This is a genomic window from Streptomyces sp. NPDC004266, from assembly GCF_042874095.1.
In the GTDB taxonomy this organism is placed as follows: domain Bacteria; phylum Actinomycetota; class Actinomycetes; order Streptomycetales; family Streptomycetaceae; genus Streptomyces.
On sequence record NZ_JBIAMM010000004.1, the window covers coordinates 201,690 to 256,478 of the forward strand.

The following is a 54,789-nucleotide window of genomic DNA, read 5'->3' on the forward strand; positions in this document are numbered from 1 at the left end:
CCGGTCCGCGCTGCGCCCCCCGCTGGGCGGGGGGGCGGGGGCGCGGGGGGGGGGGGGGGGCGGGGGGGGGGGGGGGGGGGGGGGGGGCCGGGGGGGGGGGGCGGGGGGCCCCCCCCCCCCACCACCGGAAGGGGTGAATGCACGTAACTTTCCCACCCCGGTCGCGTTCTGTCGCGGTACGCGGCGGAACGGTCACGGAGCGTCAGGCGGCGGCCAGCTCCTGGCGCCGTTCCCTGCGCTCCGCCGCGAGGACGGGGTCCAGGGAGGGGACGGCGGCGAGCAGCTGCCGGGTGTACGGGTCCCGGGGCGCTCCGTACACCTCGCCGACCGTGCCCTGTTCGACGATCCGGCCCCCGCGCATGACGGCGACCCGGTCGCTGACCTGCCGGACGACGGCGAGGTCGTGGGCGATGAAGACGAGCCCGAGGCCGAGTTCGGCCTGGAGTTCGGCGAGCAGTGCGGTGACCTGGGCCTGGGTGGTGACGTCGAGCGCGGAGACGGGTTCGTCGCAGACGATCAGCCGGGGTTCGGCGGCGAGCGCGCGGGCGATGCCGACGCGCTGGCGCTGTCCGCCGCTGAACTCGTGCGGGTAGGCCGCGTACCGGTCGGGGTCGAGCCCCACCCGGTCGAGCAGGTCGCGCACCCTGTTCCGGATCCGGGTCTCGTCCCGCTCCCCCGCCACGCGCAGCGGGTCGGCGATCGACTCGCCGACGGAGCGGCGCGGGTTGAGCGAGGAGACGGGGTCCTGGAAGACCATCTGGAGCTCGCGCCGGTACGGGAGCAGTCGCTTGTCGGAGAGGCCGCCGATCTCCTCGCCCCGGTAGCGGAGTTCGCCGGCGGTGGGGTCGAGGAGGCGGACGAGCATCCGGCCGAGGGTGGTCTTGCCGCTGCCGGACTCGCCGACGACGCCGAGGGTCTCGCCCGCGCGGACGGTGAGGGAGACCCCCTCGACGGCGGTCACGGCGGTCCTGCCCCGGCCGAACTCCCGCCGCAGGCCGACCGCTTCGAGGAGCGTCTCCTTCGTCTCGGGGGCGGTCCGGGCCGGTCCGTCGAGCCGGGGCACGGCGGAGAGCAGCGCGCGCGTGTACGGCGCCGAGGGCGCGCCGAGCACTCCGGCGACGGTGCCGCGCTCGACCTCGCGCCCGTGGCGCATGACGAGCACCTCGTCGACGCTCTCGGCGGCCACGCCCACGTCGTGGGTGACGAGGAGCAGGGCGGTGCCGGTCTCGCGCCGCAGTTCGTGCAGCAGGTCGAGGATCTGGGCCTGCACGGTGACGTCGAGGGCGGTGGTGGGTTCGTCGGCGACGATGAGCTTGGGCTCGCAGGCGAGGGCCATGGCGAGGAGGGCGCGCTGTCGCATGCCGCCGCTGAACTCGTGCGGGCGGGAGCGGGAGCGGCGGGCCGCGTCGGGGATGCCCACCCGGTCGAGGACGTCGACGGCGCGGGCCCGGGCCGCCTTTCTGGATCCAGGATGGTGGATCCGGTGGACCTCGGCGATCTGGTCGCCGACGGAGTGGTAGGGGTCCAGGGCGGACAGCGGGTCCTGGAAGACCATGGCCGCCACCCCGCCGCGCAGCCGCCGCAGTTCGGCGGGGCCGGCGGCGCCGACGTCGATGCCGTCGACCCGGACGGTGCCGCCGAGCCGCGCGCCCGTGCCCCGGTGGAGGCCGAGGAGGGCGCCGGCGACGGTGGACTTTCCGCTGCCGGACTCGCCGACGAGGGCGAGCGCGCGGCCGGCCCCCAGGGTGAAGGAGAGGCCGTCGACGGCCCGGACGCCGCCGAAGTCGACGGTGAGGCGGTCGACCTCCACGAGCGGGGTCGCGGTGCCGGTCCGGGGGTCCGTTTCGAGGGGTGGGGTCGCGGTGCCGGTCCGGGAGTCCGTTTCGAGGGGCGGGGTCGCGGTGCCGGGCCGGGGGTTCGGGAGCGTCATGTCAGGGCGACCCTTCGGTCGGCGAGGGCGTAGAGGAGGTCGGCGACGACGTTCGCGAGGACCACGGCGACCCCGGTGAGGAGCACGATGCCCACGACGATCGGCAGGTCGATGTGGCGGACGCCGTCGATGAGGGTCTTGCCGAGGCCGGGGAGGCCGAAGAGCGACTCGGTCAGCACGGCCCCGCCGAACATGGTGCCGAGGTCGACGGCGCTGAGCGCGATGACCGGCGGCACGGCGCCGCGCAGCGCGTGGCGGGTGACCACGGACCGCTCCCCCACCCCGTAGGCGCGGAAGGTGCGGATGTGGTCCTCGGCGAGCGTCTCCAGGGTGGAGCTCCGCGTGAGCCGGGCGTACTTGGCGGATTCGAAGAAGCCGAGGGTGAGCCAGGGCAGCAGCATGTTCCAGGCCCACTGCTCGGGGTCCTCGCCGAGCGGCACGTAGGTCGGGAAGGGCAGCCACTGGAGGTAGGCGCAGACCGCCATGAGCAGCAGCAGGCCCAGGATGAAGACGGGCGTGCCGGTGCCGGCGAGGGTGAGCACGGTGAGGGCCCGCTCGGTGAGTCCGCCGCGGCGGAGCGCGGAGAGCAGCCCGGTGCCGATGCCGATGACGAGCCAGATCACCATGGCGCCGAGGGCGAGCGAGGCGGTGGCGGGCAGCCGGTCCAGGATGAGCTCGGTGACCTGCTGGTCGGTCTGGTACGACAGGCCGAGGCAGGGCGCGTCGCAGTGCAGGACGCCGGTGCCGGTGGAGTAGTCGCGGCCGGTGAGGACGCCCTGGAGGAAGTGCAGGTACTGGGCGAACACGCTCTCGTTCAGGCCGAGTTGCTCTCTGACCTGGGCGATCTGCTGCGGGTTGCAGCGTTCGCCGCAGGCGAGCCGGGCGGGGTCGCCGGGCGCGACGTAGAACAGCGCGTACACGAGGACGGAGAGCGCGAGGAGGACGAGCGCGGCGCCCGCGAGCCGCTTCAGGACGTAGCGGGTCATCGGGAGGTCTCCCTTCGCGTGCCCACGCCGAGCCGGCCGGCCTCGCGCGGGTCGAGGGCGGTGCGGACGGCGTCGCCGAGGACGGTGAAGGCGAGCACGGTGACGAAGAGCAGTCCGGCCGGGAGCAGCACGTACGCCGGGTCGGCCCGGAACCAGGTCTGCGCGGTGGACAGCATCTGCCCCCAGGAGGGCGTGGGCGGGGTGACGCCCACGCCGAGGAAGGAGAGCGAGGCCTCGACCACGATGTTGGTGGGGACGAGGATCGCCGCGTACGTGATGACGGGCGCGGCGAGCGAGGGCAGCAGTTCGCGCCGGGCGGTCCGCCACCGCCCCGAGCCGGCGAGCCGTGAGGCGGCGACGAAGTCGAGGCTCTTCAGGGTGAGGGTCTGGGCGCGCACGATCCGGGAGGTGCCGGCCCAGCCGAGCAGCCCGATGACCAGGACGAGCAGCAGGGGGCGGGGGAAGTCGCGGGGGACGACGGCGGTGAGCGCGATGGCGAGGACGAGGAACGGCAGGGCGAGGAAGACGTCGGTGATCCGGCCGAGGGCGCCGTCGACCCAGCGGTTGCCGAGTCCGGCGGCGAGGCCGACGAGGAGTCCGACCAGGACCTGGACGACGGTGGCGCCGACGGCGACGAGGAGCGAGATCCGGGCGCCGTACAGGAGCCGGACGAACAGGTCGCGGCCGGTGCCCGGTTCGATGCCGAGCCAGTGGTCGGCGCTCGCCCCGCCGAAGGCGCCGTATGGGACGCCGCCGCGGGCCGAGTCGACGAGGTCGTCGTGGTACGTGTGCGGGTCCTGGCCGGCCAGGGCGGCGAGCAGCGGCGCGGCGAGGGCGAGGAGGACGAGCAGGAGGAGGACGGCGGCGGAGACGAGGGCGGCCGGGCGGGTGCGCAGCCGTCGCCACACCTGCCGGGCGGCGCCCGTGGCGGGGATGCCCGCCACGGGCGCCGGGGCGTCGATCAGGCTGGTCACTTGACCGCGACCTGCGAGATGTCGAGGACGCCGGTCCAGTCGCTGATGACGACGTTCTTGACGTCCTTGCCGACGAGCCGCTTGTAGACCGGGTGGAAGAGCGGCACGTCGAGGGCCTGCTCGCCGATCTTCTTGTCGAGGGCGCCCCAGCGGACGGCGGCGGCCTTGAGGTCGGTCAGCTTGTTGATCTCGTCGATCTCCTTGTTGACCGCCGGGTCGTTCAGCTGCGCGTGGTTGTAGTTCGAGCCGTTGGCGACGATCTGCCGTCCGTCGAAGATCGGCGCGAGGAACGGGCCGCCGGCCGGCCAGTCGGCGCCCCAGCGGGAGAGGAAGAAGCCGGGGGCGTCCTTGACGCTCCAGCGCTTCTCGTTGAAGGAGTTGGGCTGCTGTCCGTCGAGCTTGACGGTGATGCCGGCCTTGCCGAGGGCCTCCTGGACGGCGGTGGCGACCTCGGGGCTGGTGAGCCGGTTCTGGGCGGTGGAGTGGAGCAGGGTGACGGTGAGCCCGTTCGGGTAGCCGGCCTCCTTGAGCAGTTCCTCGGCCTTCTCCGGGTCGCCGGTCCTCCCTGCCGGGAAGTGGTCGTACGGCGTGTGGCCGAAGGCCTTCTGCTCGGGCAGGAAGGTGGTGGTGGCCTCGGCGAGCGCGGAGCCGCCGGCGGCGTTGACGACGCTGGTGCGGTTGACCGCGTACGAGATCGCCTGGCGGACCTTCGGGTTGTCGAAGGGCTTCACCTTCGGGTTGAAGGCGAGGTAGGCGGTGAAGCCGAAGTGGCCGGTGCCGACGCGGGCGGCGAGCGCCTTGTCGGAGCCGATCTGGGCGAGTTCGGCGGGGCCGAGGTTGGTGTCGGTGGTGACGGCGGAGGCGTCGGCGCCGGAGGATGTGGCGAGGCGCTGGTTGATGACGGCCTCGTCGAGCCCGGACTTGACGTCGATCTTGTCCGGGTAGGCCTTGCGCTCCTCGTCGGTCTTCGGGTCCCAGTGCTCGTTGCGCTCCAGGACGAGGTGCTCGCCGTCGTTCTCGTTCTCGACGACCTTGTACGGGCCGGAGGAGACGGGGTGCTCCTCGTACTTCGCGCCGGTGTCCTTGGCCTTCGGGACGGGGGCGAACTGCGTCTGGGTGGCGACGAAGGGGAACTCGCCCTCGGGCTTCTTCAGCTTGAAGACGATGGTGCGGGCGTCGGGGGTGACGATCGACGCCAGGCCCTTGCCTCCCTTGTACGGACCTTCGTACGTGTCGCCGCCGACGAGCCAGTCGCGCAGGTAGGGCGCGCCGCCGGAGAGCTCGGCCGCGAAGGAGCGCTCGATGCCGTACTTGATGTCGGCACTGGTGATGGGCGTGCCGTCCTCGAACTTCAGGCCCTCCTTCAGCGTGTACGTCCACTCCGTGGCGTCCTTGTTGGGGCGGCCGGTGTCGGTGGCGAGGTCGGGGACGACCTGGGTGCCGGCGGCGCCCGCCTCGCGGTTGCGGGTGGTGAGCGTGCGGAAGACGAGGGAGGGGACGTTGCCGCCGCCGGAGGTGTAGAGGCGGGCCGGGTCGAAGTCGCTCTGGGCCTCGCTGTTGAGGACGGTGAGCGTGCCGCCCTTCTGCGGGGCGCCCGCGGCCTTGCCGGAGGTACCGCCCTTGGCGCCGGCGTCCTCGGGACCGCAGGCGGCGGCGCCCGAGGCCAGGACGACACTGACGGCGGCCGCTGCCACGCGGCGCGAGATGACGGACGAATGACGCATCGGAAGGAAACCTCTCGGGGTGGACTGCGGAAAGGAGAAAGGGAATTCCGCAGGCACGGGGAAAGAGCCCGAAAGGGGGGACGGCGCCTGCGGGAATGAAGAACCCGGGCGCGGCGAGAAAAACGGAAAGCCGACGAGCGCTCGGGCTGCGTCAGCTACAGAGAATGTCGGCGACCGTGTGTCCGGTCACGCCGAAGAGCGCCAGCTCAAGGGCGGCGCTGTCGGAAACGGCGTGACGGGGCGACATGCCGAGAAATATGGACGAACGCGTGAGCGATGTCAACGCGCATACGCGCCGTTCCGAGACGCCCGTCTCGTAACGTGGACACGAGCGTTGCGGACGGCCCGTCAACTCGTCGGGTACACCCAGGGGTTGGGGCGGCACTTGATCCCGTCGATGTCCAGGGACTTCGTCTGCTGCTGCATCACGGGGGCGAGCGCGCCCGGCGTGCGACAGCTGACGTGCCCGTGCCCGAGGCGGTGTCCGACCTCGTGGTTGATGAGCATCTGGCGATAGGCGTACATCGCCTTCGGACCGAAGGTCTCCGACCCCTTCGCCCAGCGGAACGCGTTGATCATCACGCGCTGGGTCGAGGCCGAGTCGCACGAGACGTTGTCGACGGTGGTGTCGAGCCCCGACTTCGCGCACCAGGCACCGGTGGTCCCCGGGCTGGCCAGGGTGATCACGAACTCCGGCTCGCCGCTGGAAACGCGCTCGAAGGTCATCTCGCCCCGACCGGCCCAGCTGCGCTTGTCGTTGAGGGTCTTCTGCACGGCGTCGGCGAAGAGCTTCGGATCGAGACCGAGCCCCTTCTCGACGTCGACCCGGTAGCGGATCAGCCGCCCCTTGCCGGGCGCCTTCGCCAGACCCGGCACGGCCTCGAACTCCCCCGAACCCTTCAGCTTCGGGTCGATCGGGAACTGGCGGGACATCAGCTGCTCGTACGTCGGCGGGACGACGACGGGCGCCGGCTTCGCCGGGACGGGCCGGTCGTCGGAGCGGGAGGCGGAGGTGTCGTCCGCGGGCCGCTCGGCCGGCTTCCCGGCGGCGTGGGCGGCGGACGGGGACTCGTCCCCGCCCGTGACCTGCCCGGCGACGACGACGGCGAGGACGGTGGCGACGGCGGCGGCCGCGATGCCGGTGAAGGTGCGGCCGAGCCCGCCCCGGGAGGCCGGGGCCTCCGGCTCCGGGCTCCCCCCGGCGCCCTCCCGGCGTGGTGCGGGGACGAACGGCGCCTCGGCGTCGGCCCGTTCGGGCGCGGCGGTCCGGGCGGTGGCGCCGCGGGGGCCGTAGGACGCGGGGCGCGGGGCGGAGGCCTCGTCGTGCTGCGGATGACCGCCCCGGGCGGCCGGCCCCTGGGCGGGGACGCCGTGCGCCGGGGTGCCGGGCGCGCCGGAGTACACGGGGGTCCCGTGGGCGGGCGTGGCGTGCCGCGGCCCCCCGTACCCGACCGCGCCACGCCCCGGAGCCCCCTGCGCGGGGGCCCCGTACCGGGGGATCCCGTGCGCGGGGGTGCCGTGTCGCGGGGTTCCCGGCGCCGGAGCCCCTTGACGCGGAGCCGGAGCCCCTTGGCGCGGCGCCCCTTGCGCCGGGGCTCCCTGGCGCGGAGCCCCCTGGGCCGGAGCCCCGTACTGCGGAGTCCCCTGGGCCGGGGTCCCGTACATCGGCGTGCCGTGGGCCGGGGTCCCGTACCCCTGGGGGCCGGTGGCGTCCTGGCCGCCGTCGGCCGTGGTCCTGCGGCGGCGTCCCGTCCCGGGCGGCGGCCCCGCCGGGGACGCTCCCGCCTGCTGTCCGGTGTCGGCCACCGAGGGCGCGGAGCCCTTGCGACTATGTCGTCCCACGCCCCGGATCAGCTCCCGCCGTCATCGGCGATCAGGTCCCGGACGGCCTGGGCGACCGTCTCCGGGTACTCCATCATCGCGACGTGCCCCGCCTCGGGGAGGGTCAGCAGGCGCGAGCCGCGGAAGGCGGCGGCCGCCCTCCGGGCCATCCGGTACGAGACGAGCCGGTCGCGCCTGCCGTAGACCAGCAGCGTCGGGGCGAGGACCCGCTCCGCCTGCCGCCACAGCCCGTGCTGCCCGCCCAGGGTGTACGCGTCGACGATGCCGCGCGAGGAACGTGCCATGACGTCCCAGAAGTAGGGGAGCTCCAGGCGCCGCTCCATCTCCTCCACGGCGTCCCGGAGGCCCTCGTCGGTGACCAGGCCGGGGTCCCCGTAACAGAGCGCGAGGACGCCCTTGACCCGCTGCTCGGCCGTCCAGTCCTTGGTGAGCCTCGCGAAGAACGAGGCGACGCCGGGCACCGCGAGCAGCGCGGTGGGCCAGGCGGTGCGCTGGGCGCGCAGCTCGGGCAGGGCCGGGGAGACGAGGGTGAGGGTGCGGACCAGGTCGGGCCGGACGGCGGCGACGCGGGTGGCGACGGCGCCGCCCAGCGAGTTGCCGAGGAGGTGGACGGGTCCGCGTCCGCCGGCGTCGAGGAGCCGGATGACGGCGCGGGCGTGCCCGGTGACCGAGTAGTTGCCGTCGTCGGGCGGCGGGGAGTCGCCGAAGCCGGGCAGGTCGACCGCCTCGCCGTCGACGTGGTCCGCGAGCAGCGGCATGAGGGCGGACCAGTTCTGCGAGGAGCCGCCGAGTCCGTGGACGTACAGCGCGGGCGGCAGACCGGGCCGGTTCCCCGGCCGGGCGCGCACGGTGAGGGTGAGGCCGGGCAGCGCCACGGAGCGGAGCTCCTCGCCTTCGGCGACCCGTACGGCGCGGGTCCGCGACGCGGATGAGGCGGCGGCGGTCCGGGTTTCCGGCAGCTCGGTCGAGGACATGGCCGCAATATTACGAGACGATCACGCGCCGTCGCGTGTGGGTGGGGTCACAGGTGCGTGTGCGGCGGGGCGCGTTCACTCCTAGGCTCGGAGAGAGGGCCATCGGGAGCACCACGACCCGCACCCGGAAGGAACCGTATGACTGTCGATCCGAGCGAGCCGGACACATTCACCGAGGAAGAGGACGTCGTGCTGGACCAGGAAATCCCGGAGGCCGACGCTGCCGAGCAGCACACCGAACTCCAGCAGCGCGAGGACGAACAGCCCACCCATCTCGAGCGCGACTCGGCGAACGAGGCCGACGCGTCCGAACAGGCACGCGTCGTCGCCCTGGACGAGGACGACTACCGCTGAGCACGCGACTCCCGCTGATTTGTTCGGTTTAATCTTGAATCGGCTGTCGACCCGGGCGTCCGGTCCGTGAAATTCTGCGTTCGCACCGCGCACAGCCGGGTTACCCAAAAGTACGATGGCGGCGCGGCGCGACAGCGCACATGGATCGATTTTTGGGAGGCCGCGTGAGCGCCATCGAGCAGACAGAGGCAGCACGCCCTCGGGGCACGCGCCTGCCGCGACGTGCCCGACGGAACCAGCTGCTCGGCGCGGCCCAGGAGGTCTTCGTCGCCCAGGGGTACCACTCCGCCGCCATGGACGACATCGCCGAGCGGGCCGGCGTCAGCAAGCCGGTGTTGTACCAGCACTTCCCCGGGAAGCTGGAGCTGTACCTCGCCCTGCTCGACCAGCACTGCGAGTCCCTCCTGCAGGCCGTGCGCACGGCGCTGGCCTCCACCACGGACAACAAGCTCCGGGTCGCGGCGACGATGGACGCGTACTTCGCGTACGTCGAGGACGAGGGCGGCGCGTTCCGGCTCGTCTTCGAGTCCGACCTGACGAACGAGCCGGCCGTGCGCGAGCGCGTGGACCGGGTCAGCCTGCAGTGCGCGGAGGCCATCTCCGACGTGATCGCTGAGGACACCGGCCTGTCGAAGGACGAGTCGATGCTGCTCGCCGTCGGCCTCGGCGGGGTCTCCCAGGTCGTGGCCCGCTACTGGCTGTCCAGCGGGTCGGGCATCCCCCGCGACAAGGCGGTCGGCCTGCTCACCTCGCTCGCCTGGCGCGGCATCGCGGGCTTCCCGCTGCACCCGGTGGACGGCCAGCTGAGCGCCGAGGGCCACTGACGCCTTCCCGCGCGCCGCGTTCCCGGCGGCATTCCCGGATGCTGTTCGCTCCTGGCGTTCGGCGGCTGACCCGTGCGGGTCCCCTCTCCGGGCTAATGTGTGCAGCGTACGGCGCGGGTATTCGCGCAACGCTGACCGTTCGGAGGGACATAGCCGTGGAGGTCAAGATCGGCGTGCAGCACGCACCCCGGGAGATCGTTCTGGAGAGCGGGCAGTCCGCCGAGGAGGTCGAGCGCGCGGTGGCCGACGCGCTGGCCGGCAAGGCGCAGCTGCTCAGCCTCTCGGACGAGAAGGGCCGCAAGGTCCTCGTTCCCGCCGAGAAGATCGCGTACGTGGAGCTCGGCGAGCCCACCGTGCGTCGCGTGGGCTTCGGCGCGCTCTGAGCCCCGGATCCGACGGGAAGGGCCCGGTGGACCTCTTCGGTCCACCGGGCCTTTCGTATGTCCGTACTCCCACGTCAGGGGGTAGGGGAGGGTTGCGTTCCGGGCGCCGGGGGTAGGACGGCTGTGACCGCACCACCCGCCCCGCACCCCTCGCGAGGTGATTCGCCGTGTTCCTGGAAGCCCTCGGCTCCGCCCTGCTCGGTTTCGCCCTGGCCTGGGTCGCCGCGCAGCGGCTGTCCGACCGCCTCCCCGCCCGTGCGATCGTCCTCGTCACCGGGACGCTCGGCGGTGTCTTCGGCGCGCTCGTGACCCACGGGGCGCTGGGCCCCGGTCACTTCCTCGCCACCCTGATCGGGGCGGTGGCCGTGGCGGCGGTGCTGCTGTCGCTGCTGATCCGCCCGGCCTCGCGCAGACTGCGCCGATCAGCCGCCGCCTGAGCCGGTCGGCCGCCGCCCGAACCCGTCGGCCGCCGCCCGAACGGATCGGCCGCCGACCGGGCCTCTCCGCACCGCCCGAGCGGCGCGCGTCTCAGGCCGCGAGGCCCAGGGCGGCCATGCGCTTGGTGTGCGCCTCGGTGATCCGGGAGAACATCCGGCCCACCTCGGCGAGGTCGAAGCCGTCCGCCACGCCGCCGACCAGCATCGTCGAGAGCGCGTCGCGCTCGGCGACCACGCGCTGGGCCTGGGAGAGCGCCTCGCCCATCAGCCGGCGCGCCCAGAGCGCGAGCCGGCCGCCGACGCGCGGGTCGGCGTCGATCGCCGCGCGGACCTTCTCCACCGCGAAGTTGCCGTGGCCGGTGTCGTCGAGCACCGCGAGGACGAGGCCGCGCGTGTCGGAGTCGAGGCGGGCCGCGACCTCCCGGTAGAAGTCGCTGGCGATCGAGTCGCCCACGTACGCCTTGACCAGGCCCTCCAGCCAGTCCGAGGGCGCGGTCAGGCGGTGGAAGTCGTCGAGCGCCTTCGCGAAGGGCTCCATGGCCGAGGTCGGCTCGGCGTCGACGGCGGCGAGGCGGTCCCGCAGCCGCTCGAAGTGCTGGAACTCGGCCGAGGCCATCTTCGCCAGCTCCGCCTTGTCCGCGAGGGTCGGCGCCAGCTTGGCGTCCTCGGCGAGCCGCTCGAAGGCCGCGAGCTCTCCGTAGGCGAGAGCGCCGAGGAGGTCGATCACGGCGGCGCGGTACTGCGGCTCGGCGGAAGCCTCCGCCCAGTCCTTGGCGGCGATCCCGGTGGGTGTGGCGTTGTCAGGCGTCTCCATGGAGCGCACAATAGCCCGCTCGCGCGGCCCGGGAAGGCCCTGGTCAGTCAGTGTGACCGTGCCCTCATCGCGATTTCTCCCAACACACATGCGCGATTCCGGGGTACAGTGGTAAGGCGCCTGCTGAGTATGCGGACATGCTTTCGCACGTTCGGACGTATTCGGTGGGCCGACTCATGAATGAGGATGCCCGGTCGGTGGCCCGATCGGCTCCGGCCCGACAGCCCTTCCGGCGGACCCGCGGAAGGGTCACCCTCAGCGGTACGACGCTCGAGCGACGGCAGTGGTCCCGTGCCACCCGGCGGTGATCTTCCCCGATCCCCCCGGAGGATCCCGGCACGGTACGACCCCCTTCGTTCGCCTCGCACCGCGTCTCACAGAAGAGGCAGCACCCTGACTACGACTTTCCGAGAACTCGGAATCCTCCCCGAAACGGCCGAGGCCCTGGAGGCCGTCGGCATCGTCACCCCCTTCCCCATCCAGGAGATGACCCTCCCGGTCGCCCTCACCGGCACCGACGTCATCGGCCAGGCGAAGACCGGCACGGGCAAGACCCTCGGTTTCGGCCTCCCCATCCTGGAGCGCGTCACCGTCCCCACGGACGTCGAGGCCGGCCGGGCCAAGCCCGAGCAGCTGACCGACGCCCCGCAGGCGCTCGTCGTCGTCCCCACCCGCGAGCTGTGCCAGCAGGTCACCAACGACCTGCTCACCGCCGGCAAGGTGCGCAACGTCCGCGTGCTCGCCATCTACGGCGGCCGGGCGTACGAGCCGCAGGTCGAGGCGCTGCAGAAGGGCGTCGACGTCGTCGTCGGCACCCCCGGCCGTCTGCTCGACCTCGCCGGCCAGCGCAAGCTCGACCTCTCGCACGTGAAGGTCCTCGTCCTCGACGAGGCCGACGAGATGCTCGACCTGGGCTTCCTGCCCGACGTCGAGAAGATCATCAACATGCTTCCGGCCAAGCGCCAGACGATGCTGTTCTCGGCGACCATGCCGGGCGCGGTCATCGGCCTGGCCCGCCGCTACATGTCGCAGCCCACCCACATCCGGGCCACCTCGCCCGACGGTGAGGGCGCGACCGTCGCCAACATCAAGCAGCACGTCTACCGCGCGCACAACATGGACAAGCCGGAGATGGTCTCCCGCATCCTGCAGGCCAGGGGCCGCGGGCTCGCGATGATCTTCTGCCGCACGAAGCGCACGGCGGCCGACATCGCCGAGCAGCTGGAGCGGCGCGGCTTCGCCTCCGGCGCCGTCCACGGCGACCTCGGCCAGGGCGCCCGCGAGCAGGCGCTGCGCGCCTTCCGCAACGGCAAGGTCGACGTGCTCGTCTGCACCGACGTCGCCGCGCGCGGCATCGACGTCGAGGGCGTCACCCACGTCATCAACTACCAGTCCCCCGAGGACGAGAAGACCTTCCTCCACCGCGTGGGCCGCACCGGCCGCGCGGGCGCCAAGGGCACGGCCGTCACGCTGGTCGACTGGGACGACATCCCGCGCTGGCAGCTCATCAACAAGGCGCTGGAGCTGGACTTCCACGAGCCGGTCGAGACGTACTCCTCGTCCCCGCACCTCTACGAGGACCTGGACATCCCGGCGGGCACCAAGGGCATCCTGCCCCGTGCCGAGCGGACCCGCGCGGGTCTGGGCGCGGAGGAGCTGGAGGACCTGGGCGAGCCCGGCGGTCGCCGCGGCCGCGGCCCGAAGGCCGCCGAGCGGACCGAGGAGCGCCCGCCCCGTACGCGGACCCCGCGCCAGCGTCGCCGCACCCGCGGCGGCAGCGAGCTCGACGACGCCCCGGTGGCGGCTCCGGCCGCCGAGACCGTGGCGGACGAGGCCCGCGCCGAGGCCGGACCGCGCACCCCGCGCCGTCGCCGTCGCACCCGTCCCGCCGCCGCGGGCTCCGTGCCGGTCGCGGCCCAGACGGTCACGACGGCTCCGGTCGCCGAGGCCCAGGCCGTCGAGGCTCCGGCCGTCGAGGCTCCGGCCGTCGAGGCGCAGGCCGTCGAGGCTCCGGCCGCCGTCGAGGCGCCCGTGAAGGCGCCCGTCGTCGAGGCCCCGGCCGCCGTCGAGGCGCCCGTAGCCGAGACGCCGGCCGCCGAGGAGCCGAAGGCCCCGCGCCGCCGCACCCGTGCCGCCCGTCCGGAGGCCGTGACGGCCGCTCCCGTCGACCGGGCCCCCGTGGCCGCCGAGCCGGCTCCGGCTCCGCGCCGCCGCCGTCCCCGGGTGGCGCGTCCGGTCGAGGAGACCGTGTCGTTCCAGACGCCCGAGACCGCCGCGGTGGCCCTGATGGCCCAGCGGTCCGCCGAGGCGCCGGTCGTCGAGGCCGCTCCGGTCGTCGTCGAGGAGCCGAAGGCCGAGGAGCCGAAGAAGGCCCCCCGCCGCCGCACCGTCAGGAAGGCCGTCGCGGAGCCGGTGGCCGAGCCCGTCGTCGAGGCGATCGCCGCCCCGGTGGCCGCGCCCGTGGCCGAGGCCCCGGTCGTCGTCGAGGCGCCGGTCGTCGTCGAGGCGCCCGTCGCTGAGACCCCGGTCGTCGAGGTCCCCGGGCCGCGTCGCCGCCGTACCGCCCGTCGGCCCGCCGGTTCGCCGGTGACCGCCGAGGCGCCGGCGGTCGAGGCCCCGGCCGCCGAGCCCGTCGCCGCTCCGGTCGCGGAGGAGCCCGCGCCGCGCCGTCGCCGCGCGGCCCGCCGACCCGCCGGGTCCCCGGTCTCCGGGGCGCCCGCCGAGGTCATCGTCGTCGCTTCGACGACCGCTCCGGTCGCCGTCGCCGAGCCCGTCGTGGCGGAGGTCCCGCAGCAGCAGGAGGAGGCGAAGGAGGCCGCCCCGCAGGAGGCCGCCCCGAAGAAGGCCGCCCCCCGCCGCCGCACGGCGAAGAAGGCCGTGGCCGAGCCGGTCGCCGAGGCCGTCGAGGCCCCGCCGGCCGAGGAGGCCCCCAAGGCTCCCCGTCGCCGCGCGGCCAAGAAGGCGGTCGTGGCCGAGGCTCCCGAGGCCTCCGCGCCGAAGACCGAGCCGAAGGCCCCGGCCCGTCGCCGCACCACCAAGAAGGCGGCGGCCGCCGAGGAGCCGGTGACGGAGGAGGCCCCGAAGAAGGCCGCCCCGCGCCGCCGCACCACGAAGAAGGCGGCGGCCCAGCCCGAGGGCTGACCCCCGTCGCCGGTTCCGAGCGGCCCGTCCCCACCGGGGACGGGCCGCTCGGCCGTCTCCCGCTCCCCCCGTTACAGTCCAGGTATGAGCAAGCCCCGTTCCCTCGTCCTGCCGCCCCGCACCCGCGCACGGCGCCTCGAGACCGCGCGGGGGCCGTTCGCCGTGCTCGACACGGAGCCGGCGGGTGAACGGCGGGGCACGGTGCTGCTGCTGCCCGGGTACACCGGCAGCAAGGAGGACTTCCTCGCGCTGCTGGGCCCGCTGAGCGAGGCCGGGTACCGGGCGGTGGCCGTGGACGGGCGCGGCCAGAACGAGACGCCGGGCCCCCGGGGCCGGGCCGCCTACCGCCGCAAGGCGCTCGCGCTCGACGCGGTGGCGCAGGCGGCGGCGCTCGGGGACGGCCCCGTGCATCTGGTCGGCCACTCCTTCGGTGGCCTGGTGGCCCGTGCGGCGGCCGCCCTCGCGCCGGGCGCCTTCCGTTCGCTCACCCTGCTCTCCTCGGGCCCCGGCCGGGTGGCCCGGCCGCAGCGGATCCGGGTGCGGGCGCTGCGCGCCGCGCTCGCGGTGCTGCCGAAGGAGCGGGTGTGGCAGGCCATGTGCTGGCTGGACAGCCGGGGCGAGGAGCCGGCCACGGGGGACACGCCGGAGCTCGCGGGCTTCCTGCGACGGCGCTGGATGCGCACCCGCATCGCCCAACTCGCGGGCACGGGGCGGCTGCTGCTGAACCGTCAGGACGGTACGGAGGAGCTGGCCTCGCTGCGCATGCCGCTGCACTTCGCGTACGGGGCGGACGAGATGGTCTGGGCCACGGCGGACCTGTCGGCGGCGGCGGCCCGCACCGGGGCGCACCACACGGTGGTGGCGGGCGCCGGCCACTCCCCCAACGTGTCGCACCCCCGGGAGCTGACGGACCGCCTCACCGGCTTCTGGGAGCGGACGAGCAGCCCGGCCAGGGTCAGTACTGCGCCTTGAGGTGCTGCCAGAAGCCGTCGCGCAGGGAGCGCCGGAGCGCGGCGTGGCCGCGCAGGGAGCGGCTGAGCAGGCGCTCCGCGTCGACGAGCAGGTCCTGGTCGACGGGGCCGGGCAGGTAGGGCGCACCCGGCAGGAGTTCGGCGAGCCGGTCCCGGCCGCGCTCGGCGAGCCAGGCGGCTGCGATCTGGGCGCCGACGAAGCGCACCTCCTCGCGGGAGGGCGGCGGCTCGCCCTCGTTCTCGTACGTGGTGACGGGGCGGCGCGTGACGTACGGGCGGCAGAAGTCCAGCTCGAAGGTGCGCTGGCTGTCGACCTCCCAGAGCAGCGCCTCGGCCTGGTTGCGCCCCTCGGCGGCCTCGATGCCCCAGAGGTGGACGCGGGCGCCGTAGCCCTGGGCGGCCTCGACGGCCGAGACGAGGTCCTCGTCGCCGCCGACGAGGGCGGCGTCGCTGATGGCGCGGTGGCGGGCGAGGGACTCCAGGTCGGTGCGGATGAGGGAGTCGACGCCCTTCTGCTGGTTGCTGGCGTTGAGGTTGCCGAGGCGGACCTTGACGTCGGGGAGTTCGGCGATGGCCTGCTGCTCGGGGGTGTGGATGCGGCGGCGGGCCCCGTCGTACCAGTAGACGCGGAGGAGCCGGCTGTCCGCGAAGATCGTGCGGGCCGTGTCGATGAAGGCCTCGATGAGGCCCTCGGCGTCGAGGTCGAAGGAGCGCCGGTCCTCGGTGCCCGCCACAAGCAACCCGGCCGCAGCATGGACGTAACCTGCGTCGACGAAGATGGCGTGGGTGGAGGGGGTCTTGGCCACCTCGGCCAGCATCCGCCGCAGGAGCTCATTGGTGCGCTCCAGGCGGGTGTCCAGCGCGTGCAGGCGGGCATCCGTGTCGGGGTGGGCCTCGGTCGGCCGGGGGGTGTCTGCGTCGTTCATACGGGGCTCATTGTCCGCCGCTCCGGGACCGGCCGCCACACCCCCTACCTGCGGGTAGTTAGCAATCCGAAAATTTTCCTTAGCGTAAGGAATGTTTGCAGGACGCACGTCGTTGGATCCATGTGTAACGCAGTTCTCCATCAGGAGGATCAACTCAGACGAAGGGAGAAGCCCGTGCGCTTCGAAATCCTGCGACTCGACGACATCGACGGCACGCCCGTCGACCGGACCGTCGTGGACGCCGCCTCCGTCAACCGGATCGTGCAGCAGGCCGCCTCGATCGGCCAGCGCATCTGGATCCGCCCCGCCGAGACCTCGGCCTCGTAACAGGTCGGGTCCATCCCACGCACCGCGCCCCCGCACGGACTTCGCAAGAGCGGAATCCGTACGGGGGCGCAGTGGTGTCCGGGGCTCCCCCGGCGGGGGCTCAGGCGTTCTGGATCACCTGGGTGATGCCGTTGATGATCTGCTGCACCGCGATGGCGGAGAGCATCATGCCGGCGAGGCGGGTCACCAGGACGACGCCGCCGTCCTTGATGACGCGGATGATCAGCAGTGAGTACCGCATGGTCAGCCAGAGCACGACGTGCATGGCGGCGATGGCGGTCCAGACGGAGACCTGCGAGGCCACGCCGTCGGCGTTCTGCACGGCGAGGATCACCGAGACGATCGCGCCCGGCCCGGCGAGCAGGGGCATGCCGAGCGGGACGAGGGCGACGTTGACGTCCTTGGTCTGCTTGGGCTCGTCGGTCTTGCCGGTGAGCAGGTCGAGCGCGATGAGCAGCAGCAGGAGACCGCCCGCGATCATCAGGGCGGGGACGGAGACGTGCAGGTAGTCCAGGATCTGCTGGCCCAGCAGACCGAAGACGGTGATGACGCCGAAGGCGACGGCGACGGCCTGCCAGGCCATCCGGCGCTGCACCTTGGCGGGGCGGCCGGAGGTGAGGGCGAGGAAGATCGGGGTGATCCCGGGGGGATCCATGATGACGAAGAGGGTGAGGAACAGCGAGCCGAAGACGGCGACGTCGAACACGGTGGGGTGCCTTGGGGAGAGGTGGAACGGTGGGGTGTGTCCCCGCGAATCGGAATGAGAGATTCCGGAGGCAGGGCGGGAGGAGCGCCACCGGGGCACGGCACGGAGCCGTACGGGCGGCGTGGGACGGGGTGCGGAGGGGCACGCACCGCTCCCGAGGCGGCGGGCACGGTGGCCGGCCGCCGTCACGGAGGAGCGGCGGAAGAGGAGCCCGGACGGGTCGGGGCGTCCACCGATCGGACCGGGCTCACGATGCCTGGCACCGCGCCCGATCCGGACCGATCGACAGAACGCCCCCTAGAGCGTTCCGCCCGCGCCCGGGACCGGGAAGGCGCCCGCGGCACGGCGGGTGATCTCGCCGTAGATCTCGGGGTCGGTGGTGTACTCGCCGAGGCGGCAGGTCTTCCGGCTGCCGTGGTAGTCGCTGGAGCCCGTGGTCAGCAGACCGAGCTCCTTCGCGAGTCCGCGCAGCCGCGCCCGCGTCGCCTCGTCGTGGTCCATGTGGTCGACCTCGATGCCGTCGAGTCCGGCCTCGGCGAGCCGGGCCATCGAGGCCTCCGGCAGCACCTGGCCGCGCTTGACGGCGAGCGGGTGCGCGAAGACGGTGACGCCACCGGCCGCCTTGACGAGGCGGATCGCGTCGACCGGGTCCAGCTCGTGCTTCTCGACGTACGCCCGGCCGCCGTCGGCGAGCCACTCGGGCGTGAACGCGCCGGACACGTCCGGCACGACCCCGAGCTCGACGAGCGCCTCCGCGACGTGCGGGCGGCCCACGGAGCCGTCGCCGGCGATCCGGGCGACCTGCTCCCAGGTGACGGGGACGCCGAGCTCCTGGAGCTTGGCGACCATGCCGCGGGCGCGCGGCACCCGGTCGTCGCGGACGAGTTCGCGCTCGGCGAGGAGCGCGGGCTCCTCGGGGTCGAAGAGGTACGCGAGCATGTGCAGCCCGATGCCGTCCATCCGGCAGGACAGCTCGGCTCCGGCGACGAGGGTCAGCCCCTCGGGCAGGGCCGCGATCGCCTCGGCGTGCCCCCGGGTGGTGTCGTGGTCCGTGAGCGCGACGACGTCGAGACCGGCCGCGGCGGCGTTCCGGACGAGCTCGGCCGGGGAGTCCGTACCGTCGGAGGCCGTGGAGTGGGTGTGCAGATCGATGCGCACGACGCGGTACTCCAGGGGCTCGGCACGGACGAGGGACGCTCCAGCATAACGGGCGAATCGAACACGTCCGTACGGAACGTCACCGGACGCACGGCCCGAGGGCACGCCCCGGGGCGTGCCGGGCGCCGCGAGCCGGGCGGCACCTTCCGGACGCGCCCCAGGGCCCGTCCTTCGGATCACGCCGGGCTCGCGGGGCCCGGCACGCGCGCTGATCCGGCCCGGTCCGAAAGACAGGCCCTAGCCGAGCAGCCTCGGGGTGAGCGCGCCGCAGGGCAGCAGGTCGACCTCGGCTCCCGCGTCGCGCAGGTCCGTGAGGACCAGCTCGTCGTACATCAGGAGGCCGGACTGCTCGGGCCAGACGATCGCCCACAGCCACAGGCCGCGCGCCTCGCCCGCGAAGACCGCGCGGTCCTGCGGGGGGCCGGTGACGTGCCAGAGGGGGGTGGGGCGGCCGGCGGCGAGCACCTTCGCCTGGGGCGGCTTGTCGATGGCCATGCCGGAGCCGGGGTCGAGGCCGTCGATGCCGGCGTACCGCGCGCCGAGTCCGACGCCGAGCTCCTCGGCGATCAGGAGCAGCTCGCCGATCCCGCCGAGCGGGCCGGGCCCCGAGCAGGCGACGGCCGTCGCGCGTCCGCCGCTGCGGTCGTCCCCCGCGTACGCGACCCCGGTGAAGAGCCAGCCGACGGGCAGGGGCCACGGCATCCACACCGGGACGTTGGACCTGTGCACCACGACCCCGAGGCCCTCGACGCTGGGCGGGATCACGGGCTGGAGCGGGTGCACCGAGCCGTGCACGTCACACTGCCAGGAGTCGGCGAAGAGACCGGGCGCCCTGACCCTGCCACCGCACTTCGGACAACTGGGTTCGCCCCTCATAGGGCTCAACGGTCCTAGCTCTTCCGCCCCGCGTCAAGGACGCCCACGAACGATCACCCGTCCGGCCCGGAGCGTTCACCCCGGGCGTCCGCCCCCGATATACATGTAGCTTGCACTTGTTAGTGTGTCTAACTTATTCTGTGCATATCGCAGCCATCTCGACGCGGAGGAGCGGCAACCATGGAGAGAGCGAAGCGGACGACGGAAGGCGGATCCGGCGGCGGCGTCCTCCGCCAGCCCCCGGCCGTGTGGGCCACCGCGGGCGCCTCGGTCGTGGCGTTCATGGGCATCGGACTCGTCGACCCGATCCTGCCCTCGATCGCGCAGGGCCTGCACGCGACCCCCGGTCAGGTGTCGCTGCTCTTCACCTCGTACTTCCTCATCACGGCCGTCGCCATGCTGGTGACCGGCTTCGTCTCCAGCCGCATCGGCGGCCGCAAGACGCTCCTCGCGGGCCTCGCCCTCGTCGTGGTCTTCGCCGCCCTCGCCGGCACCTCCGACACGGTCGGCCGGCTGGTCGGCTTCCGGGCCGGCTGGGGCCTGGGCAACGCGCTCTTCGTCTCGACCTCGCTCGCCGTCATCGTCGGCGCGGCGGCCGGAGGGAGCGCGGCCGCGATCCTGCTGTACGAGTCGGCGCTCGGCCTCGGCATGGCCTGCGGGCCGCTGCTCGGCGCCGTCCTCGGCGACGCGAGCTGGCGCTACCCCTTCTTCGGCACGGCCGCGCTGATGGCGATCGGCTTCCTCTGCGTCACGGTCTTCCTCGACGAGCAGCCGAAGCCGGCCCGGAAGACCTCGCTGCTCGACCCGATCCGGGCGCTCGGCCACGGCGGCCTGGCCTCGGCCTCGGCGGCCGCGTTCTTCTACAACTACGCGTTCTTCACGGTGCTCGCCTTCACCCCGTTCGTCCTGAACATGACGCCGTACAAGTCCGGCGCGGTGTTCTTCGCCTGGGGCGTGCTGCTCGCCGTCTTCTCGGTGCTCGTCGCACCCCGTCTCCAGCGGCGCCTCGGCTCGCTCACGGTGCTCGGCGGCTCGCTGGTGCTGCTCGCGGCGGACGTGGTGGTGCTCGGCTACGGGAGCCACACCACCGCGATCGTCTGCACGGTCCTGTCGGGCGCGTTCATCGGCGTCAACAACACCGTCTTCACCGAGCTGGCGCTCGGGGTCTCGGACGCCCCGCGCCCGGTGGCGAGCGCCGGCTACAACTTCGTCCGCTGGTTCGCGGCGGCGGCCGCCCCGTACCTCGCCCCGAAGATCGAGGAGTGGAGCGACGTCCACACGCCCTTCGTGGTGGCCGGCGGGGCCGCCGTCCTCGGCGCCGTGATCGTCCGGGTCCGCCGCACCGCCCTCACCGCGGAGGCCGAGGAGCTCGCCCCGAAGCACGCCACGGAGGACGGCGTCGGCGTCTTCGCGAACTAGTCGTCCAGGCTCACGGACCTGCGCAGCGGATCGCGCAGGTCCGTCCCCCGCGCCAGCCAGCGCTCCTCCAGGGCCTGCGCCCCGTGCACCCGCTTCCACGCCGCCTCGTTCGAGGTCATCGGAAGGAGGGGCAGGAAGCGGACCGGGTCCATCGGCGCGTCGAGCTCCAGGTCCTCCACCAGGCCGCCCGACTCGGCGACGAGCACCGAGCTGAAGGGGGCGCCGGGCCAGAGCGGGTCGCCGACGTCCAGCGAGGCGCCCGGGGCCACGACGACGCCCTCGACCTGCGGGGTGGCGGCGAGGACCGCGAGCGGGCGCAGCACCTTGTCGGTGTCGGCGAGCCCGCCCCGTACCGTGAGGACCAGCTCCGCGCGCGGGCCCTTCACCGGGTCGGCGAGCGCGGAGGTCGGATCGGCCATCGGCTGCGCGGACATCCCGAGGGTCGCGTACCGCACGAGGTCGCCGTCGACGAAGCGCAGCACCTCGATCCGGTCCGTGCCGAGGAAGGTCACCGCGGCGCGCGCGTCCGGTTCGCCGAGGGCGGTCCGCAGCCGGGCCTCGACCAGTGCAAGAACTTCTCCCATGTGGGGAGCATAGATCGCGTATGGAACGGGCAAAGTAAGGGATTGACCCGCTGTCGGCTGATAGTGTTGGCCACTGGTCGGGATTCCCGACTGCTCGTCACACGTCATCCCCGACAGGGGACCGGCCGGAGGAGGTGGGACTGCGATGGACCGAAGTCGATCGGGCAGTACCAGCCGCTCTTCCGCCGCTCCGCACCCCAGCCCGGTGCGCTCCTTCCGGTGACGTCCGGGTCCGGCACGGACCCGCCCCTCCGGCATCTCGCACGACGGAAGAGCATTTCTTCGCCTTTCCCTGTCTGTAGCGACCGCCGTCTCCGCGCCCCTTCGGTGCCGCCCGCTTTGTGGACGACGTACCTCTCCGTCCTCATTCCGGGCTGTGCCATGCTCCGCGCCGACGGCCGATCCGTGAAGGAGCACGTCCATGTCGATGATCCGTGACCTCACCGCCGCCGTCCGCCCGAGCTTCCGGCACAGCCTGCGCAAGACCCCCACCACGTACACCTCGTACGACCCCACCCGTGACCCCTCGGCCTCCAGCGCCGTGGTCGACTGCGCCGTCTACCGCGACGGGAGCCGGGTCGACGACCGCGCGTGCCTGACGCCGCGCGGCGCGATGCGCCAGGTGCGGGAGAGCGGCGGCTTCGCGTGGATCGGCCTGCACGAGCCGACCGAGGCCGAATTCGCCGGTATCGCGGCCGAGTTCGGGCTGCACCCGCTCGCCGTGGAGGACGCCGTCCACGCCCACCAGCGGCCCAAGCTGGAGCGGTACGACGACACCCTCTTCACCGTCTTCAAGACCATCCACTACGTCGAGCACGCCGAACTCACCGCGACCAGCGAGGTCGTGGAGACCGGCGAGGTGATGGTCTTCACCGGGCCCGACTTCGTCATCACCGTCCGGCACGGCGGCCAGGGCTCCCTGCGCAACCTCCGCCACCGCCTCCAGGGCGAGCCGGAGCTCCTCGCCAAGGGCCCCTCGGCCGTCCTGCACGCCATCGCCGACCACGTCGTCGACGGCTACATCGCGGTCGCCGACGCCGTCGAGCTGGACATCGACCAGCTGGAGATCGACGTCTTCTCCCCGGCCGCGAAGGGCTCCACGCGCGGCACGGACACCGGCCGGATCTACCAGCTCAAGCGCGAGGTGCTGGAGTTCAAGCGGGCCGTCACGCCGCTGCTCCGCCCGATGCAGCTGCTCTCCGAGCGGCCGATGCGGCTCGTCGACCCCGACATCCAGAAGTACTTCCGGGACGTCGCCGACCACCTCGCCCGCGTCCAGGAGCAGGTCGTCGGCTTCGACGAGCTCCTCAACTCGATCCTCCAGGCCAACCTGGCGCAGGCGACCGTCGCGCAGAACGAGGACATGCGCAAGATCACCTCGTGGGCGGCGATCGTCGCCGTCCCCACGGCGGTCTGCGGCGTGTACGGCATGAACTTCGACCACATGCCGGAGCTGCACTGGAAGTACGGCTACCCGATGGTGCTCACCGGCATCATCGCGATCTGCTTCACCATCCACCGCACCCTCAAGCGCAACGGCTGGCTGTAGCAGCGGGGCCGCTAGGCTTCGGGCCATGACAGAAGAGCTGCTCGGGTCCGCCCTCGTCGAGGAGGCCACCAAGAAGTCCGGCCTGGTGTGGGTGCGCGGCACGGAGCCCGCCCGCGCGCTCTGGCACGTCTGGCACGACGGCGCCGCGCACGTCGTCGGCGACGGCCCCGGCGAGCAGCCGCTGCCGGGCCTGGTGGACGGCGGTACGGCCGAGGTGACCGTCCGCAGCAAGGACAAGGGCGGCCGGCTCGTCGCCTGGACCGCCGCCGTCCGCGAGATCGCCCCCGGCACGGAGGAGTGGGACGCGGCGGTCGCCGAACTGAAGGGGAAGCGGCTCAACGCCCCCGACGGCGAGGCCATGCCCGAGCGCTGGGCGCGCGAGTGCCGCGTGGTGCGGCTCGACCCGCGGTCCTCGACCACGGAGCTGCCGGACGGCTCCCTCGCCGCCGTGCCGCTCCCGACGGCGGCGAACACCCGCCGTCCGGTGCCGGCGGGCCTGCCGAAGCTGCTGTTCCGCAAGAAGCGGCGCTGAACCTCAGGTCCGGGGCAGCTGCTTGCCGTAGTCGAGGGTCTCCTCCTTCGACGGGGCGGCGAGCGGGAAGTCCTTGTTCCACTCGGAGAGGACCACGACGCCCGCTCCCCCGCCCCGCGCGAACTGCACGGGGTACGGCTCGCCGTCCAGCGACACGTCGAGCGTGCCGCCCTCGCCGTCGGCCCCGCCCTTGACCTTGACCGTGCGGACCCCGCCGATCTGGTCCCGGTCGCCCTTGACCTTCTCGCCGTGCAGGCCGATCAGTCCGTCGAGGAGCGTCCCCATGTCGGTGAAGCCGCGCAGCTGCTTGTACGACGGGTCGCCCTGCGGGACCTTCACGTACTTGTCGTCGAGCGTGTCGGCGGCCTCGGAGTCCGCCTCGGACGGCGTGTGGCCCTCCTTGCCGTCGTGGGCCCAGAACCCGGCGTCGGCCTTCAGGTAGAGGGCGTCGCCGACCCGCAGCAGTTCGAAGGTGCTGTTCTTCGTCGTCACCGAGCCGGTGGCGCCGTCCTGCTTGAGGCGCATGTTCAGCTTGAAGGTGCCGCCCTTGCTGACCAGGGTGCCGGACAGCCGTACCGCCCTCGCCGCGTCCGCCGCGGTCTGCGCCTTGCTCTCGATCTCGGGCGCGGAGAGTCTCCCCACCCCGTTCGTCCCCTCGTCCGGGTCGGCGGCGCAGGCCGTGAGCCCCACCGTCAGTCCGGCGCAGAGCGCCAAGGGCGCGACCGCCCTGCGAATACGCGATGACGGGGTGCGAACGGTCATCTGCGCTGCCTCTCGTGTCGTGTGGGGGACGGGCGCGGCCCGTACGGGGTGCCGAAGGCGGCCCGCGTTTCCGGCCGGGGCGGAAGGGCCGGGTCCGGTGTCGGGGCCGATGGGGGGAACGGCAGACCGCAGCGTACCCGGGACAGGTGAAGGGCCCCGCAGGCAGCCGTACGGAGTCACTGCCGGGGCGGGGCGGAACGTCACGGGCTAGCCTGAACCCGGCAAAGCTCTGCAATTCCCGGCAAAGCTCTGCGACGGCTCGAATCGTGCGACATCGAGGAGGCGCGTGGCATGGCGGCAGGCGCCCCCCGGGTCTTCGTCTCCCATCTCGCCGGGGTCCCCGTCTTCGACCCGGTCGGCGACCAGGTGGGCCGGGTCAGCGACCTCGTCGCCATGCTCCGCGTCGGCCGCAGGCCGCCCCGGCTGCTCGGCATGGTCGTGGAGGTGCTGAGCCGCCGCCGGGTCTTCGTCCCCATGACCCGGGTCACCGGCGTCGCCTCCGGCCAGGTGATCACGACCGGCGTCGTCAACATGCGGCGCTTCGAGCAGCGCCCCACCGAGCGGCTCGTCCTCGGCGAGCTCCTCGACCGGCGCGTGACGCTGGTGGAGACGGGCGAGGAGGTGACCGTCCTCGACGTCGCCATCCAGCAGCTGCCCGCCCGCCGGGACTGGGAGATCGACAAGGTCTTCGTGCGGCGCGGCAAGGGCGGGGCGCTGCGCCGCAAGGGGGAGACGCTGACCGTCGAGTGGTCGGCCGTCACCGGTTTCTCCCTGGAGGAGCACGGGCAGGGCGCCGAGAACCTGCTCGCCACCTTCGAGAGGCTGCGCCCCGCCGACCTCGCCAACGCCCTGCACCACCTCTCCCCCAAGCGGCGCGCCGAGGTCGCCGCCGCCCTCGACGACGACCGGCTCGCCGACGTCCTGGAGGAGCTGCCGGAGGACGACCAGATCGAGATCCTCGGCAAGCTGAAGGAGGAGCGGGCCGCCGACGTGCTGGAGGCGATGGACCCGGACGACGCCGCCGACCTGCTGTCCGAGCTGCCCGAGGAGGACCAGGAGCGGCTGCTCACCCTGATGCGGCCGGACGACGCGGCCGACGTGCGCCGGCTGCTCGCGTACGAGGAGCGCACGGCGGGCGGTCTGATGACGACCGAGCCGATCGTGCTGCGCCCGGACGCGACCGTCGCGGACGCGCTGGCCCGGGTCCGTCAGCAGGACCTGTCCCCGGCGCTCGCGGCGCAGGTGTACGTGTGCCGGCCGCCGGACGAGACGCCGACCGGCAAGTACCTGGGCACGGTGCACTTCCAGCGGCTCCTGCGCGACCCGCCGTTCACGCTGGTCGGTTCGCTCGTGGACAGCGATCTGCCGCCGCTCGGCCCGGACACCCCGCTGCCGGCCGTGACCAGCTACCTCGCCGCGTACAACATGGTCGCCGCGCCCGTGGTCGACGAGAGCGGCTCGCTGCTCGGCGCGGTCACCGTCGACGACGTGCTCGACCACCTGCTGCCGGACGACTGGCGGGAGACCGAGTTCCACGAGGAGGGGGCAGGACATGGCGGCTGAGCGCACGCAGGACCGGGAGCGCGAGCGGGAGCGGGAGCGGTCCATGCCCCGCATCCGGCTCGACCTGCCGCGCGAGCGGCGGTCCCGGCTGCTGCCGGAGTACGACCCGGAGGCCTTCGGGCGCCTCTCGGAACGGATCGCCCGCTTCCTGGGCACGGGCAGGTTCCTGGTCTGGATGACCCTGACGGTCGTCGTCTGGATCGGGTGGAACGTCTTCGCGCCGTCGTCGCTGAGGTTCGACGAGTACCCCTTCATCTTCCTGACCCTCGCGCTGTCCCTGCAGGCCTCGTACGCGGCGCCGCTGATCCTGCTCGCCCAGAACCGGCAGGACGACCGGGACCGGGTCAATCTCGAACAGGACCGGAAGCAGAACGAGCGGTCGATCGCGGACACCGAGTACCTGACCCGGGAGATCGCGGCGCTGCGGATGGGCCTCGGCGAGGTCGCGACCCGCGACTGGATCCGCTCGGAGCTCCAGGACCTGCTCAAGGAGCTGGAGGAGCGCCGGGATCTATTCCCGTCCGGCGAGGACCGCGGAAGTGACGTACCCGACCGTTGACAGCCCTTTCATCGGCCCGTGGTCGGCGCCGTACCATCGTCGGTATGGCTACGGAAGACGCGGTGCTCGAAGCACTGGCGACGGTGAACGACCCTGAGATCAACAAGCCGATCACTGAGCTCGGCATGGTCAAGTCGGTGGAGATCGAACCGGACGGCAGGGTCGCCGTCACGGTCTACCTGACGGTCTCCGGCTGCCCGATGCGCGACACCATCACACAGCGCGTGACCGAGGCCGTCTCCCGGGTCGAGGGCGTCACCGCCGTCGACGTCTCGCTGGACGTGATGAGCGACGAGCAGCGCAAGGAGCTGGCGGCGGCGCTGCGCGGCACGGGCGCCGAGCGCGAGGTCCCCTTCGCGAAGCCGGGCTCGCTGACCCGGGTGTACGCGGTGGCCTCCGGCAAGGGCGGCGTCGGCAAGTCCTCCGTGACCGTGAACCTGGCCGCGGCGATGGCCGCCGACGGTCTGAAGGTCGGTGTCGTGGACGCCGACATCTACGGCCACAGCGTGCCGCGGATGCTGGGCGCGGACGGCCGTCCGACCCAGGTCGAGAACATGATCATGCCGCCGTCGGCGAACGGCGTGAAGGTCATCTCCATCGGCATGTTCACCCCGGGCAACGCGCCGGTGGTGTGGCGCGGCCCGATGCTGCACCGCGCGCTGCAGCAGTTCCTCGCGGACGTGTACTGGGGTGACCTGGACGTCCTCCTGCTCGACCTGCCGCCGGGCACCGGCGACATCGCGATCTCGGTCGCGCAGCTCGTCCCGAACGCGGAGATCCTCGTGGTCACCACCCCGCAGCAGGCGGCGGCCGAGGTCGCCGAGCGGGCCGGCTCGATCGCCGTCCAGACCCACCAGAAGATCGTCGGCGTCGTCGAGAACATGGCGGGCCTGCCGTGTCCGCACTGCGACGAGATGGTCGACGTGTTCGGCACGGGCGGCGGCCAGAAGGTCGCGGACGGTCTGACGCAGACGACGGGGGCGACGGTCCCGGTCCTCGGCTCGATCCCGATCGACGTGCGGCTCCGCGAGGGCGGCGACGACGGCAAGCCGGTCGTCCTCTCCGACCCCGACTCCCCGGCGGGCGCGGCCCTCCGCGCGATCGCCGGCAAGCTCGGCGGCCGCCAGCGCGGCCTCTCGGGCATGAGCCTGGGCATCACGCCGCGCAACAAGTTCTGAGACGCGCGACCGAAGGGCGCCCCCGGCGGGGGCGCCCTTCGTCGTCTCCGAGTGTTTCCAGGCGCTTCCAGGCCCTGCCAGGCGCTTCTAGGCGCCGTACGCGCCGAGGTCCTTCACCTGCGAGAAGCCGAGCCCGTACGCGCTCATCCCCCGCCCGTACGCCCCGATGTGCACCTCTCCCGTGGATCCGGCCAGCACCCAGCCGAACTCGGACTCCCGGTAGTGGAACGGCACCGGCACCCCGTCCACGGGCAGCGACAGGGTCGTCCAGGCCGGCCCGTCGAGGTCGTCGGCCAGCTCGAAGGCCGTCTCCGTCTGCTGGTCCAGCCAGTGGTCCCGCAGCGCGTGGTCGAGCGAGGCGGGCCAGGTGTGGGCGAGGAGCCCGGAGCCGGCCAGCCAGGCGGCGGAGGAGACGGTGGTGGCGTCGAGGACGCCGGTGCCGTCTCCGGTGCGGCGCACGGGGTTCGCGGCGACCGTCACGACGACGGCGAAGCGCTCCTTCTCCGCGCCGCCGGCCTCGGACTTTATCGACGGCTCGTCACCGTGGCCCATCGAGCCGTGCTGGACGGTGCCGTCCGCCGCCGTGCCGACCTGCATCAGCCGGCGCGGGCCGGTGAACGCCTCGTCCAGCCCGTACCAGGCGAAGGGCGCGCGCAGAAAGCCATCGGCTTCCACCCGACTCGTCGTCTCCATCTCGGCCGCCTCCTCGTTCCGTCAACAGAGGGAGGATAGCCACCGAGGAGGAGCGGTTCGGTCACAGGCCGTCGTCAGGTGGCGTCGGAGTCGTACGGAGGGCGCTCGGCGGCGCCCTGTTCGTCTCGCTTGTCCTGCTTCTTCAACAGGTCCGGGGAGCCGTTGACCGCGGCGGGCGCGGGCGCCGGCTCGCGTCCGTGGACGGCGTCGGCGACCTCGTTCATCTCCTTCTTGAGGTCGAAGGTGCCGCGCAGCTCCTTGAGCTCCTTGAGGTCCTCGTTGCTCTCCAGCTGCTTGCGGAGGAACGTCTTGGGGTTGAGGTCCTCGAACTCGAAGTCCTTGAACTCCGGTCCCAGCTCGCTGCGGATGTCCTGCTTCGCGCTGTCGGAGAACTCGCGGACCTTCCGGATGAAGCGCGAGACGTCCTGGATCACCTTCGGAAGCTTGTCCGGCCCGAAGACGAGCACGGCGAGGACCACGAGCGTCACCAGCTCGAGTGCGCCTATGTCGCTGAACACCTAGTAGCTCCTTCACGCCGGTCCAGGGCCCGGTCCACGGTACCCGCCCAAACTGTCGGACGGGTACCTCGCGGTGTCCGCCACACGGCGCTCAGGTGCCCTGCGAGGACCCGAGCGTCAACGTCTTTGTCAGCTCTTTGCCGTCCCGGCTCAGCGTGAGCTCCAGCTTGTCGCCGGGGCGGTGGGCGCGGATCTTCACGATGAGCTCCTCGCCGTTGTGCACGCGCTGGCCGTCGACCCTGGTGATGACGTCCCCCGGCCGGAGCCCCGCCTCGGCGGCCGGGCCGCCGGCGGTGACGGAGGCGGAGCCGTCCTTGCCCTTCTCGCCGACCCGGGCGCCGTCGCCGTTGAACTGCATGTCGAGGCTCACACCGATGACGGGGTGGGTGGCCTTGCCGGTGTTGATGAGCTCCTCGGCGACGCGCTTGCCCTGGTTGATCGGTATGGCGAAGCCGAGGCCGATGGAGCCGGGCTGGCTCGCGCCGCCGCCCTCGCCCTCGCCGGAGCCGCCGCCGGCGGCGCGGATCGCGCTGTTGATGCCGATGACCCGCGCCTTGGAGTCGAGCAGCGGGCCGCCGGAGTTGCCGGGGTTGATGGGGGCGTCGGTCTGGAGCGCGTCGACGTAGCTGATGTCGCTGCCGTCGCCCTTCTCGCCGCCGGCGGTGATCGGGCGCTCCTTGGCGCTGATGATGCCGGAGGTGACCGTGTTGGAGAGGTCGAAGGGGGCGCCGATGGCGACGACGGGGTCGCCGACGCGGACGTCGTCGGAGTTGCCGAGCGGCAGCGCCTTGAGGCCGGAGACGCCGGTGACCTGCACGACGGCCAGGTCGTAGCCGGTGTCCTTGCCGATGAGCTTGGCGCGGGCCGTCTCGCCGCTGGAGAAGGTCACCGAGATGTCCCCGGAGGACGCGGCACCGTCGACGACGTGGTTGTTGGTGAGGATGTGGCCCTTGGTGTCCAGGACGAAGCCGGTGCCGGTGCCGGAGGAGCCGTTGCCCCGGACGTGCAGGGTGACCACGCCGGGCAGGGCGCTGGCGGCGATCCCGGCGACGCTGTCGGGGGCGCGGCCGGTGTCCCCGGGCTCGGCCTGCGGCAGCTCGACGGTGGTGAGTCCGCCGTTCCGCTCGACGTACGCGCCGATCCCGCCGCCGATGACGCCGGTGACCAGGGCGAAGGCGAGCGCGGCCGCGAGCGCGAGCCCCTTCCGGGACTTCTTCGCGGGCAGCGGCGGGGCGCCGGTCCCCGGGGCGCTCCAGGGGTCGTACTGCACCCAGGGCGTGGCCCCGCCCGGCGGCTGGGGGTGCGGGTGGGCGTGGGCGTGCACCGGCGGCTGGGGCTGGGGGTGCGGGGATGCCTGTGGCGGTACGGCGGCGGGCGGGCGCTGCACGGGCGGTGCGGGCGCCCACGGCCCCGGCTCGCCGTAGGGCGGCGTGCGGTACTCGTCGGGCGTGTGCAGGGGCTGGCGCGCCTGCGGCGCGGGGGCCTGCGCCTCGGCCGCGGCGGGCACGGGGGCCGCGACGGGGGCGGGCTCCACCGGGGGCGCGGCGGGCTCGGCCGCGGGCGCGGTCTTCGTCAGATCGACGGCGGGCTCGGGCGCGGACTTCGTCAGCTCGACCGCCGGCTCGGGCGCGGCCTCCGGGGCCGGGGCCTCCGGGGCCGGGGCCTCCGGGGCCTGCCCGGAATCGGCCGCCACGGCCTCCGCCGCGAGCGGTTCCGGGGCCGGGGACCCGGGGGCCGGCGCCGGGTCCGTCAGGTCGGCCGGCTCCTGCCCGGCGGAGGACCGGGGCGCGGGCAGGGGGAAGTCGCCGTCGCCCTCGTCGGCCGGAGGCGGCGTGGGTATCCGCGCCGCCTCCGGTGCGCTCGAAGGCCGGCTCCACCAGTTCGGCTTCCCGTTGTTCATGCTCTCCCCGCAACAGCTGGCCCGTCCGCGCCCTGGGTCGGGCGTCCCTGTCCCTGGATTCAACCAGGTCGCGGGTCAGCGGTGGGAGCCGAGCGGTCCGGTCGTCGGGCTCGCCATCGGGCCGGGCCCGGGGGCGAAGGCCAGGCGGAGGGCCGGAGCTGTCGGCCGCACGAACGGCGAGAGGGCGAGGAGCGACTGCGGGGCCGGATTCCGGAGCCGTACGGCCACGAACGGGGCGGCGGCGGAGCGCACCGCGTCCGGCGGGACGGCGCCCGAGGGGACCGTGCCCTGGGCCACGGCCACGACCGGCCCCCGCGGGACGGCTGCCGGGGCCGCCTCGGCGAGCGGCTCGGCGTCGCCGAGGGACCGGGCGCCCGCGCGCTCGCCGGAGCGCGTGCCGCGCCCCGTCCCGGTCCCGGTGCTCGCGCCGCCGGTCGCGGTGGCGCGCAGCGGGGTGACGGCGCTGCCGGTGCCCTGGCCGCCGCGTGCGCTCGCGTTCACCGAGGTTTCGAGGGGCAGGGTGCCGCCGAGGGCGATCGCCGCGAACGAGACGGCGCTGGCCGCCGCGAAGGCGAAGCGCCGACCCCGCCCGGGGGTCCCGGAGGGCCGGTGGCCGACGGCGTGGATGCGGAAGCCCGCGCCGGGGGCGCCGGGGTGCGGGGTGACGACGGCGGCGGTGGCGAAGCCGTCCGACTTCACTCCGCCTCCGCCGAGGAGCTCTTCGAGGGGGCCGCGCGGTCCGCCGGGCCCTTCCGGGTCACCGGGTCCCCCGGGGAGCCCCTGGAGCCGGGCGAGGAAGCCCTCCGAGGGCGGCGGAGGAGCCGCCGAGGCGAAGACGCTCTTCAGCGTGCGCTGGGCGTCCGCCTCGGCCTTGCAGCGGGCGCAGGTCGCGAGGTGGGCGAGGACCCGCTCGCGGGCGTCATGGCCGAGCTCGCCGTCGACGAGCGCGGCCAGCCGGTCCCCGAGGTGGTGCTCCGCGGGGGTCGGCGACGTGGGACTGGTGCCGCTCACGCTGTCGCTGCCTCCCATCCGACGGAGGCGAGCGCACGCTCCGCCCGGGCCTCGGGCGAGCGGTGCTTGAGCGCCTTGCGCAGGTGGGAGCGGCCGCGGTGGATGCGGCTGCGGACGGTGCCGAGCTTCACTCCGAGGGTCGCGGCGATCTCCTCGTACGACAGTCCCTCGATGTCGCAGAGGACGACGGCCGCGCGGAACTCGGGCGCGAGGGTGTCGAGGGCCTGCTGCACGTCGGCGTCGAAGTGCGTGTCGTTGAACGCCTGCTGCGGCGAGGGCTCGCGGCTGGGCAGCCGCTCGGCCGCGTCGTCGGCGAGCGCGTCGAAGCGGATGCGCTGCTTGCGGCGGACCATGTCGAGGAAGAGGTTGGTGGTGATGCGGTGCAGCCAGCCCTCGAAGGTGCCCGGCGTGTACGTCGACAGCGAGCGGAAGACGCGGACGAAGACCTCCTGGGTGAGGTCCTCGGCGTCGTGCTGGTTGCCCGTCAGGCGGTAGGCGAGGCGGTAGACCCGGCCGCTGTGGGTGCTGACGATCTCCTCCCAGGTGGGAGGGGTCCACGCCTGCGATTCCGCATCCGATGCGAAGGTCGCGGTGGTGGGAGCGGAGTCGGTGGTGCGGAAACGGTCAGCGGTGTCGGTCACGGATTTCGGCTCACCCGCCGACCTGAGAAGACGCCGAAGCACTCCTCCCCGATCCACAGGCGCAGCCGCACCTCCCCTGTCGGCTCTGGTGGTGTCCAGTGGAGCCCCTACCATAGCCACCTCGCCCGTTAGCTCCGGATAAGAATCTTTACGCGAATTTGGAACCGGCTCGCCCGGCTGCCTCCTGCGCGTCCTTCCCCTGGTGAACGCACGGTCCCATCTGCGGGTTCCCGCTGACAGCGGATACAGTCACCGTTGCGTCAACTACGGGGACAGGAGAGGGCCATTACCGCCAACCGGCAGACGAGCTGGTCGTTCGCCGACGCCTTCGTCGCCGAGGACGAAGCTCTGCGCTGGGCCCGTGAGCGGGCCCGGGAGGCAGGGCTGCCCTCGGTGTCGCCGGGCACCGGTGGGGCGCTGCGCCTGCTCGCCGCGACGGCGGACGCCAAGGCGGTGGCGGAGATCGGCACCGGCACGGGCGTGTCGGGGATCTACCTGCTGCTCGGGATGCGGCCGGACGGCGTGCTGACGACGGTGGACCTCCAGCCGGAGCGGCAGCAGCTCGCCAAGACGGCGTTCCGCGCGGCCGGCTTCGCGGGCAACCGGGCCCGTTTCATCCCCGGCCGGGCCCTGGACGTGCTGCCCCGGCTCGCGGACGGCGGATACGACCTCGTGTTCTGCGACGGCGACCGGCTCGAGTACCTGGACTATCTCGCTGAATCGTTGCGCCTGCTGCGACCGGGGGGTCTCGTCTGCTTCGAGGGGGTCTTCGCCGAGGGCCGCACGGTCGATTCGGGGGCCCAGCCGGCGGAGGTCCAGCGGATCCGCGAGCTGCTGCGCGCGGTGCGGGAGAGCCAGGAGTTCGTCCCCTCCCTGCTGCCCGTGGGCGACGGCCTGCTCTGCGCGGTACGGCGCGGCTGACCGCTCGCCCGGGCGGGGGCGCACCGCCCCGGAGACGCCGCTGCCCCGGCACGGCGGACCGTACCGGGGCAGCGCTCAGGAATCGTGGAGAAGAGGGTCAGCCGACGACCTTCTTGAGGGCGTCGCCCAGCGCCTCGGCCTCGTCCGGGGTCAGCTCGACGACAAGCCGACCGCCGCCTTCGAGCGGAACGCGCATGACGATGCCCCGCCCCTCCTTGGTCACCTCGAGCGGGCCATCACCCGTCCGCGGCTTCATGGCCGCCATGCTTGTTCCCCTTCCTGAAACCAGCTCATCGTCAGCCGGGCAGCTCCTTGATGTGGAGCACGCGTCACCGGCTTCGAACACATTGCTTCCAGGTCATTATCCCGCATGGCAGGACCCGATGACCAACATCGCTTGGCATCGCTTGCGCAACGCGCTCTCTCAAAACCCCACATTTCGGGGATCGGCCTGCGATACTTCGCCGCTCGACGTCGGAGCGGCCCCTTCCCGTCTTTGACGCACCTCACATGGGCGGCACGGGTGATCTCCGCCATGCTGAGCTGGTCAACCACGCAATGAGGCGAAGGGATCCCGATGGCCGACACGGTGTTGTACGAGGTGAGCGACGGACTCGCCACCATCACGCTCAACCGGCCCGAGGCCATGAACGCGATGAACGTGGCGACCAAGGTCGCCCTCCGGGAGGCCGCGGAGACCGCCGCGGCCGACCCCGCCGTCCGGGCGGTGCTGCTCACGGCGGCCGGCGACCGGGCGTTCTGCGTGGGCCAGGACCTGAAGGAGCACGTCGGGCTGCTCACGGCGGACCGGGAGTCCGGCACGAGCGAGACCATGAACACGGTCCGTGACCACTACAACCCGATCGTGCGCGCGCTCACCGGCATGCGCAAGCCGGTCGTCGCGGGGGTGAACGGCGTCGCCGCCGGTGCGGGCTTCGGCTTCGCGCTCGCGGCGGACTACCGGGTGGTCGCGGACACGGCCTCCTTCAACACCTCCTTCGCGGGCGTGGCCCTCACCGCCGACTCGGGCGTGTCGTGGACGCTCCCCCGGCTGATCGGTGCGAGCCGCGCCTCCGACCTGCTGCTCTTCCCGCGCTCGATCAGCGCCCGGGAGGCGTACGAGCTGGGCATCGTGAACCGACTGGTCCCGGCCGCCGACCTGGCCGCCGAGGCGGAGAAGGTGGCCCGCGCCCTCGCGGAGGGCCCGACGGTGGCGTACGCGGCCCTGAAGGAGTCCCTCGCCTTCGGCGCCGACCACTCCCTCACGGAGGCCCTCGGCAAGGAGGAGGAGCTCCAGACCCTGGCGGGCGCGTCGGAGGACCACACGATCGCGGTCCGCGCCTTCATCGCCAAGGAGAAGCCGAAGTACCTGGGCCGCTGACCTCGGGCGGAACCCCTTCGCCGGCGCGGACGAGGGCCGGGGGCGGCTAGGGCCTGTCTTTCGGATCAGGCCGGATCAGGGAGCGGGGCCCGGTGCGTGCGATCGCAAGGCGGAGGAGGGAGCCGACGCGGAGCGTCGGCGACCGACGACAACGCGGCGAGCGCGCGTGCCGGGCCCCGCGAGCCCGGCATGAGCCGAAAGACGGGCCCTAGGGCCCGTCGCCCCGGGCCACGCACCCCTTCAGGTGGTCGTCGACCAGGCCGCAGGCCTGCATCAGGGCGTAGGCCGTGGTGGGGCCGATGAAACGGAGGCCGCGCTTCTTGAGGGCCTTGGAGAGGGCCGTCGACTCGTCGGTGACCGCCGGGACCTCGGCGAGCGTGCGCGGGGCGGAGCGGGTCGCCCGGTCGGGGGCGTGGGACCAGATCAGCGCGTCGAGCTCGCCCGGGGACCAGTCGGCGAGCAGCTTCGCGTTGGCCAGGGTCGCGTCGACCTTGGCGCGGTTGCGGATGATGCCCTCGTCGGCGAGGAGCCGCTCGCGGTCCGCCTCGCCGAAGGCGGCGACGGAGGCGATCTCGAAGCCGGCGAAGGCGCGCCGGAAGCCCTCGCGGCGGCGCAGGATCGTGATCCACGACAGGCCGGACTGGAAGGCCTCCAGGCAGAGCCGCTCGAAGAGCGCGTCGTCGCCGTGGACCGGGCGCCCCCACTCCTCGTCGTGGTACGCGACGTAGTCCTCGGTCGACAGGCCCCAGGGGCAGCGCAGCAGCCCGTCGGGCCCGGGGATCGCCTCGCCCGTCACTTCTCGCCGCCCTCCGCGCCGGCGTCACCGGCGCCGCCCGCGCCCGCGAGCGCCTCCTCCAGCTCGGCGATCCGGGCGTCGCGCTCGGCGAGTTCGGCGCCGAGGCGCACGAGGACGTCGTCCACGTCGGCCATCCGGTAGCCGCGGGGGGCGACGGGGAGGCGGAGCGCCTCGACGTCGGCGCGGTCCACCGGGCGGGCGACCGGAAGGGGGTCGACGAGCTGCTCGGGCGCCACCTCGGGCAGCACCTCGCTGTCGCCGCCGCCGACCACGGCGAGGGTCACCGCGGCCACGACCACGACCATCGTGATGAGCAGAAACCAGAACACCTGCGCGCCTCTCCCCGGAGTGGAAAACGTCCCGTGCCGATCGTGCCATGCGCCACCGACGGTTAGGGTCACAGGCGAACGGACGCGAGGGAGGACATAAGGGATGCTGCGCTTGGGACGGCGTGAATTCGGGCCGCACGAGCCCGTGATCATGGCGATCGTGAACCGGACCCCGGACTCCTTCTACGACCAGGGCGCGACCTTCCGGGACGAGCCCGCGCTCGCGCGGGTCGAGCAGGCCGTGGCGGAGGGGGCGGCGATCATCGACATCGGCGGGGTGAAGGCGGGCCCCGGCGAGGAGGTGACGGCCGAGGAGGAGGCGCGGCGCACGGTCGGCTTCGTCGCCGAGGTCCGCAGGCGCCATCCCGACGTGGTGATCAGCGTCGACACCTGGCGGGCGGACGTCGGCGAGGCGGTCTGCGAGGCCGGGGCGGACGTCCTCAACGACGCGTGGGGCGGGGTCGACCCGCGGCTCGCGGAGGTCGCGGCGAAGTACGGGGCGGGGCTCGTCTGCACGCACGCGGGCGGCGCGGAACCGCGGACCCGGCCGCACCGGGTGGAGTACGAGGACGTGATGGCCGACATCCTGCGGGTCACGGTGGGCCTTGCGGAGCGCGCGGCCTCGCTCGGCGTGCGACGGGACGGGATCATGATCGACCCCGGTCACGACTTCGGGAAGAACACCCGGCACAGCCTGGAGGCGACGCGCCGGCTCGGCGAGATGGCCGAGACGGGGTGGCCGGTCCTGGTGTCCCTGTCCAACAAGGACTTCGTGGGCGAGACGCTCGACCGGCCGGTCAAGGAGCGGGTCCTCGGGACCCTGGCCACGACGGCGGTCTCCGCGTGGCTCGGAGCGCAGGTGTACCGGGTGCACGAGGTGGCGGAGACCCGTCAGGTCCTCGACATGGTGGCGTCGATCGCCGGACACCGGGCACCGGCCGTCGCCCGACGGGGCCTGGCGTAGGGCGCCGGACGGGGCCCGACCTAGGGCGCCGGGCGGGGCCTGACCGGCCTTGATCCGCCGGACGGGCCCCGGCCCCCGGGGGCCGGGAGCCGAGGCCCGGGAGCCGAGGCCCGGGGGCCGGGGCCCGGGAGCGGGCACCCGGCACCGCGGGGCGTGCCCGCGACGGTCAGCGGCCCACTTCCTTCGTCACCAGGGCCACCGCCTCCTCCACGTCGTCCGTGACGTGGAAGAGGAGGAGGTCGTGCTCCGAGGCCTTGCCGCCGGCGACCACCGAGTCGCGCAGCCAGTCGACGAGGCCCTTCCAGTACTCCGTGCCGAAGAGCACGATCGGGAAGCGGGTGACCTTCCGGGTCTGGACCAGGGTCAGCGCCTCGAAGAGCTCGTCGAGGGTGCCGAGGCCGCCGGGCAGGACGACGAAGCCCTGCGCGTACTTCACGAACATCGTCTTGCGGACGAAGAAGTAGCGGAAGTTCACGCCGATGTCGACGTGCGGGTTGAGCCCCTGCTCGAAGGGGAGCTCGATGCCGAGGCCCACCGAGACGCCCCTGGCCTCCCTGGCCCCCTTGTTGGCCGCCTCCATGGCGCCCGGCCCGCCGCCGGTGATCACGGCAAACCCCGCTTCGACGAGCGCCCGGCCGATCCGCACGCCCGCCTCGTACTCCGGTGAGTCCGGCCTCGTGCGGGCCGAGCCGAAGACGCTGATCGCGCTCGGCAGTTCGGCGAGGGCGCCGAAGCCCTCGACGAACTCGGACTGGATGCGCATGACCCGCCAGGGGTCGGTGTGCACCCACTCCGAGTCGCCCTCGGTGTCGAGCAGCCGCTGGTCCGTGGTGCCCGGCTGGACCTGGTCCCTGCGCCTGAGCACCGGTCCCAGCCGCTGCTCCTCCGGCTTCGTCTCCCCTTCGGGGATACCCATGGCCTGCTCCCTCCGTCGAACCGACGATCTTCTGGTGGGGTCAGGGTAGGTCCACGGAGGTGACGAAATCCGAAATTACGGGAGACGGGCGGTCAGCCAGTCGCGGAGGCGTGCCTCGCAGTGGTGGATGCGGTCGACGTGGACGTGCTCGTCGCGCTTGTGCGCGTACAGGGGGTCACCGGGGCCGTAGTTCACCGCGGGCACGCCGAGGGCGCTGAAGCGGGCGACGTCGGTCCATCCGAACTTGGGCTGCGCGCTGCCGCCGACGGCCTTCATGAAGGCCTCGGCCGCGGGGTGGGAGAGGCCGGGCAGGGCACCGGGGCTCTCGTCGTCGACGACGAACTCGGCGATGTCGCAGCCGTCGAAGAACTCGCGGACGTACGCCAGGGCCTCGGCCGGGGAGCGGTCGGGGGCGTACCGGTAGTTGACGGTGACGGCGCAGGCGTCGGGGATGACGTTGGTGGCGACGCCGCCCTCGATCCGGACGGCGTTGAGGCCCTCGTGGTACTGGAGGCCGTCGATGACCGGCTTGCGCGGCTCGTAGGCGGCGAGGCGGGCGAGGATCGGCGCGGCGGTGTGGATGGCGTTGGAGCCCATCCAGGAGCGCGCGGAGTGGGCGCGCTCGCCGGCGGTGTGCAGGATGACGCGCAGGGTGCCCTGGCAGCCGCCCTCGACCTGGCCGTCGGAGGGTTCGAGGAGGACGGCGAAGTCGCCTTCCAGCCAGTCGGGGTGCGCGGCGGCGACCTTGCCGAGGCCGTTGAGGTCGGCGGCGACCTCCTCGTTGTCGTAGAAGACGAAGGTGAGGTCGCGGTTGGGCTCGGGGACGGTGGCGGCGATGCGGAGCTGGACCGCGACCCCGGACTTCATGTCGGAGGTGCCGCAGCCCCACAGGACGCCGTCCTCGTCGAGGCGCGAGGGCACGTTGTCCGCGATCGGCACGGTGTCGATGTGGCCGGCGAGGACGACGCGCTCGCCGCGGCCGAGGTTCGTCCGGGCGACGACGTTGTTGCCGTACCGGTCGACGGTGAGGTGCGGCAGGAGGCGCAGGGCCCCCTCGATCGCGTCGGCGAGCGGCTTCTCGGTCCCGCTGACGGAGGGGAAGTCGACGAGGGCGGCGGTGAGCGCCGCCCCGTTCAGGGAGAGGTCGAGGAGGGCGTCGGGCGGGGTGATGTCAGCCATGTGCCGACCCTAACGCGGCCTCCAGTACGGTGGGCCCCGTGTCCGAGCCCACCCGCCCTCGTCGCCGCGGCCGCCGCGCCCGCTCCGCGGCCGCCTTCGCCGTGCTCCTCGGCCTCTCCGCGTACGTGGCCGTCCACCAGATGACGGGGAGCACGGGGGCGCCCCGGTGCAGTGTGGGCAGTGGGGACAACCGCTACGAGTTCACCCCGGAGCAGGCGTCCAACGCGGCGATGATCGCGGCGGCGGGCACCACCCGGGGGCTGCCGGAGCGGGCCGTGACGATCGCGCTCGCGACCGCGCTGCAGGAGTCCGCGCTGCGGAACATCGAGCACGGCGACCGGGACTCGCTGGGGCTCTTCCAGCAGCGGCCCTCGCAGGGCTGGGGGACGCCGGCGCAGATCATGGACCCGGTGTACTCGGCGGGGAAGTTCTACGAGGGCCTGGAGAAGGTCCCCGGGTACTCGCGGCTGCCGCTGACGGTGGCGGCGCAGAAGGTGCAGCGGAGCGGTTTCCCGCAGGCGTACGCGAAGCACGAGCCGGACGCCGCGCTGCTGTCGGCGGCGCTCACGGGCCGGTCGCCGGCGGCGCTGACCTGCACGGCGAGCACGGCGAAGGGCCGGCCGGGCGATCCGGAGCGGGTACGCCGGGAGCTGGTGCGGTCCTTCGGCGAGAAGGCGGCGCCGAAGGCCGTGACGGGCGGCCCGAGCGCGGGCCGCTCGGCCTCGGAGCCGCCGGTGCTGGTGGTGCCGGTCCGGGGGGCGACGGGCGCGGGGAGCGCGCCGGGGGCCGGCTCGGACGAGCGGCGCGGCTGGGAGCTGGCGCAGTGGGCGGTGGCGAGGGCGGACGCGCTGCGCATCACGGAGGTCTCGTTCGGCGACCGCGTCTGGCGCGCGGGCGAGGCCGCCGGCGGCTGGTCGAAGTCCTCACCGACCGGAACCGGCACGTCGGTCCGCATGCGCCTGGCGCAGTAGCCGCGGGACGGCGGCCTTCCCGAGTGCGCCCGGCAGGATGGCCACGGGACGGCCCCCCGGCGCGGTCGGCGCGTCGGCCACCGGAACGGCACCCCGCACGCGGGCGTGCCCGCGCGGAAGCCCGCGGGGCGGCGCCCCGCCCGAGCCCGCGCAGGAGCCGCAGGAGCCGGCGGCCACCAGAACGGGCCCGTCCCCGTACCGGCTCGCGCGGAAGCCGGCGGCCGGCAGCCGGCGCGAGGGCCTCCGAGGCGACGGAGCCGGCCGTGTGCGGCTCGCCCGGCGGCCGTACGGCGGCCGACGGGACAGCGCGCCGGCGCGCGGCAGCGCCAAGGCGGCGCACCGCCCGCGCGCATCCGGTGCAAGGGCCGTGCGGCAGCGGCCGAGGCGACGGAGCCGGCCGGGTGACCGGGCGGTCGGCGGTGGCGGTCCCTCCGCACCGGGCTCGCGCGGCAGCCGCGCGCCGGCCGGAGCGGTGGGTCCGTGCGGGAACACCGAGCACGGCGACCGGGACGCGTGCGGCCCGCTCCGTGGCCGCCGGGGCGGCCTTCCGGGCGCGGCCGGGGCGGTGGGCGTCGGGGCGGTGGGCGTCGGGGCGGTGCCGCACGCGGCCGCTCACGCGGCCGCGCCGGAGGCCGTCGGAGCCGCCGCACGCGGTTCGGGCGTGCCGCGCACCCGTGCGGAAGGTCACCCGGTCGTGGCACGGTCCGGCGTCGGGGCGGAAGGAATTCGCGGCACCTTTCCCACGCGTCACCCCTCCCCCTCGCACCCCTTGGCGCACAAGGGAAGTGACGGTTCGGCAGGGCCCCTCGCAATGACACGTTCGTCCGTTTTCCTCCCCACCCGACAATACGACGCATTGCCAACTCTTTACCTCCGGCCGCCGCAACCTCCCCCGCCCCGGGGCCGGTTGTCACCGCGTAACCGTCCTCTTCGTCGAAGGAGCACCATGTCCCTCTCCCTGACCCGCCGGATCGCCCGTGCCGCCCTCATCGTCGCGGCCGGAGCAGCCCCCGTGGTCGGTGCGGCCGGCTCCGCGAGCGCTCTGGACAACAGCCTCGCGCCGGCCGGCGCCCTCGGCGGCGTGACCGCCCTGGACGCCGCCGGGGCGGGCGGCGCCGTCGACAGCGCCTCGCAGACCGCGACCGGCGTGGTCGGCGAGACCGGCAGCAAGGCCGTCGGCACCGCCGTCCCGGCCGCGGGCAAGACCCTCGGCACGGCCGGCAAGACCGCCACCCCCGCCGCCCAGGAGGTCGTCGGCAAGACGGCCGGCAGCACGGGCGAGGTCGTCGGCCAGACCGCCGGCGCCGCCGCCGAGAGCGCCGAGGGCCCCACCGGCGGCGCCCTGGGCGGTGGCCTCGGCGGCCTGCCGACCGGCCAGACCCTGGGCGGCCTGCCGATCGGCGGCTGACCCGCGGCACGACGCACGGAGGGCCCGGGGAGCACACGCTCCCCGGGCCCTCCGGCGTTCCGCCCGTCAGCCCAGGCGCTTGACCGCGGCCTCGACCCGCTCGTCCGTCGCCGTGAACGCCACCCGCACGAAGCGCTCCCCGGCCTCGCCGTAGAAGTCGCCGGGCGCCACCAGGATGCCCTTCTCCGCCAGGTACGCCACCGTCTCCCAGCACGGCTCGTCCCGGGTCGCCCACAGGTACAGGCTCGCCTCGCTGTGCTCGATCCGGAAGCCGTGCGCCTCCAGGGCCGCCCGCAGCGCCGTGCGCCGGGCCGCGTACCGCTCGCGCTGCTCGGCCACGTGCGCGTCGTCGCCGAGCGCCGCGACCGTCGCCGCCTGCACCGGGGCGGCGGTCATCATGCCGCCGTGCTTGCGGATCTGGAGCAGCTCGCCCAGGACGGCCGCGTCGCCCGCGATGAACGCGGCCCGGTAGCCCGCCAGGTTGGAGCGCTTGGACAGCGAGTGGACCGCGACGATCCCCTCGTACGAGCCGCCGCAGACGTCCGGGTGCAGGACCGAGACCGGGTCGGCCTCCCAGCCCAGCTCCAGGTAGCACTCGTCGGAGAAGACGAGGACGCCGTGCTCGCGCGCCCAGGCCACGATCCGGGCCAGCTCGTCCTTGGCGAGGACCTTGCCGGTCGGGTTGGACGGGGAGTTGAGCCAGAGGAGCTTCAGGCCCGCCGGGTCGAGCTCCGTCGGGTCGTCGTAGACCACGGGCGTCGCGCCGCAGAGCCGCGCCCCCACCTCGTACGTCGGGTACGCCAGCCGCGGGTAGGCGACCACGTCGCCCGCGCCGAGCCCCAGCTGCGTCGGCAGCCAGGCCACCAGCTCCTTGGAGCCGACCACCGGGAGCACGTTCTCGTGGGCGAGGTCCACCGCCCCCAGACGCCGCTCGCACCAGCCGGTGAGCGCGTCGCGCAGTTCCCTCGTCCCCCACACCGTGGGATAGCCCGGCGAGTCCGCGGCCGCGACCAGGGCCTCCTGGATCAGCGCGGGGACCGGGTCCACGGGCGTGCCGACGGACAGGTCCACGATTCCGTCCGGGTGGGTCAGGGCCGTCTTCTTGTACGGCTCCAGCTTGTCCCAGGGGAAGACGGGAAGGCGCGAAGAGACTGCGCTCACGGGTTGGCTCACTTCCTCGTACGTACGGAAAACGCTTCGGTCCCGCACGGCGGCGAGGCCGTGCGGGACCGAGGGCGAAGGATCAGCCGTTCTGCGGCGGCAGGGCGGCGATGAAGGGGTGGTCGCGCTCGATCTCGCCGAGCTTGGAGGCACCACCGGGCGAACCGAGCTCGTCGAAGAACTCGACGTTCGCCTTGTAGTAGTCCTTCCACTCCTCCGGGGTGTCGTCCTCGTAGAAGATCGCCTCGACCGGGCAGACCGGCTCACAGGCCCCGCAGTCGACGCATTCGTCCGGGTGGATGTACAAGGACCGCTTGCCCTCGTAGATGCAGTCGACGGGGCACTCCTCGATGCACGCCTTGTCCTTGACGTCGACACAAGGCTGCGCGATGACGTAGGTCACGCTGTCGTTCCTCCTCGATAGGGCTGGTCTGCGCGGGAGCGCGGCGTCGTCGATGCCCGCACCTAGTATCTCCGTTCTTGGGGGCGATCCGAACAGGAGGGGCGGAGAAGCTGTGGAAATCACCGGCGGAGGACGTCTTGAAGTGCGAATCACCAGCGCTGACGTGGGAAAACGTGTCTCCGTTCGGTGCGTGACGGACTCGGCGGAACCGGGTGAGAAGTTCACCGACACGGTCGGCGTTCTCACATCGTGGGAAGCCGGTGTGCTGCTGATCACACGAAAGAGCGGCGAGAGCGTCCGGATCCCGGAATCCGGTCTCGTCGCGGGGAAGGTCGTCCCGGCCGCTCCGGCCCGCCGCCGCGGCCCCGCCGCCACCTTCGCGGAGCTCGCCCGCGCCACCGCGCGCGCGTGGCAGCCCGTCGAGAGCGAGGCCCTCGGGGAGTGGACCCTGCGGGCCTCCGACGGATTCACCCGGCGCGCCAACTCGGTCCTCGCGCTCGGTGATCCGGGGCTGCCGGTCGCCGAGGCCCTGGCGCACGCGCGCGCGTGGTACGCGGCCCGGAAGCTCCCCGCGTACGTCCAGGCCTCCACCGGCGCCGAGGGCACCCAGGAGCTGCTGTGCGCCGCCCTCGACCGGCACGGCTGGCGGCGCGAGGTCTCCGCCGAGGTGCGGATCGGGGCGCTGGCCCCCATCGGCGACCTGGACGCCGACGTCTCCGCCGTGCGCCTCTCCCGGACGGTCGACGAGGCCTGGCTGCGCCGCTACCAGCGCTTCGAGGAGGCGAGTCCGGCCGTCCGGTCCGTCCTCGCGTCCGGTCCGAGCGTGTGGTTCGCCTCCGTCGTGGGCACGGAAGGGGTACCGGCGGCGATCGGACGCTGCGTGGTCGACGGCCGCTGGGCCGGTTTCATGGCGGTCGAGGTCGCCCCCGACCGGCGCCGCCTGGGCCTGGCGACGTCGGTCATGACGGCGCTCGCCCGGCAGGCGCTCGACGAGGGCGCGTCGGCGGCCTGGCTCCAGGTGGAGGCGGACAACGACGCAGGGCGGGCGCTGTACGACGGGATGGGCTTCGCGCCCCACCACCACTACCACCACTACCGATGGGTCGAGGCGTGACGGAGGACGTACCACCACCGGACGGACCGGCGGGCGCGTCCGAGGAACCGGGCCGGGACGACTGGCGGCGGGAGTTCGCCGAGGAGGCCCGCGCCGAGCGGCCCGACCTCGCCCGGCTCTGCCTGCTGATCGGCGCGGTGGCCGACCCCTCCGTCACCCGGCGCGTCCTCGACGAGGCCGAGATCGAACTCGACCGGCTCGCCGGGCTCGTCCCCTACGCGACCCGGCTCACCGGCGACTGGGCCGCCGAACTCGCCGCGCTCCTCGGCCGCCACGAGGGCTTCGAGGGCGTGCCGGCCGACTACCAGCGCCTGGAGTCCTCGCTGCTGCACGAGGTGCTCCGGCGGCGCCGGGGCCTGCCCATCCTGCTCTCCGTCGTCTGGATGGAGGTCGCCCGCCGGGCCGGCGCCCCCGTGTACGGGCTCGGGCTGCCCGGCCACTTCGTCGTCGGCTTCGGCGACCCGGCCGATCTGCGCCTCGCCGACCCGTTCGCGGGCGGCCGGGCGATGACGGCCGCGGACGCCGAGCTCCTGGTGGCCGGCGCGACGGGCGAGGCGCTCGACCGGTCGATGCTCCGCCCCGCCGAGCCCGGCGCGATCGTCCTGCGGATCCTCAACAACATCCGCGCCTGGGCGGCCCCCCGTCCCGAGCGCTCCGACGTGGCCCTGTGGGCCGTGGAGCTCGCCCTGCTGCTCCCCTCCCACCCGGCGAGGCTCCGCTACGAACGGGCCGAGCTGCTCGTCCAGCGCGGGGAGTTCCTCACGGGGGCGGTGGAGATGGAGGCGTACGCCCAGGTGATGGACGCGGTGGACCCGGAGTCCGCGACGACGATCCGCCGCCGGGCCCAGGCGGCGCGGGCGCTGCTCAACTAGGGCGCGGCCGCCGGGAGAGGAGAAGAAGGGGGCGGGGCGACCGGATTCGAACCGGCGTCCTCCGAGATGCCGTCGCGGCGCACTACCTCTGTGCTACGACCCCGCCCTTGCGCGGGACTCTACGCGGAGCGGGTCGGGAACGGCGACCCCGTTTTCTCCGCACCGGGGGGACGCGGCCGCCGGTCCGGTCCCCGGCCCCGGGCGGGGCGAGCGCGGGCGGGACGCGCCCGGGCCCCCGTCCCCGGACGGGACGGGGGCCCGGGGGCCGGAGAGGGGGCGGTCAGCCCTCGCCGCTGAGGTCGATCGTCTTCGTGCGCTCCGCGAGGTTCTTGCCCCTCAGCGCGTCGCGCATCACGAAGGCCACGTCGTCGGCGGAGACCTGGTGCTTGCTGCCGTCGCCCTTGGTGATCATGACGCCGTCGAAGGCTCCGTCGAGGAGCCGCTCGATCGCCTTCTTGTCGTAGACCTCGACCAGCCGGCCGTCGACGGCCTTCATCGAGAGGATCTGCGGCAGCGACCGCGCCGGACCGAAGTCGATGTGCTTGCCGCCCGCCTGGATCCTGATCAGGCCGGACATGGCGGGCGTCGCGAATTCCCTCATCGCCCGGTCCAGCTCGGCCTTGGTGACCGTCGGACGGCGGGTGGTGACCGGCAGCTCGACCAGCTTGTTCTGGCCGGTCTCGACCTGGGCGCGGAAGGCGTCCTGGACGGAGATCATCGAGCGCTGGACGTCCAGGCCCTGGCCGGGCTTGCCCTCGACCGGGGTCACCTTGTTCGGGGCGAAGAGGATCGTGCCCTCGGTCGCCGACGCGGAGCTGCCGGCCAGGTCCGCCAGGGCGACGGCGAGCTTCTCCTTGTCGACGGGGAACACCGGCTTCGCGATCCGCTCTCCGCCGAAGAGGGAGCCGATGACCGAGACCGGGTTGTAGTCGCTGCCGGCCGCCGCGCGGACGGTCTCCTGGCTGTCGAGCGCCAGGCCCGCCTTGTCCGGGGCCAGCTGGACCTTCTTGCCGCCGACGCTCAGCTGGAGCGGGGTGGTGGCCCGCTTGCCGAACACCGCGTCCAGCTTGTCGACGGCCTCCTCCTTCGTGCCGCCGCCGATGTCCACGCCGAGCACCGTGGTGCCCTTGGGGACGTCGGAGTGGTTGAGGAGCAGCCCCGCGCCGTAGGCGACGCCGGCGATGCCCAGGATTCCGGCGGCCGCGAGGACCAGCTTGGAGCGGCCCTTCTTCGCCGGGGCGCGGTCGGCCGCCGGTGCCTGGCGCGGCGCGGGGGCCGGGGTCGCGTGCTCCTCGATGCGCGGCGTCAGGTTCGGCCGGGCCGCCGTCGGCGGGACCACGGGGATGCCGCTGGTGAGCGTGTCCCCGGAGATGTGGGCGCCGTTGCCGCCCGGCGCGCCCGGGCCGGGCCTGGGCGCCGGGGCGGGCTGCTGGGGCGTCAGGATCGCGGTGTCGTCGGACATGCGGGGCGCGCCGCCGTCGGCGGCGAACGGGGAGCCCGCGCCCTGGCCGGCGCCGAAGGGGCGGGGGCCGGCGGGGGCGCCGAGGGAGGCGGTGCCGGTGACCGGTCCCGTGGTGGGTCCGGCGGGCGCCGCCGGGGCGCCGGGAGCGCCCTGACCGCCCGGCCCTCGGTGGGCGGGCGTGCCGGCGGCGGGGGTGCCGTCGTACATCGGGGTGCCCGCGGCCGGAGTGCCGTCGTACAGCGGAGTGCCCCCGGCGGGGGTCCCGTCGTACAGGGGCGTTCCGGCGGCCGGGGTCCCGTCGTACATCGGGGTGCCCGCAGCCGGAGTGCCGTCGTACAGGGGGGTGCCCGCGGCCGGAGTGCCGTCGTACAGCGGAGTGCCCCCGGCGGGGGTCCCCTCGTACATCGGGGTGCCGCCCGCCGGTGTGCCGCTCTCGTACAGCGGGTTGCCCGGCGGTGTCGGGGCGGGTGCGGTGACCGGGCGGCTCGACGGGGTGGTGCCGACCGTCGGGACGCCCGAGGTCGCCGAGCCCGCGAAGCCAGTGCCGGGGGCGTCCGGCCCGGCCGGCGCCGGGGCGGGCTTGGCCGCCGGCGGGGGCGTGGGGGCGGGAGCGGGAGCCGGGCTGGGGGCCGCCGCCTTGCGGGGGGCGAACCAGTCGCTCGTCTCCTTCGCCTTCGGCGCCTGCGGGGCCTCCTCGGCGGCCCGCGGGGGCTCCGGGGCCGCGGGCGCCGGCTCGGGCTCCGGTTCCGGCTGCGCGACGGGCTCGGGGTCCGGGGCGGACGCCTCGTTGACCGGCTTGCGGACCACGACCGGCGGGATCGGACGCGAACCCGGGATGTTGATCCGGATCCGGGTCGTCAGCGTCGTCTCGGTCTTGGGCTCCTCCGGCGGCGCGGGCGCGGCGGCGGTCTCCTCCGGCGCGTCCTGCGTGGGGTGGAGCGACGGATACTGGCGGGATCCGTACGGCGGGGTACCCGAGGGGTACGCGGCTCCCCCGCGCCCCTGGGCGCCGGAGGACGAACTGTCAGTCTCTCGACCAGTTTCACGACTCAAAGCAGGATCTCCCGGTTGGCTCCACCGCCCGCTCTTGCTGATGCTCGTGTTGACCCGGGCGGTTCGGCGGCGCGCACCACCATACTGAACGCCGCCGACTCATACCCGACCCCTGGGTGGAGGACGACGGGCAATCCGGCCGAAGTCAGGGCGTCCCCGGCCTCAAGTCGTCCTGTTCACGGGGCCGGTCGCGACAGCCGGGGCAGAGTGGCGCACATCACAGCGAGCGCCATGCCTCCGAAGAGGAAGAGCAGCTCGCCGGCGCCTCCGCCGAACACGCCGTCGCCCTCGGGGCGTCCGAGGCTGAGCAGGATGACGGCGACGAGCCAGCCGGCGGCGGAGGAGGCGACGCCGACCTGGGTGCCGGTGGCGCGGAGCCCTCCGTAGAAGAGGCCGGCGGTGGCGAGGAGCGCGAGGAGCAAGCCGCCGGGGAACCAGGCGGCTTGGACGAGGGATCCGGCGGTGCCGACGAGGGCGCCGAGGACGAGCAGGGCGGCGTACCAGGCATACCGGACAACCGGGGAGGGCGTCGGGGACGGTGCCGGGGCGGGCTTCGCGGCGGTGGGGCTCATTCCGTCACCCCCGCGAAGAGGTCCGTCTCGCGCTCGCCCTCGGGGGCGCCCGACGTGCCACGGACCAGTTCGTAGTACTCGGTGGTGAAGATCGGCTGGGCGAGGTCGTTGGAGAGGGCGAAGAAGGGACCGTCGACGGCGACTTGGGTGGCGTGGGCGGCCATCGCGGCGCTCTTGCGGGCGGCGTACGCGGGATCGGAGGCGATCTCGGCGGTGATCCGGTCCTCGTCGACGACGCCGGGGACGTCGTCGACGGCGGCGACGGCCGGGAAGACGGAGCCCTCGGCGCGGAGCCGGGCGAATCCGGCCTCGGCGACGGGGCGGGGGACGCGGTTCCAGTAGATCTTGGCGATCGTGTGGGCCGGTCCGAGGTCGGGGCGGTAGTCCGGGTCGGCGGCGAGTTCGGCGGCGCGGGTGGCGACCCGGTGGGCCTGGATGTGGTCGGGGTGGCCGTAGCCGCCGTCGGGGTCGTAGGTGACGAGGACCTGCGGGCGGGTCTCGCGGATCACCTCGACGAGGTGGGGCGCGGCGGTGTCGACGTCGGTGTTCCAGAAGGCGTTGGCGCGCTTGTTCTGCTCGGCGCCCATCATCCCGGAGTCGCGGAAGCGGCCGGGGCCGCCGAGGAAGCGGTGGTCGGTGACGCCCAGCTCGGTCATCGCGGCGGCGAGTTCGCCGACGCGGTGCGGGCCGAGCCGGTCCTCCCGGTCGGGGGCCAGGTGGGCGAGGTCGGGCGGGATGACCTCGCCCTCCTCGCCGAGCGTGCAGGTGACGAGGGTGACGAGGGCGCCCTCGGCCGCGTACCTGGCCATGGTGGCGCCGTTGTTGATCGACTCGTCGTCCGGGTGCGCGTGCACGAGCAGCAGACGGCGGGCGGGGAGATCGGACATGCCCCCCACCCTACGAGCACGGCCCCCGCCCGACGAGCGTCAGGCCGGGGGCGGGGCGCACCCGGTCAGAACTTGAGTCCGCCGATCATGCCCGCCACGTTCGTGGTGAGGGTGCTGATGGAGGGGGCGATGGAGGAGCTCGCCAGGTAGAAGCCCAGGAGCGCGCAGATCGCCGCATGTCCAGCCTTCAGCCCGGATTTCCGGATCAGCAGGAAGACGACGATCGCCAGCAGCACCACCACGGAGATCGAGAGTGCCACGGCGGTTCACCTCCACCTTCGGTCGGATATTCGAGCGGTTCGGTCGATCAGCATGTGCCAGAGGGCATACCAGTCCGATGCATACCCACCTAGCGCTACGGATCATAACTATCCGTGCGGCCGCATCGATCGGCGGACGGAGGCACGAGGGGGGCGCACGGCGCTAGTTTCAGCCGCATGACCTTGTCTTCGCAGCAGTCGGCCACACCCTCGGCCGGGCTCTCCTTCCCCCGCCAGCACGCCCGGACCCAGCGGTTCACCCTGGGGGTCCCGCGCGGTTTCTCGGTCTCCCCCGACGGGGAGCGCGTGGTCTTCGTCAGATCCGGTTCGGGGACGGACCGTTCGCACCGGCTCTGGGTGCTGGACCTGCCCCGGGACGGCGAGCCCGGGGAGCGGGTGGCCGCCGACCCGGTGGCGCTGCTCGCGGGCGCGGAGGAGGAGCTGTCGCCTCAGGAGCGGGCGCGCCGGGAGCGGAGCCGGGAGGGCTCGGCGGGGATCGTGGCGTACGCGGTGGACTCGGCCGTGGAGTTGGCGGCGTTCGCGCTGTCGGGGCGGCTGTTCGCGGCGGAGCTGCGGGCGGGGACGGCGTGGGAGCTTCCGGTGCCGGGGCCGGTGATCGATCCCCGTCCCTCGCCGGACGGACGGTTCGTGGCGTACGTGGCGGAGGGCGCCCTGCGGGTGGTGGGCGCGGACGGCGCGGGCGACCGGGAACTGGCCGTACCGGAGGACGTTCACGTGTCCTACGGATTGGCCGAATTCATCGCCTCGGAGGAGATGGGGCGGGAGCGCGGCCACTGGTGGTCGCCCGCCTCGGACCGGCTGCTCGTGGCGCGGGCGGACGACCGGGCGGTGCGGCGCTGGTGGATCGCGGACCCGGCGCACCCGGAGCGGGAGCCGCAGCGGGTGGGGTATCCGGCGGCGGGGACGGCCAACGCGGAGGTGCGGCTGTTCGTGATCGGCCTCGACGGGTCCCGCACGGAGGTGGTGTGGGACCGGGAGCGGTATCCGTACCTGGCGCGGGTGCACTGGTCGGCGGCCGGGGCGCCGCTGCTGCTCGTGCAGACGCGGGACCAGCGGGAGCAGCTGTTCCTGGCGGTGGACCCGGAGTCGGGGAAGACCGCGACCGTACGGACGGAGGCGGATCCGGCGTGGCTGGAGCTGCACCACGGGGTGCCGGCGTGGGGGCCGGGCGGGGAGCTGGTCCGGGTCACCGACGAGGGCGGGGCGCGGGTCCTGGCCGTCGGGGAGGAGGCGTGGACGGACGCGGGGCTGCACGTCCGGGCGGTGCTCGACGTGGGGGCGGACGACGTCCTCGTGTCGGCCTCGGCGGGTGAGGCGGCGGCGGGGCCTGAGACCGGCGAGATCCATGTGTACCGGGTGACCGGGCGGGGCCCGGAACGGCTGACGCGGCTGTCGGAGGGCACCGGTGTGCACGGCGCGGTGCGCTCGGGGGCGGTGACCGTCCTGGTGTCGGCGCGGCCGGAGGAGCCGGGGAGCGTGGCCCGGGTGCTGCGGGACGGCGAGCCGGTCGCGGTGGTGGCCTCGTACGCCCAGCGGCCGGTGATCTCCGCCCGGGTGCGGCTGGCGGAGGCGGGGGCGCGGCGGATCCCGTGCGCGGTGCTGCTGCCCTCGGGGTACGAGGAGGGGGACGGGCCGCTGCCGGTCCTGATGGATCCGTACGGCGGTCCGCACGGGCAGCGGGTGCTCGCGGCGCACAATCCGCACCTGACCTCGCAGTGGTTCGCCGACCAGGGCTTCGCCGTGGTCGTGGCGGACGGGCGGGGCATGCCGGGGCGCTCTCCGGCCTGGGAGAAGTCGGTCGCGCGGGACTTCGGGGTGACGCTCGACGACCAGGTGGAGGCGCTGCGGGCGCTGGCCGGGAGCCTCCCGCTCGATCTGGACCGGGTGGCGATCCGCGGCTGGTCGTACGGCGGCTATCTGGCGGCCCGGGCGGTGCTCCAGAGGCCCGACGTCTTCCACGCGGCCGTGGTCGGGGCGCCGGTGACGGACTGGCGGCTGTACGACACGCACTACACGGAGCGGTACCTCGGCACCCCGCAGGACGATCCGGAGGTGTACGCGGCGCAGTCGCTGCTGACCGACGACGGTCTGACGGCGCCGGAGGAGCCGGCCCGGCCGATGATGGTCGTGCACGGTCTCGCCGACGACAACGTGGTGGTGGGGCACGCGCTGCGGCTGTCGTCGGCGCTGCTCGCGGCGGGCCGGCCGCACGAGGTGCTGCCGCTGTCCGGGGTGACGCACATGACGCCGCAGGAGCAGGTGGCGGAGAACCTGCTGCTGCTCCAGGTGGACTTCCTGAAGCGGGCCCTCGGTCTGGCGCCCTGAGTCACCAGCCCGGCGGCGGCGGGGAGGGCGGGGCCGGGGGCCGCGCCCCCGCCGCCGGGTACGGGCCGGGCGCGGTGACGGGGGCGCCGCGCCCGGCCAGGAGCACGAGCACCGTGACGCCGGCGAGCAGTTCGAAGGCGCTGGTGAGGACGTACGCCGCGTCCGGGGTGGTGAGGTCGCCGAGGCGGACGAGGGTCTCGTACCGGACGGCGCGGGCGACCCCGCCGAGGCCGCCGGCGGCCAGGAGCACGGCGGCGAGCAGCCCGAAGGCCCTGGCGTGGCGGGCCCGTACGAGGCAGGAGACGGCGGCCGTGCCGTACAGCCCGACGGCGATCGCCGACAGCCAGCCGGGCGGGGGCGCGAGGGCGGGCTTCACGACGGAGCGGCCGCCGGTGAACCGGTCGACGGTGACCTCCAGGGGCAGTTCGCCGGCCCAGTACAGCTCCCACAGGGCCACGAAGAGCGCGCCGAGCGCGAGGAGGGTCCCGGCGGCGATCGCGGGGCCGGTACGGGGCCTGCCGGGCTCCCGCTCGTACGGGGCGGACGTGGGGCGGCGGCCGACGGCGGCGGTGAGGACGAGTCCGGCCGCGAGGGCCAGTTCGAGGAGGGCGGTGACGAGGGCGCCGCTGCCGGGCGCCCAGAGCCCGGGGAGCCGCAGGGCGAGGGTGACCGCGCCGGCGGCGGCGAGGGCGGAGGCCGCGTGCCGCGAGCGGAGCGCTGCGACGACGACGGCGGCGTAGGCGGCGAGGAGGACGGGGTCGATCAGGGAGGTGGTGGACCGTCCCCTGATCAGGAAGTGGTGGTCTCCGGCCCAGTACCACGCGAGGTCGGCCGGCGAGCCGAGCGCGGCGAGGTCCTGGAGGATCCACACGGCGGCGATGAGGGCGAGCGCGGCGCAGAGCGCGGCGCCCGTGAGACGTGCCGGTCGTGTCACAGTCACGGCCCCGATACTCACGGTCGCGACCGACCGAAACAAGCGGTTCCGCATGAACGGCGCATGGCGGCCGGCCGGGGGCGACATGGCGCGCCCCCGGCCGGCTCACGGCACCCGCACGGCCGTACGGAACCAATGTCCGATGTCCGTATATCGGATCCGATTCCGCCGGGTTGCCCGCAGGTTAAAGGGACTTGGGCTCCTCCCCGCCGTCCTCCGGCGGCACCACCTGCTTCTCCTCCGCGAAGTGGCAGGCGGAGTCGTGCTTCGCGGGGCTGTCCGTGAGGCGGAAGACGGCCGGGACGGCGAGGAGCGGGACCTCCAGGGCGCAGCGCTCCTGGGCCTTCCAGCAGCGGGTGCGGAAGCGGCAGCCGGAGGGGATGTTGGCCGGGGAGGGGACGTCGCCGGCGAGGATGATCCGCTCCCGGTGGGCGCGCGCCTCGGGGTCGGGGACGGGGACGGCGGAGAGCAGCGCCTGGGTGTAGGGGTGGGTGGGGTGGTCGTAGATCTGGGCGTCGGTGCCGATCTCGACGATCCGGCCGAGGTACATGACGCCGACGCGGTCGGAGATGTGCCGGACGATCGACAGGTCGTGGGCGATGAAGACGTACGACAGGGAGAACTCGGTCTGCAGGTTGTCGAGGAGGTTGACGACCTGGGCCTGGACGGAGACGTCCAGGGCCGAGACCGGCTCGTCCGCGACGATGATCTCGGGCTGGAGGGCGAGGCCGCGGGCGATGCCGATGCGCTGGCGCTGGCCGCCGGAGAACTGGTGGGGGTAGCGGTTGATGTACTCCGGGTTGAGGCCGACGACGTCCAGGAGGTCCTGGACCTTGCGGCGGCGGTCGCCCTTGGGCGCGACCTCGGGGTGGATCTCGTACGGCTCGCCGATGATGTCGCCGACCGTCATGCGCGGGTTGAGCGAGGTGTACGGGTCCTGGAAGACCATCTGGATGTTGCGGCGGACGGACTTCAGGGCGCGCGGGGAGAGTCTGGTGATGTCCTCGCCCTTGTAGCGGATGCTTCCGGAGGTCGGCTTCTCCAGGTTGACCAGCATCTTCGCGACGGTCGACTTGCCGCAGCCCGATTCGCCGACGATGCCGAGGGTCTCGCCGGCGGCGAGGTCGAAGTCGACGCCGTCGACGGCCTTGACGGCGCCGACCTGCTTCTTGAAGAGGATGCCCTGGGTCAGGGGGTAGTGCTTGTGGAGGTCCCGGACTTCGAGAATCGCCTCAGCCATGGAGGCACTCCTTCCAGAAGTGGCAGGCGCTGGCGCGCGGCACCGGGGACTCGGTCACGTCGTACAGCGGGGGCACGTCGGTGCGGCACCGGTCCCGGGCGAGCGGGCAGCGCGGGTTGAAGGAGCAGCCGGGCGGGATGGCGAGGAGGTTGGGCGGGAGGCCCTTGATGGCGTAGAGCTCCTGGCCCTTCTGGTCGAGGCGCGGGATGGAGTCGAGCAGGCCCCGGGTGTAGGGGTGGGCGGGGGCCTTGTAGATCTCGTGGACGGGCGCCTGTTCGACGATCTTCCCCGCGTACATGACGGCGATCTTGTCGGCGACGTCGGCGACGACGCCGAGGTCGTGGGTGATGAGGATGAGGCCCATGTTGAGCTCGCGCTGGAGCTCGGCGAGGAGGTCCATGACCTGGGCCTGGACGGTGACGTCGAGGGCGGTGGTGGGTTCGTCGGCGATGATCAGTTCGGGTTCGAGGGCGAGCGCCATCGCGATCATGATGCGCTGGCGCATGCCGCCGGAGAACTGGTGGGGGTACTGGCCGACGCGCTCCTTGGCGGCGGGGATGCGGACCCGGTCCATCAGCTCGACGGCCTTGGCCTTGGCGTCCTTGCGGGACATCCCCCGGTGGACCTGGAACATCTCGCCGAGCTGGTCGCCGACGCTGAGGACGGGGTTGAGGGAGGACAGCGCGTCCTGGAAGATCATCGCCATCTTGGCGCCGCGGATCTTCCGCCGCTCCTCCTCCTTGAGCTTGAGGAGGTCCTGGCCCTGGAAGAGGATCTCGCCGCCGCTGATCCTCCCGGGCGGGATGTCGAGGATGCCCATGACGGCCTGGGCGGTGACGGACTTGCCGGAGCCGGACTCGCCGAGGACGGCGAGGGTCTCCCCCGCGTCGACGGAGTAGTCGACGCCGTTGACCGCCTTGGCCACCCCGTCCCGGGTGTGGAACTCCACGTGCAGGTCGCGCACTTCGAGCAGCATGGGTCCCTACCTCAGCTTCGGGTCGAGGGCGTCGCGCACCGCGTCGCCGAGCATGATGAACGCGAGCACGGTGATCGCGAGCGCGCCGGCCGGCCAGAGCAGCATGTGGGGCGCGTTGCGGATGTACTGCGACGCCGAGGAGATGTCGATGCCCCAGGAGACGGTCGGCGGCTTCAGCCCGACGCCGAGGTACGACAGGGTCGCCTCCAGCGCGATGTACGTGCCGAGGGCGATGGTGGCGACGACGATCACGGGGGCGATGGCGTTCGGCGTGATGTGCCGGAGCATCATCCGGGAGTTGGAGGCGCCGAGCGCGCGGGCGGCCTGGACGTAGTCGTTCTGTTTGGCGGTGATGACGGAGCCGCGGGCGATGCGGGAGATCTGCGGC

At 73.6% G+C, this 54,789-nt stretch carries 54 protein-coding genes and 1 tRNA gene (1 of these 55 cut by a window edge); 21 read left to right on the forward strand and 34 right to left on the reverse strand.

Annotated features, from left to right (window positions below; translation table 11 throughout):
- Positions 1-202 precede the first annotated feature (202 nt).
- The 6 genes from ACFYUZ_RS12100 to ACFYUZ_RS12125 form a co-directional block, all read right to left on the reverse strand.
- Complete coding sequence (locus tag ACFYUZ_RS12100; RefSeq protein WP_389308056.1) at positions 203-1,930, reverse strand: dipeptide ABC transporter ATP-binding protein; 1,728 nt, start codon at positions 1,928-1,930, stop codon at positions 203-205.
- Entirely contained in the window at positions 1,927-2,916 is a 990-nt protein-coding gene (locus ACFYUZ_RS12105; protein ID WP_389308058.1) for an ABC transporter permease, read from the reverse strand. The genes ACFYUZ_RS12100 and ACFYUZ_RS12105 overlap by 4 nt, the downstream gene beginning before the upstream one ends.
- Entirely contained in the window at positions 2,913-3,890 is a 978-nt protein-coding gene (locus ACFYUZ_RS12110; protein WP_389308060.1) for an ABC transporter permease, read from the reverse strand. The genes ACFYUZ_RS12105 and ACFYUZ_RS12110 overlap by 4 nt, the downstream gene beginning before the upstream one ends.
- On the reverse strand, positions 3,887-5,614 hold the full coding sequence (locus ACFYUZ_RS12115; RefSeq protein ID WP_389308062.1) for an ABC transporter substrate-binding protein: 1,728 nt from the start codon (positions 5,612-5,614) through the stop codon (positions 3,887-3,889). Before ACFYUZ_RS12115 ends, ACFYUZ_RS12110 begins: the two co-directional genes overlap by 4 nt.
- A gap of 348 nt (positions 5,615-5,962) precedes the next feature.
- Positions 5,963-7,018 (reverse strand): DUF3152 domain-containing protein, encoded by a 1,056-nt coding sequence (locus ACFYUZ_RS12120; protein ID WP_389308064.1) that lies wholly within the window; start codon positions 7,016-7,018, stop codon positions 5,963-5,965.
- Positions 7,019-7,464: 446 nt separating this feature from the next.
- Complete coding sequence (locus tag ACFYUZ_RS12125; protein ID WP_389308066.1) at positions 7,465-8,430, reverse strand: alpha/beta fold hydrolase; 966 nt, start codon at positions 8,428-8,430, stop codon at positions 7,465-7,467.
- Positions 8,431-8,568: 138 nt separating this feature from the next.
- Here ACFYUZ_RS12125 and ACFYUZ_RS12130 point away from each other — a divergent pair, with 138 nt between their 5' ends.
- The 4 genes from ACFYUZ_RS12130 (at position 8,569) to ACFYUZ_RS12145 (ending at position 10,428) form a co-directional block, all read left to right on the forward strand.
- A complete protein-coding gene (locus ACFYUZ_RS12130) occupies positions 8,569-8,784 on the forward strand; it encodes a hypothetical protein (protein ID WP_225803467.1) in 216 nt (71 codons plus the stop codon).
- Positions 8,785-8,948: 164 nt separating this feature from the next.
- On the forward strand, positions 8,949-9,608 hold the full coding sequence (locus ACFYUZ_RS12135; RefSeq protein ID WP_356902321.1) for a TetR/AcrR family transcriptional regulator: 660 nt from the start codon (positions 8,949-8,951) through the stop codon (positions 9,606-9,608).
- Between the two features lie 155 nt (positions 9,609-9,763).
- The gene (locus tag ACFYUZ_RS12140; RefSeq protein WP_073809026.1) at positions 9,764-9,991 is read left to right on the forward strand and encodes a DUF3107 domain-containing protein; all 228 of its coding nucleotides are present in this window, start codon (positions 9,764-9,766) and stop codon (positions 9,989-9,991) included.
- Positions 9,992-10,158: 167 nt separating this feature from the next.
- On the forward strand, positions 10,159-10,428 hold the full coding sequence (locus tag ACFYUZ_RS12145) for a hypothetical protein (protein ID WP_389308068.1): 270 nt from the start codon (positions 10,159-10,161) through the stop codon (positions 10,426-10,428).
- A 91-nt stretch (positions 10,429-10,519) separates the two neighbouring features.
- Here ACFYUZ_RS12145 and ACFYUZ_RS12150 read toward each other — a convergent pair whose 3' ends face one another.
- Positions 10,520-11,242: a ferritin-like fold-containing protein gene (locus ACFYUZ_RS12150; protein WP_030688588.1), complete on the reverse strand. Its 723-nt coding sequence runs from the start codon at positions 11,240-11,242 to the stop codon at positions 10,520-10,522.
- 486 nt (positions 11,243-11,728) lie between these two features.
- Here ACFYUZ_RS12150 and ACFYUZ_RS12155 point away from each other — a divergent pair, with 486 nt between their 5' ends.
- A complete protein-coding gene (locus ACFYUZ_RS12155) occupies positions 11,729-14,383 on the forward strand; it encodes a DEAD/DEAH box helicase (protein ID WP_389308070.1) in 2,655 nt (884 codons plus the stop codon).
- Positions 14,384-14,467: 84 nt separating this feature from the next.
- Positions 14,468-15,355, forward strand: coding sequence for an alpha/beta fold hydrolase (locus ACFYUZ_RS12160; RefSeq protein WP_389308072.1), 888 nt, complete (start codon positions 14,468-14,470; stop codon positions 15,353-15,355).
- Here the strand turns inward: ACFYUZ_RS12160 and ACFYUZ_RS12165 are convergent.
- On the reverse strand, positions 15,339-16,280 hold the full coding sequence (locus ACFYUZ_RS12165) for an NYN domain-containing protein (protein WP_389308074.1): 942 nt from the start codon (positions 16,278-16,280) through the stop codon (positions 15,339-15,341). The two genes, ACFYUZ_RS12160 and ACFYUZ_RS12165, sit on opposite strands and share 17 nt — an antisense overlap.
- A gap of 174 nt (positions 16,281-16,454) precedes the next feature.
- Here ACFYUZ_RS12165 and ACFYUZ_RS12170 point away from each other — a divergent pair, with 174 nt between their 5' ends.
- Positions 16,455-16,607 carry a hypothetical protein gene (locus tag ACFYUZ_RS12170; protein WP_086024648.1) on the forward strand — a complete coding sequence of 51 codons (153 nt, stop codon included), beginning with the start codon at positions 16,455-16,457 and terminating at the stop codon, positions 16,605-16,607.
- Between the two features lie 100 nt (positions 16,608-16,707).
- Here the strand turns inward: ACFYUZ_RS12170 and ACFYUZ_RS12175 are convergent, their stop codons facing one another.
- From ACFYUZ_RS12175 to ACFYUZ_RS12185, 3 genes are all read right to left on the reverse strand, one after another.
- Positions 16,708-17,313 carry a MarC family protein gene (locus tag ACFYUZ_RS12175; protein WP_389308076.1) on the reverse strand — a complete coding sequence of 202 codons (606 nt, stop codon included), beginning with the start codon at positions 17,311-17,313 and terminating at the stop codon, positions 16,708-16,710.
- A gap of 297 nt (positions 17,314-17,610) precedes the next feature.
- Entirely contained in the window at positions 17,611-18,471 is an 861-nt protein-coding gene (locus ACFYUZ_RS12180; RefSeq protein ID WP_389308078.1) for a PHP domain-containing protein, read from the reverse strand.
- Positions 18,472-18,708: 237 nt separating this feature from the next.
- Positions 18,709-19,347, reverse strand: a complete 639-nt coding sequence (locus tag ACFYUZ_RS12185) for a DUF6758 family protein (RefSeq protein ID WP_389308080.1) — start codon at positions 19,345-19,347, stop codon at positions 18,709-18,711.
- A gap of 180 nt (positions 19,348-19,527) precedes the next feature.
- Here ACFYUZ_RS12185 and ACFYUZ_RS12190 point away from each other — a divergent pair, with 180 nt between their 5' ends.
- A complete protein-coding gene (locus ACFYUZ_RS12190; protein WP_389308082.1) occupies positions 19,528-20,766 on the forward strand; it encodes an MFS transporter in 1,239 nt (412 codons plus the stop codon).
- Here ACFYUZ_RS12190 and ACFYUZ_RS12195 read toward each other — a convergent pair.
- Positions 20,763-21,350, reverse strand: a complete 588-nt coding sequence (locus ACFYUZ_RS12195; protein ID WP_389308084.1) for a suppressor of fused domain protein — start codon at positions 21,348-21,350, stop codon at positions 20,763-20,765. The two genes, ACFYUZ_RS12190 and ACFYUZ_RS12195, sit on opposite strands and share 4 nt — an antisense overlap.
- 421 nt (positions 21,351-21,771) lie before the next feature.
- Between ACFYUZ_RS12195 and ACFYUZ_RS12200 the strand changes: the two genes are divergently transcribed.
- The gene (locus tag ACFYUZ_RS12200; RefSeq protein WP_389308085.1) at positions 21,772-22,899 is read left to right on the forward strand and encodes a magnesium and cobalt transport protein CorA; all 1,128 of its coding nucleotides are present in this window, start codon (positions 21,772-21,774) and stop codon (positions 22,897-22,899) included.
- Positions 22,900-22,924: 25 nt separating this feature from the next.
- A complete protein-coding gene (locus tag ACFYUZ_RS12205; RefSeq protein ID WP_389308087.1) occupies positions 22,925-23,431 on the forward strand; it encodes a hypothetical protein in 507 nt (168 codons plus the stop codon).
- A gap of 3 nt (positions 23,432-23,434) precedes the next feature.
- On the opposite strand, the gene ACFYUZ_RS12210 is transcribed toward ACFYUZ_RS12205, so the two are convergent.
- Positions 23,435-24,193 carry a hypothetical protein gene (locus ACFYUZ_RS12210; RefSeq protein WP_389308088.1) on the reverse strand — a complete coding sequence of 253 codons (759 nt, stop codon included), beginning with the start codon at positions 24,191-24,193 and terminating at the stop codon, positions 23,435-23,437.
- A gap of 291 nt (positions 24,194-24,484) precedes the next feature.
- Here ACFYUZ_RS12210 and ACFYUZ_RS12215 point away from each other — a divergent pair, with 291 nt between their 5' ends.
- From ACFYUZ_RS12215 to ACFYUZ_RS12225, 3 genes are read left to right on the forward strand one after another with little or no spacing between them, the layout of a single operon-like run.
- Positions 24,485-25,756 (forward strand): magnesium transporter MgtE N-terminal domain-containing protein, encoded by a 1,272-nt coding sequence (locus tag ACFYUZ_RS12215; protein WP_389308090.1) that lies wholly within the window; start codon positions 24,485-24,487, stop codon positions 25,754-25,756.
- Entirely contained in the window at positions 25,746-26,315 is a 570-nt protein-coding gene (locus tag ACFYUZ_RS12220; protein WP_389308092.1) for a DUF1003 domain-containing protein, read from the forward strand. Before ACFYUZ_RS12215 ends, ACFYUZ_RS12220 begins: the two co-directional genes overlap by 11 nt.
- A gap of 44 nt (positions 26,316-26,359) precedes the next feature.
- A complete protein-coding gene (locus ACFYUZ_RS12225; RefSeq protein WP_389308093.1) occupies positions 26,360-27,493 on the forward strand; it encodes an Mrp/NBP35 family ATP-binding protein in 1,134 nt (377 codons plus the stop codon).
- An 87-nt stretch (positions 27,494-27,580) separates the two neighbouring features.
- Here the strand turns inward: ACFYUZ_RS12225 and ACFYUZ_RS12230 are convergent, their stop codons facing one another.
- The 5 genes from ACFYUZ_RS12230 to sigE form a co-directional block, all read right to left on the reverse strand.
- On the reverse strand, positions 27,581-28,186 hold the full coding sequence (locus ACFYUZ_RS12230) for a hypothetical protein (protein ID WP_389308094.1): 606 nt from the start codon (positions 28,184-28,186) through the stop codon (positions 27,581-27,583).
- 74 nt (positions 28,187-28,260) lie between these two features.
- The gene (locus ACFYUZ_RS12235; RefSeq protein WP_389308095.1) at positions 28,261-28,704 is read right to left on the reverse strand and encodes a sec-independent translocase; all 444 of its coding nucleotides are present in this window, start codon (positions 28,702-28,704) and stop codon (positions 28,261-28,263) included.
- Between the two features lie 91 nt (positions 28,705-28,795).
- Positions 28,796-30,604 (reverse strand): S1C family serine protease, encoded by a 1,809-nt coding sequence (locus ACFYUZ_RS12240; protein ID WP_389308097.1) that lies wholly within the window; start codon positions 30,602-30,604, stop codon positions 28,796-28,798.
- 75 nt (positions 30,605-30,679) lie between these two features.
- Complete coding sequence (locus ACFYUZ_RS12245) at positions 30,680-31,615, reverse strand: anti-sigma factor family protein (RefSeq protein WP_389308099.1); 936 nt, start codon at positions 31,613-31,615, stop codon at positions 30,680-30,682.
- The gene (gene sigE / locus ACFYUZ_RS12250) at positions 31,612-32,370 is read right to left on the reverse strand and encodes an RNA polymerase sigma factor SigE (RefSeq protein ID WP_093874217.1); all 759 of its coding nucleotides are present in this window, start codon (positions 32,368-32,370) and stop codon (positions 31,612-31,614) included. The genes ACFYUZ_RS12245 and sigE overlap by 4 nt, the downstream gene beginning before the upstream one ends.
- A gap of 141 nt (positions 32,371-32,511) precedes the next feature.
- Here sigE and ACFYUZ_RS12255 point away from each other — a divergent pair, with 141 nt between their 5' ends.
- On the forward strand, positions 32,512-33,177 hold the full coding sequence (locus ACFYUZ_RS12255; protein WP_389308101.1) for an O-methyltransferase: 666 nt from the start codon (positions 32,512-32,514) through the stop codon (positions 33,175-33,177).
- 97 nt (positions 33,178-33,274) lie between these two features.
- Here the strand turns inward: ACFYUZ_RS12255 and ACFYUZ_RS12260 are convergent, their stop codons facing one another.
- Entirely contained in the window at positions 33,275-33,442 is a 168-nt protein-coding gene (locus ACFYUZ_RS12260; protein ID WP_009997451.1) for a DUF3117 domain-containing protein, read from the reverse strand.
- Between the two features lie 312 nt (positions 33,443-33,754).
- Between ACFYUZ_RS12260 and ACFYUZ_RS12265 the strand changes: the two genes are divergently transcribed.
- On the forward strand, positions 33,755-34,558 hold the full coding sequence (locus ACFYUZ_RS12265; RefSeq protein WP_389308103.1) for an enoyl-CoA hydratase/isomerase family protein: 804 nt from the start codon (positions 33,755-33,757) through the stop codon (positions 34,556-34,558).
- A gap of 208 nt (positions 34,559-34,766) precedes the next feature.
- Here ACFYUZ_RS12265 and ACFYUZ_RS12270 read toward each other — a convergent pair whose 3' ends face one another.
- Together ACFYUZ_RS12270 and ACFYUZ_RS12275 are read right to left on the reverse strand one after the other, a co-directional pair.
- Positions 34,767-35,354, reverse strand: a complete 588-nt coding sequence (locus ACFYUZ_RS12270; protein WP_389308105.1) for a DNA-3-methyladenine glycosylase I — start codon at positions 35,352-35,354, stop codon at positions 34,767-34,769.
- Entirely contained in the window at positions 35,351-35,683 is a 333-nt protein-coding gene (locus ACFYUZ_RS12275; RefSeq protein WP_093874221.1) for a hypothetical protein, read from the reverse strand. The genes ACFYUZ_RS12270 and ACFYUZ_RS12275 overlap by 4 nt, the downstream gene beginning before the upstream one ends.
- A gap of 103 nt (positions 35,684-35,786) precedes the next feature.
- On the opposite strand from ACFYUZ_RS12275, the gene folP reads away from it, so the two are divergent.
- Positions 35,787-36,647 carry a dihydropteroate synthase gene (gene folP, locus ACFYUZ_RS12280; protein WP_383674670.1) on the forward strand — a complete coding sequence of 287 codons (861 nt, stop codon included), beginning with the start codon at positions 35,787-35,789 and terminating at the stop codon, positions 36,645-36,647.
- Positions 36,648-36,813: 166 nt separating this feature from the next.
- On the opposite strand, the gene ACFYUZ_RS12285 is transcribed toward folP, so the two are convergent.
- Both ACFYUZ_RS12285 and dapE read right to left on the reverse strand, forming a co-directional pair.
- On the reverse strand, positions 36,814-37,563 hold the full coding sequence (locus ACFYUZ_RS12285; RefSeq protein WP_356902346.1) for a TIGR00730 family Rossman fold protein: 750 nt from the start codon (positions 37,561-37,563) through the stop codon (positions 36,814-36,816).
- Between the two features lie 75 nt (positions 37,564-37,638).
- Positions 37,639-38,742, reverse strand: a complete 1,104-nt coding sequence (gene dapE, locus ACFYUZ_RS12290) for a succinyl-diaminopimelate desuccinylase (protein WP_389308108.1) — start codon at positions 38,740-38,742, stop codon at positions 37,639-37,641.
- A 29-nt stretch (positions 38,743-38,771) separates the two neighbouring features.
- Between dapE and ACFYUZ_RS12295 the strand changes: the two genes are divergently transcribed.
- Positions 38,772-39,713 (forward strand): hypothetical protein, encoded by a 942-nt coding sequence (locus ACFYUZ_RS12295; protein ID WP_389308110.1) that lies wholly within the window; start codon positions 38,772-38,774, stop codon positions 39,711-39,713.
- Between the two features lie 946 nt (positions 39,714-40,659).
- Entirely contained in the window at positions 40,660-41,121 is a 462-nt protein-coding gene (locus ACFYUZ_RS12300; RefSeq protein ID WP_389308112.1) for an ATP-binding protein, read from the forward strand.
- A gap of 66 nt (positions 41,122-41,187) precedes the next feature.
- Here the strand turns inward: ACFYUZ_RS12300 and ACFYUZ_RS12305 are convergent, their stop codons facing one another.
- Both ACFYUZ_RS12305 and fdxA read right to left on the reverse strand, forming a co-directional pair.
- A complete protein-coding gene (locus ACFYUZ_RS12305; RefSeq protein WP_389308114.1) occupies positions 41,188-42,282 on the reverse strand; it encodes a bifunctional succinyldiaminopimelate transaminase/glutamate-prephenate aminotransferase in 1,095 nt (364 codons plus the stop codon).
- A gap of 82 nt (positions 42,283-42,364) precedes the next feature.
- Positions 42,365-42,685 (reverse strand): ferredoxin, encoded by a 321-nt coding sequence (gene fdxA, locus ACFYUZ_RS12310; protein WP_015035968.1) that lies wholly within the window; start codon positions 42,683-42,685, stop codon positions 42,365-42,367.
- A gap of 112 nt (positions 42,686-42,797) precedes the next feature.
- On the opposite strand from fdxA, the gene ACFYUZ_RS12315 reads away from it, so the two are divergent.
- Both ACFYUZ_RS12315 and ACFYUZ_RS12320 read left to right on the forward strand, forming a co-directional pair.
- The gene (locus ACFYUZ_RS12315) at positions 42,798-43,799 is read left to right on the forward strand and encodes a GNAT family N-acetyltransferase (RefSeq protein ID WP_389308116.1); all 1,002 of its coding nucleotides are present in this window, start codon (positions 42,798-42,800) and stop codon (positions 43,797-43,799) included.
- Positions 43,784-44,671, forward strand: a complete 888-nt coding sequence (locus ACFYUZ_RS12320; RefSeq protein ID WP_389308118.1) for a tetratricopeptide repeat protein — start codon at positions 43,784-43,786, stop codon at positions 44,669-44,671. The genes ACFYUZ_RS12315 and ACFYUZ_RS12320 overlap by 16 nt, the downstream gene beginning before the upstream one ends.
- Positions 44,672-44,701: 30 nt before the next feature.
- On the opposite strand, the gene ACFYUZ_RS12325 is transcribed toward ACFYUZ_RS12320, so the two are convergent.
- The 5 genes from ACFYUZ_RS12325 to ACFYUZ_RS12345 form a co-directional block, all read right to left on the reverse strand.
- A tRNA-Pro gene (locus tag ACFYUZ_RS12325) sits at positions 44,702-44,776 on the reverse strand.
- Between the two features lie 175 nt (positions 44,777-44,951).
- Positions 44,952-47,186 carry a hypothetical protein gene (locus ACFYUZ_RS12330; protein ID WP_389308119.1) on the reverse strand — a complete coding sequence of 745 codons (2,235 nt, stop codon included), beginning with the start codon at positions 47,184-47,186 and terminating at the stop codon, positions 44,952-44,954.
- Between the two features lie 176 nt (positions 47,187-47,362).
- Entirely contained in the window at positions 47,363-47,758 is a 396-nt protein-coding gene (locus ACFYUZ_RS12335) for a DUF6113 family protein (RefSeq protein ID WP_389308121.1), read from the reverse strand.
- Positions 47,755-48,645, reverse strand: coding sequence for an N-acetyl-1-D-myo-inositol-2-amino-2-deoxy-alpha-D-glucopyranoside deacetylase (gene mshB / locus ACFYUZ_RS12340; RefSeq protein WP_389308123.1), 891 nt, complete (start codon positions 48,643-48,645; stop codon positions 47,755-47,757). Before mshB ends, ACFYUZ_RS12335 begins: the two co-directional genes overlap by 4 nt.
- A 65-nt stretch (positions 48,646-48,710) precedes the next feature.
- Positions 48,711-48,905 (reverse strand): hypothetical protein, encoded by a 195-nt coding sequence (locus ACFYUZ_RS12345; RefSeq protein WP_053640878.1) that lies wholly within the window; start codon positions 48,903-48,905, stop codon positions 48,711-48,713.
- Between the two features lie 177 nt (positions 48,906-49,082).
- On the opposite strand from ACFYUZ_RS12345, the gene ACFYUZ_RS12350 reads away from it, so the two are divergent.
- Entirely contained in the window at positions 49,083-51,251 is a 2,169-nt protein-coding gene (locus tag ACFYUZ_RS12350) for an alpha/beta fold hydrolase (RefSeq protein ID WP_389308125.1), read from the forward strand.
- 1 nt (position 51,252) lies between these two features.
- Here ACFYUZ_RS12350 and ACFYUZ_RS12355 read toward each other — a convergent pair whose 3' ends face one another.
- The 4 genes from ACFYUZ_RS12355 to ACFYUZ_RS12370 all read right to left on the reverse strand — a co-directional run.
- Positions 51,253-52,191 carry a hypothetical protein gene (locus ACFYUZ_RS12355; protein ID WP_389308127.1) on the reverse strand — a complete coding sequence of 313 codons (939 nt, stop codon included), beginning with the start codon at positions 52,189-52,191 and terminating at the stop codon, positions 51,253-51,255.
- A gap of 178 nt (positions 52,192-52,369) precedes the next feature.
- Complete coding sequence (locus ACFYUZ_RS12360; RefSeq protein WP_389308129.1) at positions 52,370-53,425, reverse strand: ABC transporter ATP-binding protein; 1,056 nt, start codon at positions 53,423-53,425, stop codon at positions 52,370-52,372.
- Complete coding sequence (locus tag ACFYUZ_RS12365; RefSeq protein WP_389308131.1) at positions 53,418-54,401, reverse strand: ABC transporter ATP-binding protein; 984 nt, start codon at positions 54,399-54,401, stop codon at positions 53,418-53,420. Before ACFYUZ_RS12365 ends, ACFYUZ_RS12360 begins: the two co-directional genes overlap by 8 nt.
- Before the next feature lie 6 nt (positions 54,402-54,407).
- On the reverse strand, positions 54,408-54,789 hold the final stretch of the coding sequence (locus ACFYUZ_RS12370) for an ABC transporter permease (protein WP_389308133.1). Its footprint extends 614 nt past the window's final position; the window shows 382 of its 996 coding nt (coding positions 615-996); its start codon lies beyond the right edge, outside the window; it ends in the stop codon at positions 54,408-54,410.

What these genes read in the sequence shown, in the direction of transcription:
- ACFYUZ_RS12100 (WP_389308056.1), bottom strand. Translation starts at nt 1,930, where the DNA reads ATGACGCTCCCGAACCCCCGGCCCGGCACCGCGACCCCGCCCCTCGAA.
- ACFYUZ_RS12105 (WP_389308058.1), bottom strand. Translation starts at nt 2,916, where the DNA reads ATGACCCGCTACGTCCTGAAGCGGCTCGCGGGCGCCGCGCTCGTCCTC.
- ACFYUZ_RS12115 (WP_389308062.1), bottom strand. Translation starts at nt 5,614, where the DNA reads ATGCGTCATTCGTCCGTCATCTCGCGCCGCGTGGCAGCGGCCGCCGTC.
- ACFYUZ_RS12125 (WP_389308066.1), bottom strand. Translation starts at nt 8,430, where the DNA reads ATGTCCTCGACCGAGCTGCCGGAAACCCGGACCGCCGCCGCCTCATCC.
- ACFYUZ_RS12130 (WP_225803467.1), top strand. Translation starts at nt 8,569, where the DNA reads ATGACTGTCGATCCGAGCGAGCCGGACACATTCACCGAGGAAGAGGAC.
- ACFYUZ_RS12150 (WP_030688588.1), bottom strand. Translation starts at nt 11,242, where the DNA reads ATGGAGACGCCTGACAACGCCACACCCACCGGGATCGCCGCCAAGGAC.
- ACFYUZ_RS12155 (WP_389308070.1), top strand. Translation starts at nt 11,729, where the DNA reads ATGACCCTCCCGGTCGCCCTCACCGGCACCGACGTCATCGGCCAGGCG.
- ACFYUZ_RS12160 (WP_389308072.1), top strand. Translation starts at nt 14,468, where the DNA reads ATGAGCAAGCCCCGTTCCCTCGTCCTGCCGCCCCGCACCCGCGCACGG.
- ACFYUZ_RS12165 (WP_389308074.1), bottom strand. Translation starts at nt 16,280, where the DNA reads ATGAACGACGCAGACACCCCCCGGCCGACCGAGGCCCACCCCGACACG.
- ACFYUZ_RS12185 (WP_389308080.1), bottom strand. Translation starts at nt 19,347, where the DNA reads ATGAGGGGCGAACCCAGTTGTCCGAAGTGCGGTGGCAGGGTCAGGGCG.
- ACFYUZ_RS12190 (WP_389308082.1), top strand. Translation starts at nt 19,528, where the DNA reads ATGGAGAGAGCGAAGCGGACGACGGAAGGCGGATCCGGCGGCGGCGTC.
- ACFYUZ_RS12195 (WP_389308084.1), bottom strand. Translation starts at nt 21,350, where the DNA reads ATGGGAGAAGTTCTTGCACTGGTCGAGGCCCGGCTGCGGACCGCCCTC.
- ACFYUZ_RS12200 (WP_389308085.1), top strand. Translation starts at nt 21,772, where the DNA reads ATGTCGATGATCCGTGACCTCACCGCCGCCGTCCGCCCGAGCTTCCGG.
- ACFYUZ_RS12205 (WP_389308087.1), top strand. Translation starts at nt 22,925, where the DNA reads ATGACAGAAGAGCTGCTCGGGTCCGCCCTCGTCGAGGAGGCCACCAAG.
- ACFYUZ_RS12210 (WP_389308088.1), bottom strand. Translation starts at nt 24,193, where the DNA reads ATGACCGTTCGCACCCCGTCATCGCGTATTCGCAGGGCGGTCGCGCCC.
- ACFYUZ_RS12215 (WP_389308090.1), top strand. Translation starts at nt 24,485, where the DNA reads ATGGCGGCAGGCGCCCCCCGGGTCTTCGTCTCCCATCTCGCCGGGGTC.
- ACFYUZ_RS12220 (WP_389308092.1), top strand. Translation starts at nt 25,746, where the DNA reads ATGGCGGCTGAGCGCACGCAGGACCGGGAGCGCGAGCGGGAGCGGGAG.
- ACFYUZ_RS12225 (WP_389308093.1), top strand. Translation starts at nt 26,360, where the DNA reads ATGGCTACGGAAGACGCGGTGCTCGAAGCACTGGCGACGGTGAACGAC.
- ACFYUZ_RS12230 (WP_389308094.1), bottom strand. Translation starts at nt 28,186, where the DNA reads ATGGAGACGACGAGTCGGGTGGAAGCCGATGGCTTTCTGCGCGCGCCC.
- ACFYUZ_RS12240 (WP_389308097.1), bottom strand. Translation starts at nt 30,604, where the DNA reads ATGAACAACGGGAAGCCGAACTGGTGGAGCCGGCCTTCGAGCGCACCG.
- sigE (WP_093874217.1), bottom strand. Translation starts at nt 32,370, where the DNA reads ATGGTAGGGGCTCCACTGGACACCACCAGAGCCGACAGGGGAGGTGCG.
- ACFYUZ_RS12260 (WP_009997451.1), bottom strand. Translation starts at nt 33,442, where the DNA reads ATGGCGGCCATGAAGCCGCGGACGGGTGATGGCCCGCTCGAGGTGACC.
- ACFYUZ_RS12265 (WP_389308103.1), top strand. Translation starts at nt 33,755, where the DNA reads ATGGCCGACACGGTGTTGTACGAGGTGAGCGACGGACTCGCCACCATC.
- folP (WP_383674670.1), top strand. Translation starts at nt 35,787, where the DNA reads ATGCTGCGCTTGGGACGGCGTGAATTCGGGCCGCACGAGCCCGTGATC.
- ACFYUZ_RS12285 (WP_356902346.1), bottom strand. Translation starts at nt 37,563, where the DNA reads ATGGGTATCCCCGAAGGGGAGACGAAGCCGGAGGAGCAGCGGCTGGGA.
- dapE (WP_389308108.1), bottom strand. Translation starts at nt 38,742, where the DNA reads ATGGCTGACATCACCCCGCCCGACGCCCTCCTCGACCTCTCCCTGAAC.
- ACFYUZ_RS12300 (WP_389308112.1), top strand. Translation starts at nt 40,660, where the DNA reads ATGTCCCTCTCCCTGACCCGCCGGATCGCCCGTGCCGCCCTCATCGTC.
- ACFYUZ_RS12320 (WP_389308118.1), top strand. Translation starts at nt 43,784, where the DNA reads ATGGGTCGAGGCGTGACGGAGGACGTACCACCACCGGACGGACCGGCG.
- ACFYUZ_RS12335 (WP_389308121.1), bottom strand. Translation starts at nt 47,758, where the DNA reads ATGAGCCCCACCGCCGCGAAGCCCGCCCCGGCACCGTCCCCGACGCCC.
- mshB (WP_389308123.1), bottom strand. Translation starts at nt 48,645, where the DNA reads ATGTCCGATCTCCCCGCCCGCCGTCTGCTGCTCGTGCACGCGCACCCG.
- ACFYUZ_RS12350 (WP_389308125.1), top strand. Translation starts at nt 49,083, where the DNA reads ATGACCTTGTCTTCGCAGCAGTCGGCCACACCCTCGGCCGGGCTCTCC.
- ACFYUZ_RS12360 (WP_389308129.1), bottom strand. Translation starts at nt 53,425, where the DNA reads ATGGCTGAGGCGATTCTCGAAGTCCGGGACCTCCACAAGCACTACCCC.
- ACFYUZ_RS12365 (WP_389308131.1), bottom strand. Translation starts at nt 54,401, where the DNA reads ATGCTGCTCGAAGTGCGCGACCTGCACGTGGAGTTCCACACCCGGGAC.